The organism is Pseudomonas sp. RA_105y_Pfl2_P56, assembly GCF_963970845.1.
Taxonomy (GTDB): domain Bacteria; phylum Pseudomonadota; class Gammaproteobacteria; order Pseudomonadales; family Pseudomonadaceae; genus Aquipseudomonas; species Aquipseudomonas baetica_A.
Genome location: NZ_CAXAPL010000023.1, coordinates 1 through 57,671, shown reverse-complemented (window position 1 = coordinate 57,671; position 57,671 = coordinate 1). Strand labels below are relative to the sequence as shown.

At 58.5% G+C, this 57,671-nt stretch carries 46 protein-coding genes and 1 rRNA gene (1 of these 47 running past the window's edge); 19 read left to right on the top strand and 28 right to left on the bottom strand.

Features of this window, described 5'->3' with window-relative positions; translation table 11 throughout:
* A protein-coding gene (locus tag AACY11_RS16860) for an MlaA family lipoprotein (RefSeq protein ID WP_221733205.1) crosses the window boundary here: on the bottom strand, nucleotides 1–364 show its 5' portion. It extends 326 nt beyond the left edge of the window; only the first 364 of its 690 coding nucleotides appear in the window; the start codon lies at nucleotides 362–364; its stop codon lies beyond the left edge, outside the window.
* Nucleotides 365–561: 197 nt separating this feature from the next.
* On the opposite strand from AACY11_RS16860, the gene AACY11_RS16855 reads away from it, so the two are divergent.
* Together AACY11_RS16855 and AACY11_RS16850 are read left to right on the top strand one after the other, a co-directional pair.
* Complete coding sequence (locus AACY11_RS16855; RefSeq protein WP_339433366.1) at nucleotides 562–1,182, top strand: HAD family phosphatase; 621 nt, start codon at nucleotides 562–564, stop codon at nucleotides 1,180–1,182.
* A gap of 108 nt (nucleotides 1,183–1,290) precedes the next feature.
* Nucleotides 1,291–1,554: a DUF4404 family protein gene (locus tag AACY11_RS16850; protein ID WP_339495355.1), complete on the top strand. Its 264-nt coding sequence runs from the start codon at nucleotides 1,291–1,293 to the stop codon at nucleotides 1,552–1,554.
* Between the two features lie 87 nt (nucleotides 1,555–1,641).
* Here the strand turns inward: AACY11_RS16850 and queF are convergent, their stop codons facing one another.
* The gene (gene queF / locus AACY11_RS16845; protein WP_339433368.1) at nucleotides 1,642–2,472 is read right to left on the bottom strand and encodes an NADPH-dependent 7-cyano-7-deazaguanine reductase QueF; all 831 of its coding nucleotides are present in this window, start codon (nucleotides 2,470–2,472) and stop codon (nucleotides 1,642–1,644) included.
* A gap of 61 nt (nucleotides 2,473–2,533) precedes the next feature.
* A complete protein-coding gene (gene copI / locus AACY11_RS16840) occupies nucleotides 2,534–3,067 on the bottom strand; it encodes a copper-resistant cuproprotein CopI (RefSeq protein ID WP_339495353.1) in 534 nt (177 codons plus the stop codon).
* A gap of 164 nt (nucleotides 3,068–3,231) precedes the next feature.
* Between copI and AACY11_RS16835 the strand changes: the two genes are divergently transcribed.
* Together AACY11_RS16835 and AACY11_RS16830 are read left to right on the top strand one after the other, a co-directional pair.
* Nucleotides 3,232–3,912 carry a heavy metal response regulator transcription factor gene (locus AACY11_RS16835; RefSeq protein WP_339495351.1) on the top strand — a complete coding sequence of 227 codons (681 nt, stop codon included), beginning with the start codon at nucleotides 3,232–3,234 and terminating at the stop codon, nucleotides 3,910–3,912.
* Nucleotides 3,912–5,261 carry a heavy metal sensor histidine kinase gene (locus AACY11_RS16830; RefSeq protein ID WP_339433371.1) on the top strand — a complete coding sequence of 450 codons (1,350 nt, stop codon included), beginning with the start codon at nucleotides 3,912–3,914 and terminating at the stop codon, nucleotides 5,259–5,261. The genes AACY11_RS16835 and AACY11_RS16830 overlap by 1 nt, the downstream gene beginning before the upstream one ends.
* Before the next feature lie 106 nt (nucleotides 5,262–5,367).
* Here AACY11_RS16830 and AACY11_RS16825 read toward each other — a convergent pair whose 3' ends face one another.
* From AACY11_RS16825 to AACY11_RS16815, 3 genes are all read right to left on the bottom strand, one after another.
* Entirely contained in the window at nucleotides 5,368–6,612 is a 1,245-nt protein-coding gene (locus AACY11_RS16825; protein ID WP_339433372.1) for a lipoprotein-releasing ABC transporter permease subunit, read from the bottom strand.
* Nucleotides 6,613–6,675: 63 nt separating this feature from the next.
* The gene (lolD, locus tag AACY11_RS16820; protein ID WP_401160251.1) at nucleotides 6,676–7,374 is read right to left on the bottom strand and encodes a lipoprotein-releasing ABC transporter ATP-binding protein LolD; all 699 of its coding nucleotides are present in this window, start codon (nucleotides 7,372–7,374) and stop codon (nucleotides 6,676–6,678) included.
* Nucleotides 7,367–8,617 (bottom strand): lipoprotein-releasing ABC transporter permease subunit, encoded by a 1,251-nt coding sequence (locus tag AACY11_RS16815; protein ID WP_339495349.1) that lies wholly within the window; start codon nucleotides 8,615–8,617, stop codon nucleotides 7,367–7,369. The genes lolD and AACY11_RS16815 overlap by 8 nt, the downstream gene beginning before the upstream one ends.
* 94 nt (nucleotides 8,618–8,711) lie before the next feature.
* Here AACY11_RS16815 and AACY11_RS16810 point away from each other — a divergent pair, with 94 nt between their 5' ends.
* Complete coding sequence (locus AACY11_RS16810) at nucleotides 8,712–9,293, top strand: PilZ domain-containing protein (protein WP_339433375.1); 582 nt, start codon at nucleotides 8,712–8,714, stop codon at nucleotides 9,291–9,293.
* 14 nt (nucleotides 9,294–9,307) lie between these two features.
* Nucleotides 9,308–10,030 carry a glycerophosphodiester phosphodiesterase gene (locus tag AACY11_RS16805; protein ID WP_339495347.1) on the top strand — a complete coding sequence of 241 codons (723 nt, stop codon included), beginning with the start codon at nucleotides 9,308–9,310 and terminating at the stop codon, nucleotides 10,028–10,030.
* Nucleotides 10,031–10,072: 42 nt separating this feature from the next.
* On the opposite strand, the gene sthA is transcribed toward AACY11_RS16805, so the two are convergent.
* Both sthA and AACY11_RS16795 read right to left on the bottom strand, forming a co-directional pair.
* Nucleotides 10,073–11,467 carry a Si-specific NAD(P)(+) transhydrogenase gene (sthA, locus tag AACY11_RS16800; RefSeq protein ID WP_339433377.1) on the bottom strand — a complete coding sequence of 465 codons (1,395 nt, stop codon included), beginning with the start codon at nucleotides 11,465–11,467 and terminating at the stop codon, nucleotides 10,073–10,075.
* Between the two features lie 197 nt (nucleotides 11,468–11,664).
* Complete coding sequence (locus AACY11_RS16795) at nucleotides 11,665–12,714, bottom strand: FAD:protein FMN transferase (protein ID WP_339495345.1); 1,050 nt, start codon at nucleotides 12,712–12,714, stop codon at nucleotides 11,665–11,667.
* Nucleotides 12,715–12,788: 74 nt separating this feature from the next.
* Between AACY11_RS16795 and AACY11_RS16790 the strand changes: the two genes are divergently transcribed.
* Entirely contained in the window at nucleotides 12,789–14,087 is a 1,299-nt protein-coding gene (locus AACY11_RS16790) for an MFS transporter (RefSeq protein WP_339433379.1), read from the top strand.
* A gap of 74 nt (nucleotides 14,088–14,161) precedes the next feature.
* Here AACY11_RS16790 and AACY11_RS16785 read toward each other — a convergent pair whose 3' ends face one another.
* Nucleotides 14,162–15,625: a glyceraldehyde-3-phosphate dehydrogenase gene (locus tag AACY11_RS16785; RefSeq protein WP_339433380.1), complete on the bottom strand. Its 1,464-nt coding sequence runs from the start codon at nucleotides 15,623–15,625 to the stop codon at nucleotides 14,162–14,164.
* A gap of 354 nt (nucleotides 15,626–15,979) precedes the next feature.
* On the opposite strand from AACY11_RS16785, the gene mfd reads away from it, so the two are divergent.
* Genes mfd through AACY11_RS16770 form a run of 3 tightly spaced genes read left to right on the top strand, consistent with a single transcriptional unit; the run spans nucleotide 15,980 to nucleotide 22,708 of the window.
* The gene (gene mfd, locus AACY11_RS16780; protein WP_339495343.1) at nucleotides 15,980–19,429 is read left to right on the top strand and encodes a transcription-repair coupling factor; all 3,450 of its coding nucleotides are present in this window, start codon (nucleotides 15,980–15,982) and stop codon (nucleotides 19,427–19,429) included.
* Nucleotides 19,430–19,439: 10 nt separating this feature from the next.
* Entirely contained in the window at nucleotides 19,440–20,006 is a 567-nt protein-coding gene (locus AACY11_RS16775; protein ID WP_339433382.1) for a CsiV family protein, read from the top strand.
* Between the two features lie 11 nt (nucleotides 20,007–20,017).
* On the top strand, nucleotides 20,018–22,708 hold the full coding sequence (locus tag AACY11_RS16770; RefSeq protein ID WP_339495341.1) for a DEAD/DEAH box helicase: 2,691 nt from the start codon (nucleotides 20,018–20,020) through the stop codon (nucleotides 22,706–22,708).
* A 113-nt stretch (nucleotides 22,709–22,821) separates the two neighbouring features.
* On the opposite strand, the gene AACY11_RS16765 is transcribed toward AACY11_RS16770, so the two are convergent.
* The 4 genes from AACY11_RS16765 to AACY11_RS16750 all read right to left on the bottom strand — a co-directional run bounded on the left by AACY11_RS16765 (nucleotide 22,822) and on the right by AACY11_RS16750 (nucleotide 28,746).
* Entirely contained in the window at nucleotides 22,822–26,115 is a 3,294-nt protein-coding gene (locus tag AACY11_RS16765) for a DEAD/DEAH box helicase (RefSeq protein WP_339495339.1), read from the bottom strand.
* 4 nt (nucleotides 26,116–26,119) lie between these two features.
* Nucleotides 26,120–26,857, bottom strand: a complete 738-nt coding sequence (locus AACY11_RS16760; RefSeq protein ID WP_339495337.1) for an S-methyl-5'-thioinosine phosphorylase — start codon at nucleotides 26,855–26,857, stop codon at nucleotides 26,120–26,122.
* Nucleotides 26,858–26,869: 12 nt separating this feature from the next.
* Nucleotides 26,870–27,880: a beta-N-acetylhexosaminidase gene (nagZ, locus tag AACY11_RS16755; RefSeq protein WP_339433386.1), complete on the bottom strand. Its 1,011-nt coding sequence runs from the start codon at nucleotides 27,878–27,880 to the stop codon at nucleotides 26,870–26,872.
* A 158-nt stretch (nucleotides 27,881–28,038) separates the two neighbouring features.
* Nucleotides 28,039–28,746 carry a TetR/AcrR family transcriptional regulator gene (locus AACY11_RS16750; RefSeq protein WP_339433387.1) on the bottom strand — a complete coding sequence of 236 codons (708 nt, stop codon included), beginning with the start codon at nucleotides 28,744–28,746 and terminating at the stop codon, nucleotides 28,039–28,041.
* Between the two features lie 229 nt (nucleotides 28,747–28,975).
* Between AACY11_RS16750 and lexA the strand changes: the two genes are divergently transcribed.
* Nucleotides 28,976–29,584, top strand: a complete 609-nt coding sequence (lexA, locus tag AACY11_RS16745) for a transcriptional repressor LexA (protein ID WP_003226590.1) — start codon at nucleotides 28,976–28,978, stop codon at nucleotides 29,582–29,584.
* 10 nt (nucleotides 29,585–29,594) lie between these two features.
* The gene (sulA, locus tag AACY11_RS16740) at nucleotides 29,595–30,068 is read left to right on the top strand and encodes an SOS-induced cell division inhibitor SulA (RefSeq protein ID WP_339433388.1); all 474 of its coding nucleotides are present in this window, start codon (nucleotides 29,595–29,597) and stop codon (nucleotides 30,066–30,068) included.
* Nucleotides 30,069–30,163: 95 nt separating this feature from the next.
* On the opposite strand, the gene AACY11_RS16735 is transcribed toward sulA, so the two are convergent.
* The 7 genes from AACY11_RS16735 to AACY11_RS16705 form a co-directional block, all read right to left on the bottom strand.
* Nucleotides 30,164–30,397 (bottom strand): hypothetical protein, encoded by a 234-nt coding sequence (locus AACY11_RS16735; RefSeq protein ID WP_221733227.1) that lies wholly within the window; start codon nucleotides 30,395–30,397, stop codon nucleotides 30,164–30,166.
* Between the two features lie 106 nt (nucleotides 30,398–30,503).
* Entirely contained in the window at nucleotides 30,504–31,028 is a 525-nt protein-coding gene (locus AACY11_RS16730) for a DUF6586 family protein (RefSeq protein ID WP_339466197.1), read from the bottom strand.
* Between the two features lie 144 nt (nucleotides 31,029–31,172).
* Nucleotides 31,173–33,806 carry a type I DNA topoisomerase gene (gene topA / locus AACY11_RS16725; RefSeq protein WP_339433390.1) on the bottom strand — a complete coding sequence of 878 codons (2,634 nt, stop codon included), beginning with the start codon at nucleotides 33,804–33,806 and terminating at the stop codon, nucleotides 31,173–31,175.
* 114 nt (nucleotides 33,807–33,920) lie between these two features.
* On the bottom strand, nucleotides 33,921–34,157 hold the full coding sequence (locus AACY11_RS16720) for a DUF1653 domain-containing protein (RefSeq protein ID WP_042560169.1): 237 nt from the start codon (nucleotides 34,155–34,157) through the stop codon (nucleotides 33,921–33,923).
* A 97-nt stretch (nucleotides 34,158–34,254) separates the two neighbouring features.
* Entirely contained in the window at nucleotides 34,255–35,430 is a 1,176-nt protein-coding gene (gene fadA / locus AACY11_RS16715; protein ID WP_339466195.1) for an acetyl-CoA C-acyltransferase FadA, read from the bottom strand.
* Between the two features lie 29 nt (nucleotides 35,431–35,459).
* Complete coding sequence (fadB, locus tag AACY11_RS16710; protein ID WP_339495335.1) at nucleotides 35,460–37,607, bottom strand: fatty acid oxidation complex subunit alpha FadB; 2,148 nt, start codon at nucleotides 37,605–37,607, stop codon at nucleotides 35,460–35,462.
* Nucleotides 37,608–38,132: 525 nt separating this feature from the next.
* Complete coding sequence (locus AACY11_RS16705; protein WP_339433393.1) at nucleotides 38,133–38,570, bottom strand: hypothetical protein; 438 nt, start codon at nucleotides 38,568–38,570, stop codon at nucleotides 38,133–38,135.
* Between the two features lie 91 nt (nucleotides 38,571–38,661).
* Between AACY11_RS16705 and AACY11_RS16700 the strand changes: the two genes are divergently transcribed.
* Nucleotides 38,662–39,099 (top strand): universal stress protein, encoded by a 438-nt coding sequence (locus AACY11_RS16700; RefSeq protein WP_339433394.1) that lies wholly within the window; start codon nucleotides 38,662–38,664, stop codon nucleotides 39,097–39,099.
* A 171-nt stretch (nucleotides 39,100–39,270) separates the two neighbouring features.
* Here the strand turns inward: AACY11_RS16700 and AACY11_RS16695 are convergent, their stop codons facing one another.
* On the bottom strand, nucleotides 39,271–41,193 hold the full coding sequence (locus AACY11_RS16695; protein ID WP_339433395.1) for an ATP-binding cassette domain-containing protein: 1,923 nt from the start codon (nucleotides 41,191–41,193) through the stop codon (nucleotides 39,271–39,273).
* Between the two features lie 214 nt (nucleotides 41,194–41,407).
* On the opposite strand from AACY11_RS16695, the gene AACY11_RS16690 reads away from it, so the two are divergent.
* Nucleotides 41,408–43,336, top strand: a complete 1,929-nt coding sequence (locus AACY11_RS16690) for a transglycosylase SLT domain-containing protein (protein ID WP_339495333.1) — start codon at nucleotides 41,408–41,410, stop codon at nucleotides 43,334–43,336.
* Between the two features lie 81 nt (nucleotides 43,337–43,417).
* Here AACY11_RS16690 and AACY11_RS16685 read toward each other — a convergent pair whose 3' ends face one another.
* The gene (locus AACY11_RS16685) at nucleotides 43,418–45,199 is read right to left on the bottom strand and encodes an ABC transporter transmembrane domain-containing protein (protein WP_339433397.1); all 1,782 of its coding nucleotides are present in this window, start codon (nucleotides 45,197–45,199) and stop codon (nucleotides 43,418–43,420) included.
* A gap of 258 nt (nucleotides 45,200–45,457) precedes the next feature.
* Here AACY11_RS16685 and AACY11_RS16680 point away from each other — a divergent pair, with 258 nt between their 5' ends.
* The gene (locus tag AACY11_RS16680; RefSeq protein ID WP_339433398.1) at nucleotides 45,458–45,637 is read left to right on the top strand and encodes a PA1571 family protein; all 180 of its coding nucleotides are present in this window, start codon (nucleotides 45,458–45,460) and stop codon (nucleotides 45,635–45,637) included.
* A 96-nt stretch (nucleotides 45,638–45,733) separates the two neighbouring features.
* On the opposite strand, the gene pdxB is transcribed toward AACY11_RS16680, so the two are convergent.
* Nucleotides 45,734–46,876, bottom strand: a complete 1,143-nt coding sequence (pdxB, locus tag AACY11_RS16675; RefSeq protein WP_339495330.1) for a 4-phosphoerythronate dehydrogenase PdxB — start codon at nucleotides 46,874–46,876, stop codon at nucleotides 45,734–45,736.
* A 159-nt stretch (nucleotides 46,877–47,035) separates the two neighbouring features.
* Here pdxB and AACY11_RS16670 point away from each other — a divergent pair, with 159 nt between their 5' ends.
* A complete protein-coding gene (locus AACY11_RS16670) occupies nucleotides 47,036–48,445 on the top strand; it encodes an MATE family efflux transporter (RefSeq protein WP_339433400.1) in 1,410 nt (469 codons plus the stop codon).
* A 128-nt stretch (nucleotides 48,446–48,573) separates the two neighbouring features.
* On the opposite strand, the gene tusA is transcribed toward AACY11_RS16670, so the two are convergent.
* Together tusA and rlmM are read right to left on the bottom strand one after the other, a co-directional pair.
* On the bottom strand, nucleotides 48,574–48,825 hold the full coding sequence (gene tusA, locus AACY11_RS16665) for a sulfurtransferase TusA (protein ID WP_339433401.1): 252 nt from the start codon (nucleotides 48,823–48,825) through the stop codon (nucleotides 48,574–48,576).
* 67 nt (nucleotides 48,826–48,892) lie between these two features.
* Entirely contained in the window at nucleotides 48,893–49,966 is a 1,074-nt protein-coding gene (gene rlmM, locus AACY11_RS16660; RefSeq protein ID WP_339433402.1) for a 23S rRNA (cytidine(2498)-2'-O)-methyltransferase RlmM, read from the bottom strand.
* 221 nt (nucleotides 49,967–50,187) lie between these two features.
* Here rlmM and acnA point away from each other — a divergent pair, with 221 nt between their 5' ends.
* Nucleotides 50,188–52,929 carry an aconitate hydratase AcnA gene (acnA, locus tag AACY11_RS16655; protein ID WP_339433403.1) on the top strand — a complete coding sequence of 914 codons (2,742 nt, stop codon included), beginning with the start codon at nucleotides 50,188–50,190 and terminating at the stop codon, nucleotides 52,927–52,929.
* Between the two features lie 386 nt (nucleotides 52,930–53,315).
* Here acnA and AACY11_RS16650 read toward each other — a convergent pair whose 3' ends face one another.
* Nucleotides 53,316–53,804, bottom strand: a complete 489-nt coding sequence (locus tag AACY11_RS16650) for an SRPBCC family protein (protein ID WP_221733243.1) — start codon at nucleotides 53,802–53,804, stop codon at nucleotides 53,316–53,318.
* A gap of 173 nt (nucleotides 53,805–53,977) precedes the next feature.
* Here AACY11_RS16650 and AACY11_RS16645 point away from each other — a divergent pair, with 173 nt between their 5' ends.
* Both AACY11_RS16645 and AACY11_RS16640 read left to right on the top strand, forming a co-directional pair.
* Nucleotides 53,978–54,898, top strand: coding sequence for an ADP-ribosylglycohydrolase family protein (locus tag AACY11_RS16645; RefSeq protein ID WP_339433404.1), 921 nt, complete (start codon nucleotides 53,978–53,980; stop codon nucleotides 54,896–54,898).
* A gap of 56 nt (nucleotides 54,899–54,954) precedes the next feature.
* Nucleotides 54,955–55,359 carry a lysozyme inhibitor LprI family protein gene (locus AACY11_RS16640; protein WP_339433405.1) on the top strand — a complete coding sequence of 135 codons (405 nt, stop codon included), beginning with the start codon at nucleotides 54,955–54,957 and terminating at the stop codon, nucleotides 55,357–55,359.
* Nucleotides 55,360–55,476: 117 nt separating this feature from the next.
* Here the strand turns inward: AACY11_RS16640 and mrdA are convergent, their stop codons facing one another.
* The gene (gene mrdA, locus AACY11_RS16635; protein WP_339495328.1) at nucleotides 55,477–57,369 is read right to left on the bottom strand and encodes a penicillin-binding protein 2; all 1,893 of its coding nucleotides are present in this window, start codon (nucleotides 57,367–57,369) and stop codon (nucleotides 55,477–55,479) included.
* Between the two features lie 221 nt (nucleotides 57,370–57,590).
* Nucleotides 57,591–57,671 (bottom strand): 5S ribosomal RNA (gene rrf, locus AACY11_RS28440); the annotation flags it as partial.

The following is a 57,671-nucleotide window of genomic DNA, read 5'->3' as shown; positions in this document are numbered from 1 at the left end:
GCCCCATCTTGGTCCCGACATCGAAGAAGCCGAGCAACCCGAACGTGGTGTTGAAGATCAGGCGCGCGGTATCAACGCCCGCCGCTGCCGGTTTGCCCTGCAGAATGTTGTTCGCCAGGTTGGTCACGTCACCCACGTTGCGGAACATGTTGTGGATGCCATCTTCCAGAAATTGCGGCGTCACGAACTCATACCCCTGCGCCAGAGGCTTCAGCGCGTAAGTATCGACGAAGTCGTTGAACTGGAAAATTGGACGGTTGACGCTTTCCCAAGGGTCTTCTTCCGTTGCAGCCTGAGTGGCGAACGGAGCCAGCAGCAGGCCGGCATATACACAAAGCTGAGCGAGCGGGTTGCTCCAGCGCATAGAAAAACTCCTTGGATTTATACTGGCGCGGGCTTCAAGGCCTAGGCGTTAAGAGCGCTAGTATAAGCGCAAAAGGTCTTTTGGGCAGTCTGCGAATGAAGCGACCTGTAGGACGATTCCTGCAACGGCTTTAACGCAGCTGTCATCCAACTGTCACCGGCAGGTCCTAGCCTTACCGCTATTTCAGGGACGTTGCCATGTCACATGCCGAAACTTTGCCCCTCAGCGCGCCCGGCCTGACCGCCGTGCTGTTCGGCCTCAGCGGATGTCTGGTGGATTTCGGTGCCCGTGCCCGCCGACAGGCGGCCATCCTGCCAGAGCACGCCGAGGCCACCCCTGGAGCAATCGATAGCCTGCACAGCTTGCAGCGCCAGCAGATACCATGCGCGTGGCTGGATGAGCTGTCCCCTGCCCTGGCGCAATCGCTGTCAGCCGCCTTACCGAACTGGATCAAACCCGCGCAACATCCAGCAACAATCAATCCATGGCCGGCGCCCAACGCTTGCTGGCAAGCGCTCATGGATTTGAATGTCCACAGTCTGGACGGATGCGTACTGGTCAGCGGCGAGCCACGACTGTTGCAAGCCGGCCTGAATGCCGGGTTATGGACAATCGGTCTCGCCTCCTGCGGCTCGTTGTGCGGCCTGGCGCCGGGGGAGTGGCAAGCCTTGAGCCAAAAAGAACGGGAGCAGTTGCGCGGCAAGGCGACCATGCAGTTATTCGGACTCGGCGTGCACTCGGTGATCGATCATTTGGGTGAGCTCCAAACCTGTCTGGCGGACATCAGCCTGCGTCGCCTCAAAGGCGAAAAGCCCTGATCGGGATCATGCAGGCTGGCCGAGAGTGGATTAATCTAAAGGCCAGCCATAGACCTTTGGCGCGCGGCCGCGGTCTATGCCAATGCCTCTCGATAAAAGGAAACCACCATGCCCGCCCGCGAACTGCAAGAACAACTCAATACCCTGCGCGAGCAACTGGAGCAGAATCCACCGCTGTCTGAAGATGAGCGCGCTAACCTGCACGACCTGATGCAACAGATCGAAGCGGAACTTGAACTCGAAACCAAAACCCAGGATTCCAACATCGCCGACGGCGTGACCCTGGCGGTTGAACGCTTTGAACTCAAACACCCCGGGATCGCTGGCACGCTGCGCAACATCGTTAATGCGTTGGGCAGCATGGGGATCTGACGCCCTAAACGCAAAAAGCCCTGCCAGCAATGGCAGGGCTTTTTCGTTTTCGCGATTTGAAATGCAGCCTGTTACCAAACGGGATGCTTACTGACGCACCAGTCGATGGTTCGGCAGTTGCACACTCTCAGTGCTGCGATACGGGTTGATATCCAGCCCACCGCGACGCACGTACCGCGCAAATACCGTCAATTTCTCCGGCTTCAGCAACCGCTGCAGATCGAGGAAGATCCGCTCCACGCATTGCTCATGGAAATCCGAGTGCTGGCGGAAGCTGACGATGTATTCCAGCAGACTGGCATGATCCAGCGCCGAGCCACGGTACTCCACCACCACACTGCCCCAGTCTGGCTGACTGGTCACCGGGCAGTTGGATTTGAGCAGATGACTGTGCACGCTCTCTTCGACCATCCGCGATTCATCACACCGCAACAACTCCGGCCGCGGATGCTCGTAGTTGCTGACGCTGATATCCAGATCGTCGATGCACACACCCGGCAGCGCGACGACGCCTTCGGTTTCTACGTCTTTGAGGCTGCGAACCCGCACGCCCACCGGTTTGCCGGCAGCAGCGGACAGATCTTTGGCCAGCGTTGCTTCAAGCGTGGCCACATCAGCGAACGGCGTCTGGTTCAGCGAGTTCAGGTACAGCTTGAACGACTTGGACTCGATGATGTTTGGCGAATCCGCCGGGATACTGAACTCGCCGATCGCGACCACAGGCTTGCCCGAGGGCAGCAGCCACGACAATTCGAAGCAATTCCAGAAATCCACACCTTTATAAGGCAGGGTATCGGCGGTCAGGCCCAGTTCGGCCCATTTCGCGGTGCGCGGAATCGGGAACAGCAACGACGGCGTGTAAGTGGCGATGTATTCGCTGGATTTACCCAGCGGCGAGTGTTCGGCTGCGGGATGCATGGCGGAAACCTGACTGAAGAATCAGCGGATTCTAACAGCCTTTGCTTGCGCCTTTGAGTGCTTACTGACTGACAGTCAGTTTGCCGACCATCCCCGCCTGATAATGGCCGGGGATATTGCAGGCAAATTCCAGGTTGGTGGCTTTACTGAAAGTCCAGGTCAACTCAGCGGTTTTGCCCGGCTCGACCAACACACTGTTCGGGTCATCATGCTTCATGCCATGGCTCATCGCACCGTGATCCATGCCCGCCATGTCGTGGGACATTTCTTTCATGCCGGCAGGCGTGAGCATGCCGCTTTGTTGCATCTGCAACATTTCCTGCTGGTGCTTGGCATGCATCGCCGCGTCGCCCAGGTTGAATTCGTGCAGCAACTGGCCTTTATTCACCAGCACAAAGCGAACGGTCTCACCGGCCTTGACCTGGATCGTCTTCGGGTCGAACGACAGGTCAGCCATCATCACTTCGATGCTGCGCGTGGCTTTGGCGGCAGGCGCGGGTTCGCCGAAGGCATAGGTGTGTGCCGACGCGGCCCACACTGGCGAGCTCAACGTCAACAGACACGCGGTCACCGCCAGGGATTTACGCAAAAACATGGTCGTACTCCAACAAGAGAGGGTTCAGCCTGTGGGAAACTTTAGCCGGCCTGCGCTGGCATCTACCTGACAGGCAGATTACAACTTTGTCAGGTTCGCGCTTACCGAGATGCCCCACGGTATAAAGCTTTCGTTCCTACACCCCGAATCAACCCGAGTCGCCCATGAAACTGTTGATCGTCGAAGACCAAGCAAAAACCGGCCAATACCTGCGCCAGGGCCTGACCGAGGCGGGGTTCAATACCCAACTGGTGGCCGACGGCAACAGCGGCCAGCAACTGGCCTTGAGCGGCGACTATGCGTTGCTGATCCTCGATGTCATGCTCCCGGGGCGCAACGGCTGGCAAATCCTGCAAGCGGTACGCAGTGCGGGTCTCGACACACCGGTGCTTTTTCTGACGGCCAAAGACGCCGTGGAAGACAGGGTTCACGGTCTCGAACTGGGTGCCGACGATTACCTGGTCAAGCCTTTCGCCTTTTCCGAGTTGCTGGCCAGAGTGCGCAGCCTGTTGCGTCGCGGCAGCGCCACCGCACAGGAGACCAGCCTGCAATTGGCGGATCTGCGCCTGGACCTGATCCGCCGCCGGGTCGAGCGTAGCGGCCAACGCATTGACCTGACTGCCAAGGAATTCGCCCTGTTGGAAATGCTCCTGCGCCGCCAGGGCGAAGTGCTGCCAAAATCGCTGATCGCCTCGCAGGTCTGGGACATGAATTTCGACAGCGACACCAATGTCATCGAAGTCGCGATTCGCCGCTTGCGCCTGAAGATCCACGACGAGTTCCCCAATAAACTGATCCACACCGTACGCGGCATGGGCTATGTGCTTGAAGAGCGCTCAGCCTGATGCGCCGGTTGTCTTTGAGCTCGCGACTGGCCTTGCTGTTTGCTGCTTGTACCGCCGTGGTATCGCTGTGTGCCGGGGTCCTGTTCAACCACGCCAGCGAGGCACACTTCGTCGAACTCGATCAGCAGTTGCTGGACGGCAAGCTCATCGGCCTGCGCCGCGCCCTGCAGGATGTTCAACCCGGCCAACGCGAAGCGCGCCTGACCGATGAACTGAGCCGTCAGGCTGATCTGTCGCTGCGCATCAATGGCAGTGACGGCCAACACTGGTACGACAGCTCGACACAGATCCCCAAGCAATTACCGTCACACCTGGGCCTGTCGACGATCCGCAATGATGGCACTGACTACCGCGTACTCAACGCCCCACTCTACCCGGACAACACCGATTCACCGCAACTGACCCTGTTGCTGGACATCACTCATCACCAGCACTTCCTGCAACGCATGCAGCATTTGATCTGGCTGACCGTCGGCCTCTCGGCGCTGGCCACTGCGCTACTGGGCGCCTGGGCCGCACGCAGCGGCTTGCGGCCACTGCGGCAGATGAGTGCGGTGGCCCGTGGGATATCGGCGCAATCGCTCAATGCCCGACTGCCGGAAGCGCAAATGCCGCCAGAGCTTGCGGAAATGGCCCACAGCTTCAACGCCATGCTCGCACGTCTCGACGACTCTTTTCAGCGCCTCTCGGCGTTTTCTGCCGACATTGCCCATGAACTGCGCACGCCGCTTTCCAACCTGCTGACCCACACCCAGGTCACCCTCACCCGCCCACGGCCGATCGAGGATTATCGCGAAGCGCTGCACAGCAACCTCGAAGAACTGCAATGGATGGCGCAACTGGTCAACGACATGCTGTACCTGGCCAAGGCTGACCACGGCTTGCTGATGCCCAAGCGTCAACCGTTGGAACTGGCGGAAGAAGCGGATGCGTTGTTGGAGTTTTTTGCGCCGCTGGCAGAAGACGCCGGGGTGCAATTGAGCCGCGAAGGGAATGCGCGAATCGAGGGTGACCGCAGCATGTTGCGCCGGGCGCTGTCGAATCTGCTGGATAACGCGCTGCGGTTTACGCCGGCCGAAGGCCATGTACGTCTGACCATACTGGATAAGACGAATGTTGTGCGGGTGTCCGTCGAGAACAGTGGTGAAGAGGTTTCGGCTGAGCTGTTGCCACGCTTGTTCGACCGGTTTTATCGGACGGATCCGGCGCGACAGGAAGGTAGCAGTGAACATGCGGGGCTGGGGCTGGCGATTACTCAATCGATTGTCCGGGCGCATGGTGGGCAGATTCATTGCGAATCGGATCAGGGCTGGACGCGGTTTGTGATTGAGTTGCCCAAGAAAGACTGAGATTCATCGTTCCGGCCCCTTCGCGAGCAAGCCCGCACACACTGGATCTGCGTCGTACACAAATCCTCTGTGGAGGCGGGCTTGCTGGCGAAAGCGATATAACAGCTTACGAATATCTCAGCGCATGAGCCGGCTCGATCTTCGCTGCCCGCCACGCCGGATACACCGTCGCCAGGAAACTCAGGATGAACCCGGCGGAACAGATCAACAGCACATCCCCCGCCTGCAATTGCGACGGCAGATTGCTGACGAAATACACATCGGAACTGAAGATGTGCTGCCCAGTCACCCGCTCGACCCAGCCGACCATCTCACTGACGTTCAGCGCCGCGATAACGCCCAGCACGCCACCCATCAGGGTGCCGACAATCCCGATCACCGTGCCCTGCACCATGAAGATTGCCATGATCTGCCGGGGCGTAGCGCCGATGGTACGCAGGATCGCGATGTCCGCGCCCTTGTCGTTCACCACCATGATCAGGGTTGCGATGATGTTGAACGCCGCCACCGCGACGATCATCAGCAACAGCAGACCGATCATGGTTTTTTCCATTTTCATGGCACTGAACAGACTGCCTTGAGTGTGGGTCCAGTCGTCAGCCTTGAAATCGGCGCCCAGACCGGCGGCGATGTCCGCAGAGACCTTCGGCGCCGCGTACAAGTCTTTGACCGCCAGACGCACGCTCTGCACCTGATTCGGCTGCCAATGCTGCATGGTCGCCGCATCGGCGACATGGATCAGCCCCATGGAACCGTCCAGTTCAGCGCCAACCTTGAACACGCCAACCACGTTCAGGCGCTGCATACGCGGAGTGATCCCCCCCGGTGCGGTGCTGACTTCCGGCACGATCAGGGTGATCTTGTCGCCGACATTCAAACGGAAACGGCGGGCGGTGATTTCGCCGATCACCACGCCAAACTCACCGGGTTTCAAGGCATCGAGGCGGCCCTGGACGATGTGCTGGGCAACAATCGACACCTTGCCTTCCTGAGCAGGATCGACGCCGCTGATCTGGATCGGCTGCATCAAGCCCTTGTAGGAGAGCATGCCTTCCATTTCCGTGAACGGCACGGCGGCGGTCACTTCAGGATTTTTCATCGCGGCGGCGGCTACGGGCTGCCAGTCGTCAATCGGCTTGACGCCAACGATGGTCGCGTGAGGCACCATACCGAGGATGCGCGAGCTCATTTCACGCTGGAAGCCGTTCATCACCGACAGCACAACAATCATCGCCAACACGCCGAGGGCGAGGCCGATCATCGAGGTCATCGAAATGAACGAAACAAAGCGATTGCGGCGCTTGGCTCGGGTATAGCGTGCGCCGATAAAGATCGATAACGGTCTGAACATTCGCTGGGGCACCGTATAAAAATAAAAGACCCGACGCCTTTCAGACGTCGGGTTTGGGCCCAATCAGATGGGCGTCAGGCAACCTTCCTGCAAATGCAGGACGCGATCCATCTGGCGAGCCAGGTTCATGTCGTGAGTCACCACCAGAAACGCCGTGCGCATCGAAGTGCTGAGCTCCAGCATCAAATCCTGAATGCCTTGGGCGGTATGGGAATCGAGGTTGCCGGTCGGCTCATCGAGCATCACCAGGCCGGGATTGTTGACCAGGGCGCGGGCGATGGCGACACGCTGACGTTCACCACCGGACAGTTCGGCCGGCTTGTGCTCAAGACGATGACCCAACCCTACCCGCTCCAGCAACGCCGTGGCGCGCTGACGTGCTTGCGGGATCGGCGTCTTGCCGATCAACAGCGGCATGCAGACGTTTTCCAGTGCGGTGAATTCCGGCAGCAGGTGGTGAAACTGGTATACGAAACCCAGCGCACGGTTACGCAGCAGGCCGCGCTTCTTCTCGCTCAGCGCCGAGAGTTCTTCGCCATCGAGCCAGACGCTGCCCTGGGTCGGCGTGTCGAGGCCGCCCAACAGGTTGAGCAAGGTACTTTTGCCCGAACCCGAGGTGCCGACGATTGCGACACGCTCGCCCGGGTGCAACTCCAGTTGCAGACCGGCCAGCACTTCTACCGACTCCGGACCTTCCTCGTAGGATTTGCCCAGGTTGCGGCAGCTCAAGATTGCTTGTTCACTCATGCCCGACTCACTCATAACGTAGCGCCTCCGCCGGCTGGGTGCGCGCGGCACGCCAGGCTGGATACAGGGTGGCGAGGAAACTCAGGACCAACGCAGCGGCGCAGACCATGACCACATCCTGGCTCTGCACCTGCGACGGAAGATAATCAATGAAATACACGTCAGCATTAAGGAATTTGTGGCCGATCAGGCCTTCAAGGGCCGAAATCGCAGCACTGACGTTAAGCGCGGCCAGGATTCCGACCACCGCGCCAATGGCGGTGCCGACCACGCCGATCACCGTGCCTTGCACCATGAACGTGCGCATGATGGTGCCCGGTGTCGCACCGAGAGTACGCAGAATGGCGATGTCGCCCTTCTTGTCGTTCACCACCATCACCAGCGTGGAAATGATGTTGAACGCCGCAACAGCGACGATCAGCAGCAACAGCAGCCCGATCATGGCCTTTTCCATACGGATCGCCTGATACAGATTGCCGTGGGTGCGCGTCCAGTCGCGAGCGTAGTAATGGTCTTCGCCAAGTTGCTGGGCGATGCTCCATGCCACGCGCGGCGCCTGGAACAGGTCGTCGAACTTCAGACGGATACCCTGCACCTGATCAGGTTTCCAGCGACGCATTTTCGCCAGATCCTGCAGGTTGGTGACGCCCAGAAAGCCGTCCAGTTCACCGGCGCCGACATGGAAAATGCCCACCACGGTGAAGCGCTTCATGCGCGGGAACATCCCGGCCGGGGTCACGCTGACCTCCGGCGCAACAAAGGTGACCTTGTCACCGAGGCCCACACCAAGCTTGGTGGCGGCCTTGTCGCCGATAACGATGCCAAAGCTGCCCGGCGTCAGGTCGTCGAGTTTGCCCTGCTTCATGAAGTTGTCGATGATCGACACGTTGCGCTCAAGCGCAGGGTCGATGGCATTGAGCAACACCTTGGAGACTTGACCGTTGTTGGTCAGCAGGCCCTGCATCTGGGTAAACGGCGCAACCGCCGCCACCTGCGGGTTCTGCTTGACCTGGGCGGCCAGGCTTTGCCAATCGTTGATCGGCTCGGTGGATTCGATGGTCGCGTGGGGCACCATGCCCAGCACGCGGGTGCGCATCTCATGATCGAAGCCGTTCATCACCGAGAGCACGACGATCATCACGACCACGCCAAGGGCGAGCCCGATCATCGAGGTCAGGGAAATGAATGACACAAAATGATTGCGACGCTTTGCACGGGTATAACGCGTGCCGATAAATACGAAGAGAGGTCTGAACATGTCGGGGCTTGTTCGGAGGGAAAAGGAACGTCCTTGTGGCGGGGGTCGATAACCAGCTTTACACTCAGACCACCGCCGCTACCATGGGTTCGCCATGTCGACATTAGATGAAGAAGATCGCCGCGAATACTACCGTATCGAGGACACGATCGCACTGGAAATTAGGCCTCTGTCTGCTCCCGAAGCCGCAGGCCAGGAAGTGTTGCAGGATGCTTCCCCACTCTTCAACCTGCTCAGCGAACTGCACCTGAGTGAATTCGAGTCGCAGCACCTGTTGCGCCAGATCAGCGAACGCGACAGGGCCATCGCTGCGTTCCTGAAATCGCAGAACAAGCGCATCGACCTGCTTAGCCAGGTGGTCGCCCTGACCGTGCTCGGCCACATCGGCGAGCCGCAACCGGTGATCATCTCCGAAGGCGGGATCGACTTCCAGTACCCGACGCCGATTGCGGTCGGTGCGCACCTGTCGGTGAAACTGGTGCTGATGCCTCAGGCGCTGGGCCTGCTACTGCGCGCCCGCGTCACCCATTGCGACCGCAAGGGTGACGGCTATGACGTCGGCACCGAGTTCGAACACCTGACCGATGCCCAGCGGCAGTTGCTCGCCCGCTATATCTTGCAGAAGCAGGCTCAGGAACGACGTCTGGCCCGCGAACAGAACGAATCTGGCATTTAAATTAAGGAAGCACCGTGACCCTCATCTACGGCCACCGCGGCGCCAAGGGCGAAGCACCGGAAAACACCCTGACCAGCTTTCAGGAATGTCTCAAGCACGGCGTACGCCGTTGCGAACTGGATCTGCACCTGTCCAAGGACGGCGAGTTGATGGTCATCCATGACCCGACGCTCAAGCGCACCACCGAGCGGCGCGGCAAAGTGGTCGAACACACTGCCGCCGAACTGGTGACCTACGACGCGCGCAAGGGCGGCCCGGGCTGGATCAAGCCGTGCCCGATTCCGACGCTGGAAGAGTTGTTCGAGAAGTGCGATTTCGAACACTGGCAACTGGAAGTCAAAAGCGCTTCACGCACCCGTGCTGCGACCACGGTACTGGCGATTCGAGAAATGGCTCAACGCCACGGCTTGCTGGACAAGATCACGATTACTTCGAGTTCGCGAGAAGTATTGAAAGCGGCGCTGGATCTGGTGCCGGACGTGTCGCGCGGCCTAGTAGCCGAATACGCCTGGCTCGATCCGTTGAAGGTCGCCCAGAATTATGGCTGTGAGATTCTGGCGCTGAACTGGACGCTGTGTACGCCGGAACGCCTGCAAAAGGCGCAGCGTCAGGGGCTGCATGTGTCGGTATGGACCGTCAACGAGCCTGCGCTGATGCGCAGACTCGCCGACTTCGGCGTTGACAGCCTGATTACAGACTTTCCCGGTTTGGCCACTGCCACCCTCGAGAATTGCTGAAATCGGTCTCCCCGGCCGGCTCAGGCCACCGGCCGGAGCCCGTCAAAAAAGCCGGTTGAGGCCATCGTACGCCGCTACCCGATAGGCTTCGGCCATGGTCGGGTAGTTGAACGTCGTGTTGACGAAGTACTTCAGGGTATTCAACTCGCCCGGCTGGCTCATGATCGCCTGACCGATGTGCACGATCTCCGACGCCTGATAACCAAAGCAGTGAACGCCCAGCACTTGCAGGGTTTCACGGTGGAACAGGATTTTCAGCATGCCTTGCGGCTCGCCGGCAATCTGCGCTCGCGCCATGCTCTTGAAGAACGCTTTGCCGACTTCGTACGGCACTTTGGCCTGGGTCAGTTCCTGCTCGTTCTTGCCGATCGAACTGATCTCCGGAATCGTGTAGATACCGGTCGGCACGTCATTTACAAAGCGCCAGCTACCATTATCAACGATGCTGCCGGCCGCCGAACGACCCTGGTCGTGGGCGGCACTGGCCAGGCTCGGCCAGCCGATCACGTCACCCGCACCGTAAATGTTCGGCACGCAGGTGTGATATGCCTCGTCGACTTCGATCTGACCACGGCTATTGACCTTCACGCCGATGTTTTCCAGACCCAACTGATCGGTGTTGCCGGTACGGCCGTTGCACCAGAGCAAGGCGTCGGCCTTGATCTTCTTGCCGGACTTGAGGTGCAGGATCACGCCGTTATCGACGCCTTCCACACGCTCGTAGTCTTCGTTGTGACGCACGGTGATGTTGTTGTTGCTGAAGTGGTAGCTCAACGCCTGGGAGATTTCCGAGTCGAGGAAGCTCAGCAATTGACCGCGGTTATCCACCAGCTCAACCAGTACCCCCAGACCACTGAAGATCGAAGCGTATTCGCAACCAATCACGCCCGCGCCGTAGACGATCAGTTTGCGCGGTGTGTGGCCGAGGCTGAGGATGGTGTCGCTATCGTAGATACGCGGGTGGTGGAAATCGATGTCGGCCGGGCGATAAGGACGCGAGCCGGTGGCGATGATGATGTGCTTGGCCACCAGTTTCTCGACCACACCGTTGGCGCAGACCACTTCGATGGTTTGCTCGTCGGCGAAGCTGCCAGTACCAAAGAACACGTCGACGCGGTTACGGGCGTAGTAGCCGGTACGCGAGGCGACTTGTTTGGCAATGACTTTTTCGGCGCTTTTCAACACATCCGGGAAGGAGAACCAGCGCGGCTCACCGATCGCCCGGAACATCGGGTTGGTGTTGAACTGCATGATCTGCCGCACCGAGTGACGCAGTGCCTTGGACGGGATGGTGCCGAGGTGGGTGCAGTTGCCGCCGACCTGACGACGGCTGTCGACCATCGCGACCTTGCGCCCTGCTTTGGCGGCGTTCATTGCCGCGCCTTCTCCCGCTGGGCCAGAACCCAGTACCACCACGTCGTAGTTGTAGACAGCCATGCGTACTCCTCAGAACAGGCCGAGGTGCCAGCAGCACCTGCGGCTAAATCACGCCGAATGGCGGCGCGAAGGAACAATTGGGGGCCAGTAATGAACCCGGACACAGTCTATAGAAGCGTCACCGCCGCGCACATTAACCCTTGGTCGCGTCGTAGGCTACTTTTGCCTGCACTACAACGCCAGCTTTCGTACTGTCCTCAGTCAGTTTTTGTGCCACTGAGCCGCTCGAAAGCCTGAGTGGTGCGTATGACGAAACCTGTATCGGCACGCATTACAAAGAATGCAGCAATGTCATGTTTTTCGGCATAGTCCCACGCCCTTTCAGGACCGAGAATCAGCAACAGTGTCGATAGTCCATCGGCCATCAACGCTGAAGGATGAATCACCGTGACTGACGCGAGGTCATGTAGGACCGGCGCACCGCTACGAGCATCGAAGGTGTGGGAATAGCGCCTGCCATCGTGCAGAAAATAGTTGCGGTAGTCGCCGGAGGTGGAAACGCCGTAGCCATTGACGTTGATGATGCGCTCGGCGACTTGTTGATCATCGCGAGGCTCTTCCAGTGCGATGCGCCATGGCGAGCCGTCGAGTTTTTTGCCCTTCGCCTTCAGCTCGCCCGTGGCCTCGGCGAGGTAATCGTGGATGCCCATGGCATCCAGTCTGGCAGCGATCGTGTCGACGGCGTAACCGGCAGCGATGCTGTTGAAGTCGACTTCAACAGCGGCGTCCTTGCACAACTGATCGCCCTCAATGCGCAGATGCTGATAGCCGACCCGCTGCATCACTTCAGCCAATGCAGCGGTGTCGGGGATTTTTTCTTCGCGACCTTGCGGGCCGAAACCCCAGAGATTCATCAGCGGTTCGACGGTGAGGTCGTAGGTGCCTTCACTTTGCTCTGCCAGTTGTTCGCCGACCCGAACCAATTCGAGCACCGACGCGGGCACGGCTCGGCAACTGTCAGCGGGCAACGCGTTGAAACGCTCGATGTCCGAGTCGCTACGGTAAGTGGACAGTTGTTGATCAACTTCGCTGAGGATGCCTTCCACTTCGCTGCGAACTATCGCCGGTTCGGCAAGACCGGCGTGGCGCACATACTTGACCGACCACGTGCTGCCCATGGCCGGGCCGCCGAAGCTTTCCATGGAATCGCCGTTGCCGCAGCCGGACAAAATGCCAGCCAGCACCACGAGCCACCCCCAGCGTCCAATTAACAATTCTTCATCTCCCTGCAAAACCGCGCCAGCCATTATGGGCTACAGACCCCGCTAGCTCCCAAACGAACGCAACGACTTCATAAAAATTCAATAGTGAGTACCTGCACATGTCCTCTACAACGGGCAAAGGCAAAGCGATTTTTCGCGTTGTCAGTGGCAACTTCCTCGAAATGTTCGACTTTATGGTCTATGGCTTCTACGCCACGGCCATCGCCAAGACTTTCTTCCCGAACGACAGCGCCTTCGCCTCCCTGATGCTTTCGCTCGCCACCTTTGGCGCCGGCTTCCTGATGCGGCCACTGGGCGCGATCTTTCTGGGCGCTTACATCGACCGCCATGGTCGTCGCAAAGGCCTGATCATTACCCTGGCGATGATGGCCGCCGGCACCGTGCTGATTGCCTGCGTACCGGGATACGCAACGCTCGGCGTCGCCGCACCGTTACTGGTGTTGTTCGGACGCCTGCTGCAGGGCTTCTCGGCGGGTGTAGAACTGGGCGGTGTCTCGGTTTATCTGGCGGAAATTTCCACCCCGGGGCGCAAGGGCTTTTTCGTTAGTTGGCAATCCGCCAGCCAACAAGCGGCCGTGGTATTTGCCGGCCTGCTTGGCGTCGGCCTCAACCACTGGCTGAGTCCGGAGCAAATGGGCGAATGGGGCTGGCGCGTGCCGTTCCTGATCGGCTGCATGATCGTTCCGATAATCTTCGTCATTCGCCGCTCGCTGGAGGAGACCCCGGAATTCCAGGCGCGCAAACATCGCCCGACCTTGCGGGAAATCGTCCGCTCGATCAGTCAGAACTTTGGCATCGTCCTCGCCGGCATGGCGCTGGTGGTGATGACCACGGTTTCGTTCTACCTCATCACCGCCTACACCCCGACCTTCGGCAAAGCTGAACTGCATCTGTCGGATCTGGATGCATTGCTGGTGACGGTGTGCATCGGCCTGTCGAACTTCTTCTGGCTGCCGGTGATGGGCTCTGTATCCGACAAGATCGGCCGCAAGCCCCTATTGCTGGCGGCGACAATTCTGGCGATTCTGACGGCTTATCCGGCGCTGTCGTGGCTGGTGGCGAACCCGAGTTTCAGCCATCTGCTGATCGTCGAGTTGTGGCTGTCGTTCCTGTACGGCTCGTACAACGGCGCGATGGTGGTGGCACTGACCGAGATCATGCCGGTAGAGGTTCGTACGACCGGGTTCTCGTTGGCCTACAGCCTGGCGACGGCTACCTTCGGCGGCTTCACTCCAGCGGCGTGTACATACCTGATCCATATATTGGGCAACAAGGCTGCGCCGGGGATCTGGCTCAGCGGTGCGGCGGTACTGGGGTTGATTGCGACGCTGGTGCTGTTTCGTGGCAATAAGCATGAACTGCGCACGGCGCAAGCCTCGGTAGTCGGCGGCGCCTGACAGGACACCTTCAACAGCCGCACAAACAAAAACGCCCCGACCAAAGTCGGGGCGTTTTCATGTGCAGCTAAGGCTTAGCGCGGGAAGGCTGGCGGGTTTACACCGGCCATATCTTCCATCACGCGAACAACCTGGCAGCTATAACCGAACTCGTTGTCGTACCAGACGTAAAGAACAACGCGGTTGTCCTGAACGATGGTTGCTTCAGCGTCGACAACACCGGCGTGGCGCGAGCCAACGAAGTCGGTGGATACCACTTCCTGCGAGTTGACGAAGTCGATTTGCTTGTGCAGATCGGAGTGCAGCGCCATGTAGCGCAGGTACTCGTTCATCTCTTCACGGGTGGCAGCTTTCTCAAGGTTCAGGTTGAGAATGGCCATCGACACGTTTGGCGTCGGAACACGGATCGCGTTACCGGTCAGCTTGCCGGCCAGCTCAGGCAGGGCCTTGGCAGCAGCGGTAGCAGCACCGGTCTCGGTGATGACCATGTTCAGCGCAGCGGAACGACCACGGCGATCGCCTTTGTGGAAGTTGTCGATCAGGTTCTGGTCGTTGGTGTACGAGTGAACGGTTTCGACGTGACCGTTGATGATGCCGAACTTGTCATTCACAGCTTTGAGCACCGGCACGATGGCGTTGGTGGTGCAGGAAGCGGCGGACACGATCTTGTCGTCAGCGGTGATTTCACCGTGGTTGATGCCGTGAACGATGTTCTTCAGCTTGCCTTTGCCAGGCGCGGTCAGAACAACGCGGTCGATGCCCGGGCACGCCAGGTGCTGACCCAGACCATCGGCGTCACGCCATACACCGGTGTTGTCCACCAGCAGCGCATCTTTGATGCCGTACTGGGTGTAATCCACCTCGGTCGGGTTCTTCGCGTAGATCACCTGGATCAGGTTACCGTTGGCGGTGATGGTGCTGTTTTCTTCATCGATGGTGATGGTGCCGTTGAACGAACCATGAACCGAGTCGCGACGCAGCAGGCTGGCGCGTTTGGTCAAGTCGTTGTCGGCGCCTTTGCGCACCACGATGGCACGCAGACGCAGACCGTCGCCACCACCGGTTTTCTCGATCAGGATGCGGGCCAGCAGACGACCGATACGACCGAAGCCGTACAGTACAACGTCGGTGCCTTTGCGGGCCGAAGCGTTTTGCTGGCCAACCACGTCAGCCATCTCTTCGCGAACGAACTGCTCGGCGGTGCGGCCATTGCCTTCGTTACGGAATTTGAACGCCAACTTGCCCAGGTCTACCGAAGCCGCGCCGAGCTTGAGCTCGCTCATGGCTTTAAGCAGAGGGAATGTTTCGTGGACGGAGAGTTCGCTGTCGTCGGAAGAACGGTGGCGCGCAAAGCGGTGAGCTTTGAGAATCGCGATGACAGACTGGTTGATCAGGCTGCGGCCATAGATCGAGCTCACCACGTTGTTATTGCGGTAAAGCTGACCGATAAGCGGAATCATCGCTTCTGCGAGTGCTTCACGGTCGATCCATTCACCAAGACACTGGTCGGGCTTCTGAGTCACGGTAACCTTCCACATGTAGGGGCAGAAAAAAGGGGCTACATTATGCCGCCGGGAGCCTCTTGTAGCAATGCGCGCTTGTCGCGCAACCGGTAACAAAATCCCGTTCAAAAAAATTACGCCTTTCTCTAGCCCAGTAAAACCGGGGCCTGCAGCGCAGTCAATTTTTCGACGACTGTTAGACGATGTCCGTAACCCTCCGTAACACCACCCGGTTTCGGCACTACATAATCATTAAAAAAGTACTCGTTTTTATGGTTACCACTACATTTTGCGCAATAAGCGAAGATAGACACAGTCTGCAACTGACAGGCAGCACCTGACGCCGCTACAATTACCGACTTTGTCGCAACGCCTGGAGCTCAACCTTCCGTGCCTGTTCTGCGTCTTCCGCTTCTCCCTGCCGAGGCAGGTAAACAGCACTGGGGCAACCTGCCCGGTGCCGCCCTGAGCCTGGCGATTGCCGAGGCTGCCAGCGCTGCCAAGCGCTTCACCCTGCTACTGACCGCCGACAGCCAGAGTGCTGAACGACTGGAACAGGAGCTGAGTTTCTTCGCCCCGGATTTGCCCGTTCTGCATTTCCCCGACTGGGAAACCCTGCCCTACGATCTGTTCTCGCCGCACCAGGACATCATTTCCCAGCGCATCGCCAGCCTATATAGGCTGCCGGAACTGGAGCACGGCGTGCTGGTGGTGCCGATCACCACGGCCCTGCATCGCCTGGCACCGACCAAATTCCTGCTCGGCAGCAGCCTGGTGCTGGACGTCGGCCAGAAGCTTGATGTCGAACAGATGCGCTCGCGGCTTGAAGCCAGCGGCTATCGCTACGTCGACACCGTTTACGAACATGGCGAGTTCACCGTGCGCGGCGCGCTGATCGACCTGTTCCCGATGGGCAGCAAACTGCCGTATCGCATCGATCTGTTCGACGACGAAATCGAAACCCTGCGCACTTTCGACCCGGAAAACCAGCGCTCCATCGACAAGGTCGATTCGGTCAAGCTGCTGCCGGCCAGGGAATTCCCGCTGCAAAAAGATGCGGTGACCCGCTTCAAGGCGCGTTTTCGCGAGCGTTTCGATGTCGACTTCCGTCGCTGCCCGATCTTTCAGGACCTGAGCAGTGGCATCACACCGGCCGGTATCGAGTATTACCTGCCGCTGTTCTTTGATGAAACCTCGACCCTGTTCGATTACCTGCCACAGGACACGCAAGTGTTCTCGCTGCCGGGCATCGAGCAAGCGGCAGAGAACTTCTGGAACGACGTGCGCAACCGCTATGAAGAACGCCGCGTCGATCCATCGCGTCCTTTATTGCCACCCGCCGAACTGTTCCTGCCGGTGGAAGACTGCTTCGCCCGCCTCAAGAACTGGCCGCGGGTGGTTGCCAGTCAGCAGGACGTGGACACTGGCGCTGGTCGCGAACGCTTCCCCGCTCAAGCGCTGCCGAATCTGGCCATCGAAGCCAAAGCCACCCAACCGCTGGCGGCGCTGGCAGCGTTCCTCGATGAGTTCCCTGGCCGCGTGCTGTTCACCGCCGAATCGGCGGGCCGTCGCGAAGTGTTGCTGGAACTGCTGGAACGCTTGAAGGTGCGGCCGAAAACCGTCGACAGTTGGCCGGACTTTGTCGCGAGCAAGGATCGCCTGGCAATTACTATTGCCCCGCTCGACGAAGGCCTGATGCTCGACACGCCTTCGCTGGCACTGGTGGCGGAGAGCCCACTGTTCGGCCAGCGGGTGATGCAGCGTCGCCGTCGCGAAAAGCGTACCGACGCCAACAACGACGCGGTGATCAAAAACCTCACCGAACTGCGCGAAGGCGCACCGGTGGTGCATATCGACCATGGCGTCGGCCGTTACCTGGGCCTGACGATTCTGGAAATCGACAATCAGGCTGCCGAATTCCTCACCCTGGAATACGCCGAAAACGCCAAGCTTTACGTGCCCGTCGCCAACTTGCACCTGATCGCTCGCTACACCGGCAGCGACGATGCGCTGGCCCCACTGCACCGCCTCGGCTCCGAGACCTGGCAGAAAGCCAAACGCAAAGCCGCCGAACAGGTGCGTGATGTGGCTGCCGAACTGCTCGATATCTACGCCCGCCGTGCCGCTCGTGAAGGCTACGCATTTGCCGACCCGAAAGCCGACTACGCGACGTTCAGTGCCGGTTTCCCGTTCGAAGAAACGCCGGATCAGCAATCGACCATCGAAGCCGTGCGCGAAGACATGCTCGCGCCGAAACCGATGGATCGACTGGTCTGCGGCGACGTGGGTTTCGGCAAGACCGAAGTGGCCATGCGCGCGGCGTTCATTGCCGTGCACGGCGGCCGCCAGGTGGCGATTCTGGTGCCGACCACCCTGCTCGCCCAGCAACACTACAACAGCTTTCGTGATCGCTTCGCCGACTGGCCGGTGACCGTGGAAGTGATGAGCCGCTTCAAATCGGCCAAGGAAGTCAACGCTGCGATTGCCGATCTGGCCGAAGGTAAGATCGACATCGTCATCGGCACCCACAAGCTGCTTTCCGACGATGTGAAGATCAAAAACCTGGGGCTGGTGATCATCGACGAAGAACACCGCTTTGGTGTGCGTCAAAAAGAACAGCTCAAAGCCCTGCGCAGCGAAGTCGACATCCTGACGCTGACCGCGACGCCGATTCCGCGCACGCTGAACATGGCGGTGTCGGGCATGCGTGACCTGTCGATCATCGCCACGCCGCCGGCACGGCGCCTGTCGGTGCGCACCTTCGTCATGGAGCAGAACAAGAGCACGGTCAAAGAAGCCTTGCTGCGTGAACTGCTGCGCGGCGGCCAGGTTTATTACCTGCACAACGATGTGAAAACCATCGAGAAATGCGCCGCCGATCTGGCCGAACTGGTGCCGGAAGCGCGGATCGGCATCGGCCACGGGCAGATGCGCGAACGTGACCTCGAACAGGTGATGAGCGACTTCTACCACAAGCGTTTCAACGTGCTGATCGCCTCGACCATTATCGAGACCGGCATCGACGTACCAAGCGCCAACACCATCATCATCGAACGCGCCGACAAGTTCGGTCTGGCGCAGTTGCACCAGTTGCGCGGTCGCGTCGGTCGCAGTCACCACCAGGCTTACGCTTACCTGCTGACACCGCCACGCCAGCAAATCACTTCGGACGCAGAAAAGCGTCTGGAGGCGATCGCCAATACCCAGGACCTTGGCGCCGGTTTCGTACTGGCGACCAACGACCTGGAAATCCGCGGCGCAGGCGAATTGCTCGGCGATGGCCAGAGCGGTCAGATTCAAGCCGTGGGCTTCACGCTGTACATGGAGATGCTTGAGCGCGCGGTGAAATCGATCCGCAAGGGCGAGCAACCGAACCTCGATCAACCGCTCGGCGGTGGCCCGGAGGTCAATCTGCGAGTGCCGGCGCTGATTCCGGAAGATTATCTGCCGGATGTTCATGCCCGACTGATCCTGTACAAGCGCATTGCCTCGGCGACTGACGAGGAAGGCTTGAAGGACTTGCAGGTCGAGATGATCGACCGCTTCGGCCTGCTGCCGGAGCCGACCAAAAATCTGGTGCGCATCACTGCGCTGAAATTGCAGGCCGAACAACTGGGCATCAAGAAGGTCGATGGCGGGCCGCAAGGTGGACGTATCGAATTCGCCGCGCAGACGCCGGTTGACCCGATGACGTTGATCAAACTGATCCAGAGCCAGCCCAAACGCTACAAATTCGAAGGCGCCACGATGTTCAAGTTCCAGGTGCCGATGGAGCGCCCGGAAGAGCGCTTTAATACTGTAGAGGCGCTGTTCGAGCGCCTCATCCCGAAAACTGCTTGAAGGACGCCGCATGCGCCTGTTTCGCTCACTGACCTTGCTACTGACCTTGGTAGCGCCCACGGCATTTGCCGATGACACCTATCAAGTTGAAATGATTCTGGTCCGCCAGAACGCGGTTCCGGCGATTGTCAGTCGCACCGCACCGGAAGACTGGGCCGCAGGCGCCCAGCGCCTGGGCGATGATAGCAACCGCACACCTGCGCTCGGCGATGTTGCCAGCAAACTCACCGCCAGCGGCGACTACAGCGTGTTGATGCACAAAGCCTGGCAGCAGCCACTTGGCGAGGCGCCGACCAAAGTCGCTGTCAGCGACGGCAAAGAACAGTTCGGCCAGTTCCCGATCGAAGGCACGCTTGAGATGAAGCTCGGGCGTTTCACCGACGTGACGGCCGACTTCTGGGTCAATCAGATCGACGCCAATGGCCTGGTCACCTCAAGCGAACGCCTGCGACAGGACAGTCACACCAAAAACGGCCAACTCAACTATCTCGACAACGGCCACCTGGCCCTGCTGATCAAGATCACTTCCCTGACGGCTCCAGCTCCACGGCAAGCGCCTGAAGCCATTGCGGACTGACCGAAGTCCTTATGTCTGCCCCCTTAAGTAAACCGTTGGCACCCTCCTGGGTCAGCCGATTCAAGGAACAAAGCCTGGAGCGTGGCCGCCGCTACGCCCTGGAAAACCGGGTACGCATCGCCCAGGTCGGCGATGCGACCATCACCGCCAGTTGCGAAGGCTCTGGCGGTAACGTCTACCGTCAGACCATTCACTTGCGCGAGTCAGCCAAAGGCACCTTGCTGTTGGTGGACGCCGGGTGCACCTGCCCGGTTCGCATCAACTGCAAACACTGCGCAGCGGTGTTGCTGCATATACAGGAAACCCTCGATTTCCCCGCCGCCGCCAAAGACGCCGAACTGCTGGAAAAACTTCAAGCCGTACTGGAGAACCGCAGCCCCAAAGCCCCGCCGCAAGTGCTGATCGACAACGTGCAACCGCTGCCACGCCTGTGGCTGGCCAGTGTCGAGTTCAGCGCTTTCGAACCGCGCAACGGCAAAATGCAGCGCTATATTCAACATCGCGCGGCGTTGTCCTTCAGTTATCTGGACGAATACGTCAGCGGGCAGAAAAACAGCGACATCCTGATTCGCCAGGAAGCCCAGACGCTGCGGATAAAACGCCACCCGGAAATAGAACAGTCCTACCGCGAACAGTTACGAATCCTCGGCTTCCGTATCGCCACGCGACAAAGCAAAGCCTTGCCGGAAAGTGCTGGCGAACTCTATGAGATGGTCAACGACAGCGCCTGGCTGACCTTTACCCTCAATGATTTGCCGAAGCTGCGCACACACGGCTGGGAAATACAGATCGACGAAGAGTTCGGCTTCGACCTGACTGCCGTGGATGACTGGTACGCCACCGTCGAACAGGCGCCGGAGCGCGACTGGTTTGATCTGGAGCTGGGGATTATCGTCAACGGTGAGCGCCTGAGCCTGTTGCCGATCCTGCTCAACCTGATGCGCTCCCATGCTGAAATCCTCAATCCGGAACGCCTTGCACGCCGCCGCGATGACGAGCTGATTCTGGTCAATGTTCCGCAACGCAACAGCGAGCACGGGCCGCTGCAAGTAGCGCTGCCGCTGGGTCGATTGAAACCGGTACTCGCGACCTTGGGCGAGTTCTATTTGCAGGAACCCGGGGAAACCACCCTGCGCCTGAGCAAGGCTGACGCCACACGCTTGAATTCGCTGGAAGGCATTCCGCTGCTTTGGGAGGGTGGCGAACAGATCCGCACCTTTGCCCAGCGTCTGCGTGACATTCGCGATTTCAGTGCAAAAGCACCAGAGGGATTGAACGCGACGTTGCGCCCCTACCAGCTCGAAGGCTTGAGCTGGATGCAATCGCTGCGGCAGCTGGAGGTCGGTGGGATTCTTGCGGACGACATGGGACTGGGTAAAACCCTGCAGACACTGGCGCATATTCTCAGCGAGAAAAATGCCGGACGCCTGAACCGCCCGTGCATGGTGGTGATGCCCACCAGCCTGATCCCGAACTGGCTTGATGAAGCGGCGCACTTCACACCGCAACTGAAAGTGGTGGCCCTGTACGGAGCCAGCCGCAAAAAGCATTTCGATCATTTGGCCGACTATGACCTGATCCTCACCACCTACGCGCTGCTGCCCAAGGACATCGAGCGTCTGGCGCAACAGCCTTTGCACGTATTGGTGCTGGACGAAGCGCAGTACATCAAGAACCCAAACAGCAAAGCGGCCCAGGCTGCGCGCGAATTGAACGCTCGCCAACGCCTGTGCCTGAGCGGCACGCCACTGGAAAACCACTTGGGTGAACTGTGGTCGCTGTTCCACTTCCTGCTGCCCGGCTGGCTCGGCGACGTCAAAAGCTTCAACGCCGATTACCGCGTACCGATCGAAAAGCGCGGGAGTGAAGTCAGACTTCAGCACCTCAACGGTCGGATAAAACCGTTTTTGCTGCGCCGCACCAAGGAGCAGGTTGCGACTGAACTGCCACCCAAAACTGAAATCATCCACTGGGTCGATCTCAACGAAGCCCAGCGCGATGTGTACGAGACCATGCGCTTGGCCATGGATAAGAAAGTCCGCGACGAGATCACCCGCAAAGGCGTGGCACGCAGTCAGATCATCATTCTTGAAGCGCTGCTGAAACTGCGTCAGGTCTGCTGTGATTTGCGCTTGGTTAACGACGCTACCCTGCCCGCTCGCGGCAGTACCTCAGGCAAACTCGACAGCTTGATGGAGATGCTGGAGGAGCTGTTCGAGGAAGGTCGGCGGATACTGCTGTTTTCGCAGTTCACTTCGATGTTGTCATTGATTGAAGACGAGCTGAAAAAACGCAATATCTCCTACGCTTTGCTGACCGGGCAGACCCGGGACCGACGTACGCCGGTGAAGGAATTTCAGAGTGGCAAGCGTCAGATTTTTCTGATCAGCCTGAAGGCCGGCGGTGTTGGCTTGAACCTGACGGAAGCGGACACAGTGATTCACTACGATCCATGGTGGAACCCGGCGACCGAGAATCAGGCGACTGACCGCGCGTATCGGATCGGCCAGGAGAAACCGGTATTCGTCTACAAGATGATTGCCCGAGGCACGGTGGAAGAGAAGATTCAGCACCTGCAGAAAGAAAAATCCGACCTGGCGGCGGGCGTGCTGGATGGGCGCAAGGCGGGGGACTGGAAATTGCAGAGCGATGACATTGAAGCGCTGTTTGCGCCGTTGCCGGATAAGTTCGAGAAGCGCTAAGACTGTCGGCGTCAGTCGGGCAGTTTTTGCGAGCAAGCCCTCTCCCAACCTGGATCTGTAGTGCTCACAACTCCAGACTGGGAACAGCGGGGCAATACTGCAAGGTTCAGCTATCAACTCCTGGGGGCAGGCAGCGGCGCAAAAAGTGCCTCAATATCGCTTTGCTCCAGCTTCCAGCCGCCAGTGGTACCGCCTTCAAGCACCGCACCGGCCAACGCCGCTTTCTCCTGCTGCATCGCCTGTATTTTTTCTTCCACCGTGCCTCGGGCAATCATTTTGTAGACGAACACCGGGTTGTTTTGCCCAATCCGGTAGGCACGGTCTGTCGCCTGATTTTCTACCGCAGGGTTCCACCACGGGTCGAAATGGATGACTGTGTCCGCCGCTGTCAGGTTCAAACCTGTGCCGCCGGCTTTCAAACTGATCAGAAACAACGGCACCTTACCGCCCTGAAAGTCTTTCACCGGTGTACGCCGATCCGTCGTTTCGCCGGTCAGCAGCGAATAGCCAAGACCACGCTGCTGCAACTCCTGCTCAATCAGGGCGAGCATCGACGTGAATTGAGAAAAGAGCAGAATTCTGCGGCCCTCACCAAGCAGCTCTTCGAGCATCTCCATCAGACTGGACAGTTTTCCGCTGCCGGAGCGAAGGGTCTTCGGCGTCAGCGGCATTTTGATCAACCGCAGATCGCAACAGACCTGGCGCAGCTTGAGCAAAGCGTCAAGGATAATGATTTGACTGCCGCCTACACCGCTGCGGGCAATTTCCTCACGCACCTTCTTGTCCATGGCCACGCGAACCGTTTCATAAACGTCTCGTTGACCATCGCTCAGATCAACCCAATGCACAATTTCTGTTTTTGGCGGCAACTCGGTCGCCACCTGGTCTTTCTTTCGACGCAACAGAAACGGCTTTATCCTGGCCGTCAAATGTTGCATACGCTGGGCATTTCCGTGTTTTTCGATGGGCGTACGGTAGTCTCGATTGAACGATTTGCTATCACCAAGCCAGCCAGGCAATAGAAAGTGAAACTGAGACCACAACTCGCCCAGGTGGTTTTCCAGTGGTGTTCCGCTCAGGCACAACCGCTGGCGAGCCTGCAGATCACGGGCCGCCTGAGCAGCCTTGCTGACTGGATTCTTGATGTTCTGTGCCTCATCGAGAATCAGCACACTCCACATCTGCGGCTGCAGAGCGTCAAGGTCTCGCGGCAGCAGCGCGTAGGTCGTCAGTACCAAGTCGTACTCGGCAAGGCAGGCAAAATCCTTTTGACGCGTCGCGCCATGCAGCGCCAACACCTTCAATTGCGGAGTAAAACGCTGTGACTCATCCAGCCAGTTGGGTATCAGGCTTGTGGGCATCACGACGAGTGCAGGATGATCGAGCCGTCCAGCCTGCTTTTCCGTGAGTAGATGCGCCAGGGTTTGCAGGGTTTTCCCCAACCCCATGTCATCGCCAAGAATACCGCCAACCTCCAGCTCGCGCAGGGTTTGCATCCAGTTCAGACCTTCGAGCTGGTAGGGACGCAACTGCGCCTTGAGACCGGCGGGTGCAGCGACGTGCGCATGCGTCGACTCGCGCAATCGCTTTGCAAAAGCGCGCAATCGATCACCACCTTGCCAGTCGAGCGACACGCCTTCCAGTAAACTCAGACGCGCAGCATCGGGAGCACTCAAGCGCAACGCATCGCCCTGATGATTGCCCAGATACAACTCAGCAAGCGTGGCCATCAGCGGCTTGACCCTGCCATAGGGTAGCGCGACTTTTGTAGTTGCACGGGAAGCGAGGTGACCACCTCCCAGCTCGATCAAGAGTTGCTCATCATCGCTGCGCTGACCCAGGCTGGAGGGCTCGAGCAACTGTGGCTGGCTGCGTAACAAATGCAGCAGGATCGGCAACAGGCTGTACCGCTCGCCGTTGACGACAATACCTAGCTGCAGATCAAACCACTGATGCCCGGACTCCTCCTCGACTTCTGCATACCACTGCTCCACAGGCTGCAAATTGAAATGAAAGCCAGGGCTGATATCGATTTTCCAGTTAGCCTCGCGCAACACCGCGAGTCCATCCTGCATAAATAATAGCCAGGCCGAATCATCGGGCAGGACGAACATCTCGCCCGGACGGTCAATGCTACTTTTGCGCGTGGCCTTTTTAAAACCTTGCTTCGTCAAGAGCTGGCGCAAGGCTTTCTCGGCGGCGGGTTGGCGTTGAATACGCTGAGTTTCAACACCACTGAGGACCAACACTTCCGGATTTCTGTCCGTTGCTGGATGTCCGTTGTAGGTAAACGCCAATGCCGCCCGATGCTCCAGCTCATATTGCCAGCGCGCATAACGCTTGCCACTGGCGAGAGTGAGGTGAGCCTTGGGCAGAACGTTGTCGATAACACGATCAGTGAGGGCATGCGGCGGAGCAACCTGGGTCACAGCGCCCATGCGATGGCTAAACTGCATCGACTGACGAGCCGGAATTTCCGGAGCCAGCGTCAAATGACAAGCCAGTTTCTCTTCCAGGTCGCTAGACAGAGGGCCGATCTGATGCCGCTCGCGGTCAAGATAGTAAAGAGGCTCCACAGCCAGTGGCGACTCCACCGCGGCTTCGTCACTGCTCCACTGAGAACGGAAACTGCCGTTTGGCTGCTCGGCCCAAGCAAAACGCCCCACCCTCCTCACGCCTTTGGTTAGAGGATGCAACACTTCAAAATCCAGGAAGAGTCGTGAGGTATTCAACAACATCTCAAGCAATTCAGCACCACTGCTACCCTCCAGAGGATAGCCGCTGTAATACGCATGATGGGAGTGCATGGCGATCAACAGCCTGGCAATGCGCAAGTCGAGTTCGGATAAGTAACCAGGTTGGCGGATCAGCAAGTCCGACAGCGAATACAGCGACTTGATATCGCGCAACTCGCCACTCTTGAGCTGATAACCCTTGAAAATCTGTACCAGCCACTTCCCTGTAGCAGGGGTTTCCTTGAGTTTGTATAACAGCCGCGTACTCGCCGCTTGCGCCAGTTCCCCGCCAGGCTTTGTCGCCGCGGGTATATCGGCGAGCCAACGCTCCAACTCACGATTGAGTTGAACCGGAGCGCGACTGTCAGATGAATTAACGGGTACTTCCTCCTTCAGGTGGTAAATAGCCGCAGCGCAGTGCTTGCAATAAAGCATGACAGGGCAAGAGCAAGAGCATTCGAGCCGCCAATGCCCCCCCGCTTTGACAAGCTCAATGACTTGCTCATACACCTCAATCCCAGAGCCGACACACGAAGCGACGACCCTTGAGTCGTCGATCTGAAGGATCGCTATCCGATCCTCGTCCGCATACTTCAGAGCCCTGTCCAGAGTGCGCTGGCTGAACACATCTTCCCAAGGCAGAGCATCCAGTTGCTCAACTATCGTAGTCACGCTGTCAACCCGCCAAAACGCGTGACAGGATCGACTTCACCGCACCCATCCCGTCCTGTAACGCCTGCTCGATCTGGGCCATGGTGATGACTTCAGTGGTCTTGCCCGCCGCCGGGTTCACCACCAGTGCCAGACAGGCGTAGTCCAGATCCAGTTCACGAGCCAGCGCCGCTTCCGGCATACCGGTCATGCCGACGATGTCGCAGCCATCACGCTCCAGACGGACGATTTCTGCGACAGTCTCCAGACGCGGGCCTTGCATGCAGGCGTAAACGCCCTGATCGCTGTATCCGCAGCCTTCGGCGGCTAACGCAGCAATCAACTGCTGACGCAACGGTTCGCTGTAGGGAAAGCTGAAGTCGATGTGGGTGACATGCTCCAGGTCATCGGCGAAATAGGTGTGCTCACGCCCACTGGTGTAATCGACGATCTGATGCGGCACGCAGAAATGCCCGGTGCCCATGGCCGGGTGAATCCCGCCGACGGCATTGACCGCGATGATTGCTTCGGCACCGGCCTGCTTCAACGCCCAAAGATTGGCGCGGTAGTTGACCTTGTGCGGCGGGAGACGGTGCGGATGGCCGTGCCGGGCGAGGAACAGCACTTCCTTGCCCGCGTATTCGCCAACCTGCACGTCGGCCGATGGCGCGCCGTAAGGCGTGTCCACCGCCAACGACTGGCGAATGCTCAAGCCTTCGAGCTGGGTCAGGCCGGTGCCACCAATGATTGCGAAAACCGCCATAACGGAAAATCCTTAATCGATCAGTTGAGCGTCTTTGAGCGCAACGATGGCGCTGAGCCAGCGCGGATCCTGACGGTAATCGGTGCTGGCGAACGCCTGACCGCGCATCCGCGCGATGCGAGCGGATGGCCTGACCTTCATACGTTGTGCAGCGCTCAGGGCCAACTCGGCCGCGGCGCGGTCGTTGCATACCAGGCCCATGTCGCAACCGGCAGTCAGTGCGGCTTCGATGCGACTGGCTGCGTCGCCGACCACGTGGGCGCCGGCCATCGACAGGTCGTCACTGAAGATCACACCGTCGAACTGCAACTCGCCGCGCAGAATGTCCTGCAGCCAGCGGCGGGAGAAACCAGCAGGCTGCGAGTCGACTTGCGGGTAGATGACGTGAGCGGGCATAACAGCAGCGAGTTGCTTGCTGAGCCGGGCGAATGGCACGAGGTCGTTGGCACGGATCTCATCGAGGCTACGCTCGTCGTTCGGGATCGCCACATGCGAATCGGCTTCCGCCCAGCCATGACCGGGGAAGTGTTTACCGGTGGCCGCCATGCCGGCGCTGTTCATGCCGCGAATAAAGGCACCGGCCAGTAATGCGGCACGTTCGGGATCGCCTTCGAACGAGCGGGTGCCGACAACGGCGCTGCGCTGATAATCCAGATCAAGTACCGGGGCGAAGCTCAGGTCGAGGCCGACCGCCAGCACTTCGGTGGCCATGATCCAGCCGCACTGCTCGGCCAGATATTCGGCATTCGGGTTGTCAGCAATGGCGCGCATGGCCGGTAGACGGACAAAACCCTGACGCAAGCGCTGGACGCGACCGCCCTCCTGATCCACGGCCAGCAGCAGGTCTGGACGTATGGCGCGAATCGATGCGCTCAGCTCGCGTACCTGACGTGGATGCTCGATGTTGCGGGCAAAAATAATAAGGCCGCCCACTTCGGGCTGACGCAACAAATGGCGATCTTCAGCCGTCAGCCAGGTACCGGCGACGTCCACCATCAACGAGCCTTGCAGGCCAGCAGTCATAGAGATTCCTTGAAAACAAAAAAACCGATCCACATGAAATCGCTACCAAGGGCGGTGCCTGGCACGTCGGCAATTTCTATGCAGAAGGGTTTCAGAACGAGAGTCGGCATGGGCAGCTAGCTTAGCGGATACAAGCTGCCGCGCCCACCCGTGCGCGGTTAAACCTTGGCGGCGACCGGCATTGATTTGCTGCGCGGACGCAGTTGAGCGGTGGCCATGGCCGCGTCGGTGACGCCGGTTTCGGCACGCATGCCCGCGGCGAGGAACGGCACCATCAGGCGCATGACTTGCTCAATGGAGGTGTTGACGCCGAAATCGGTTTCAGCAATCGCACGCAAGGCCTTGATGCCGGACATGCTGAACGCAGCAGCACCGAGCATGAAGTGCACGCGCCAGAACAACTCGATCGGAGGAATACGTGGCGCCGCCTCGTTGACCAGCAGCATATAGCGGCGGAATACCTTGCCGTACATGTCTTCCAGATAACGACGCAAGTGGCCTTGGCTCTGGCTGAATGCGAGACCAAGCAGACGCATGAAAATCGACAGGTCATTGCCGCTACGTGGCTGAACCACCAGCGCCTGCTCGACGAGGATTTCCAGCAACTCTTCAAGGGTGGGTTTGTTTTCAGGCTTGGCCTGACGCCGTTCCAGCTCTTTATCAAGGCTCGTGCAAAACGGCCCGAGGAAGCGCGAGAAGACCGCTTGAATCAGCGCTTTCTTCGAGCCGAAATGATAGTTCACCGCTGCCAGATTGACGCCGGCCTTGCTGGTGATCAAACGCAATGAGGTTTCAGCGAAACCTTTCTCCGCGAACAACTGCTCGGCAGCATCAAGAATGCGTTCAACGGTTTCCGACTGGGCCATGGCTACTCCGCCTGACAAACACTTGTTTGAAACATACGTTTCAGCCTGTGCCTTGTCAAGCCTGCCAGTTCGTTTTGGGAATGGTCGGTCAGCTATTTAACCACACAAGACCGATGCATTAATAAGCAGGCCTGCCGACCGTCCGGCGGCCTGTAAAAAAACGAGCATTGCCAAGACCGCTTCACTGTATATAATCCCAGTCACTGTATAAAAAGACAGAGCGATCAATATGCTAAAGCTGACGCCACGCCAAGCCGAGATTCTGGCCTTTATCAAACGCTGCCTTGAAGACAACGGCTACCCGCCGACCCGCGCAGAAATCGCTCAGGAACTGGGTTTCAAGTCGCCCAACGCAGCGGAAGAACATCTCAAGGCGCTGGCTCGCAAGGGCGCCATCGAGATGACCCCAGGTGCATCCCGTGGCATTCGCATCCCCGGTTTCGAAGCCAAAGCCGACGACTCGACCCTGCCAATCATCGGCCGAGTCGCTGCTGGCGCACCGATCCTCGCCCAGCAGCACATCGAAGAATCCTGCAACATCAATCCTGCATTCTTCCACCCTCGCGCCGACTATCTTCTGCGCGTACACGGCATGAGCATGAAGGACATCGGCATTTTCGATGGCGACCTTCTGGCCGTTCACACCACCCGTGAAGCGCGTAATGGTCAGGTTGTCGTCGCCCGCATCGGTGATGAAGTCACCGTCAAACGCTTCAAGCGCGAAGGCAGCAAAGTCTGGCTGATTGCAGAAAACCCTGAGTTCGCCCCCATCGAAGTCGACCTGAAAGATCAGGAACTGGTTATCGAAGGCTTGAGTGTCGGCGTAATCCGCCGTTAAAGGAGGCTTTATGCAGTTCCCACACACACCTCAACAGACACAACTGCCTTTATTCGAAGCGTTTCTAGCGCAACCGATAGCGCCGATCCTGAAAGAAGTGGTCGAGCGCCCGTGGAGTGTTGAACCGGAAGTATTCAGTGAACTGTCACTGCGCGGTGCCACCGGGAACTGCCTAAACCTGCTGGCTCCGATCCTTCGCGAACTGAGCGATGATCAGGACGCACGCTGGCTAACGCTGATTGCACCACCTGCCAGCCTGACACAAGCGTGGCTGCGGGATGCAGGGCTGAACCGCGAGCGCATTCTATTGCTGCAACCGAGGGGCACTCAAAGTGCTCAGCAACTGGCGTGCGAAGCCTTGCGCCTGGGGCGAAGTCACACTGTAGTCACTTGGCTCAATCCACTGAACACGGGTTCACGACAACAATTGATCAGCGCTGCACGCAAGGGCAACGCCCAGAGCCTGAATATTCGATTGGGTTAGCTGGCTGGTTACGGGCGCTGTTTGAAGCGCCGGGCTTCTCCAAGGATAGAGAAGCCGATCTGAAGCGACAGGACAAACAGGAAAGCAGACGGGGATCAATGAAGAACCCGCGGCCCTTCTTCCTTGTCAAAATCCCCCTCAATCATCCGACCCGCCATCTGCACACCGACGCTCAGCATCGCCTTGGCGATTTCTACATGCTGGCCCTGCAGGAATGTCTTGGCATCCTCGGAGAAATCCAGAGTCACCAGAGAACCCTCGTCCTCAGCCCTGCGCAGTTCGATTCGGCCGTCGGGTAACTCGACAATTTCTAGAAAGGACGTTGGCATATAGGTCTGTTCTCCACGAAAGGCAGGCATTATATAGACATCATCCAGGCTTCGCTCGGGATCTTGACCAGCAGCATGTTTCAGATTGCCACCGCGTCAATCTCCCTCAGCACTCATTCAAGCCTTCGCGAAAACGGATCGCCAGAGCTTTCAGGTTCTGCCGCCAGCTCTCCAACTCCTCTCGACTCAACTCATCTGGTGCCTCTTCTTCATCCAGATTAACCGCCTGGATCAGCGGCTGTGTCACATCTCCCTTGGGTTTGTGCGGTACCCTCGGCGGCTGGAACAACGCCGAATGCGCTGCTAACAGTTTGGCCAGCCAGGTTTGCGAATTGCCCGCCAACTCAACCATTTCAGCCAGTTCGGGGATAGCAATCGACTCAAGCACGTCGCACGTCAGCAGCATCTCCGCCCGGGGTTCATTTGCCTGAGGCAGACGGTAGAAACCGGCGATTTCATGACAAAGCCCCAACAAGGCACCGTAGAGGTGAAACAGCGCCGATTCACGTCCGGCCTGAATCAGCGCCAAAGAATTCATCGCCCGCCCCTCTTCAGCTCGAGCCAGAGCTTCCAGCGACAGGCCGGCAAAATAAATCTTCTGATTGGTACGGGTATAGAGTTCGTGGGCCATGACGGCTGCCTCCACAACGAAATAATTGCTTCACACAGGCCGGACAGTGTCGTGGATCAGCCAATCCCACCGCAAGCACATACTGAAAAGGCCGCATGAAAACCCAAAGGTTCTCATGCGGCCCTTTCAGTATGTGACTAACGCTTACTCAGCCTTGGCCTTTGCGCTGCGCTTGTCTTCAACCGCCCACTTGCCGCCGTCGTAGTAAGCCTTCCAACCGGTAGGCTTGCCGTCGACTTCGGTCTGTACGTATTGCTCCTTGGTCTTGCGGCTGTAGCGGATCACCGCTGGCAGACCATCAGGATCCTTCTGCGGCGCTTCACACAGGAAGTGATACTTTGGATCAATCTCGCTCTTGTGCGGCAGAATCTCGATCACCAATGGAGCACGAGTCTCACGGTTTTTCGGGAACTGACTGGCCGCCAGGAACAGACCGGACGCACCATCACGCAGGATGTAGGTGTCGTTGACTTTTTCGCATTTCAGCTCAGGCATCTTCACCGGATCCATCTTCGGCGGCGCCGCGTCTCCGCTCTTGAGCAGTTTGCGCGTGTTTTTACAGGTCGGGTTGGTGCAGCCGAAGAACTTGCCGAAACGGCCGGTCTTGAGTTGCATCTCGCTGCCGCACTTGTCGCACTCAAGGCTTGGACCTTCATAGCCCTTGATGCGATAGCTGCCTTCTTCGATTTCGTATCCGGCGCAATCCGGATTGTTACCGCAAATGTGCAGTTTGCGCTTCTCGTCGAGCAGGTATGCGTCCATCGCCGTGCTGCAGATCGGGCAGCGATGCTTGCCACGCAGTACCAGCGACTCCGACTCACCCTCGTCGTCTGCAGCGATTTCGTCTCCCGGCACCAGGTTGACGGTGGCCTTGCAGCGTTCTTTCGGTGGCAGGCTGTAGCCCGAGCAGCCGAGGAATACGCCGGTCGACGCGGTACGAATCTGCATCGGACGGCCGCACGTGGTGCACGGAATGTCGGTCATGACCGGCTGGTTGGCGCGCATGCCGTTGTCCGGGTTCTCCGCCACTTCGAGTTTCTTCTTGAAGTCGCCGTAGAACTCGTCCAGCACGTTTTTCCAGTCGCGCTCGCCGTGAGCCACGTCATCGAGGTTCTCTTCCATGCCGGCGGTAAAGCCGTAGTCCATGAGATTGGAGAAGCTCTCCGACAGGCGTTCGGTGACGATGTCGCCCATTTTTTCCGAATAGAAACGACGGTTATGCAGCGTCACATAGCCGCGATCCTGAATGGTCGAAATGATCGCAGCGTAGGTCGAAGGACGACCGATGCCGCGTTTTTCCATTTCCTTGACCAGGCTGGCTTCGGAGTAACGCGCCGGTGGCTTGGTGAAGTGCTGGGACGGATCAAGCTTGATCAGCTTCATCACGTCGCCCTGTGCCATGTCCGGCAGAACATCGTCATCGCCAGGCTTGGCGATCTGCGGCATTACGCGGGTGTAGCCGTCGAACTTGAGGATACGGCCCTTGGCACGCAGCTCGAAGTCACCAGCAGCGACGCTCACGGTGGTCGACAGGTATTGCGCGGGCAGCATCTGGCAAGCGAGGAACTGGCGCCAGATCAGCTCGTAGAGGCGCTCAGCGTCACGCTCCATGCCGGCCAGCTTGCTCGGCGTGGTGTTGGCGTCGGAAGGACGGATCGCTTCGTGAGCCTCTTGTGCACCTTCTTTGCTGCTGTAGACGTTTGGTGTTTCCGGCAGGTACTTCTTGCCGAACTCGTCTTCAATGTAAGTGCGTGCCATCGTCACGGCGTCAGCCGAGAGGTTGGTCGAGTCGGTACGCATATAAGTGATGTAGCCAGCTTCGTACAAACGCTGGGCCATCATCATGGTTTTCTTCACCCCGAAGCCCAGGCGATTGCTCGCTGCCTGCTGCAGGGTGGACGTGATGAACGGTGCCGAAGGCTTGCTGCTGGTCGGCTTGTCTTCGCGCTTGACGATGCTGTAGCTGGAAGACTTCAGCTTCTCCAGCGCTGCAGTTGCCTGGGCTTCGTTCAGCGGCTTGAAGGCTTCGCCCTTCTCGCGCGCTACTTCGAAACGCACGGTCGAGCCTTTGGTGGTGCCTAAATCGGCGTGCACTTCCCAGTATTCTTCAGGGTTGAAGGCACGGATTTCGCGCTCGCGCTCGACCACCAGTTTCACCGCAACCGATTGCACACGACCGGCAGACAAGCCACGGGCGATCTTGGCCCACAGCAGTGGCGAGACCATGTAACCCACGACGCGATCGAGGAAACGACGCGCCTGCTGGGCATTCACACGATCGATGTCCAGCTCGCCCGGCTCGGAGAAGGCTTCCTGAATCGCTTTCTTGGTGATTTCGTTGAACACCACGCGCTTGTAGCGGCTGTCGTCACCACCAATGGCTTCGCGCAGGTGCCAGGCAATGGCTTCCCCCTCGCGATCCAAGTCGGTTGCGAGATAGATGGTGTCAGCGTCTTTGGCGAGCCGGCGCAGCTCTTCGATGACCTTCTCTTTACCCGGGAGGATCTCGTACTGGGCTTTCCAGCCATGATCGGGATCGACCCCCATACGCGAGACCAACTGCTTGCGCGCTTTCTCTTTCGGCGTGAGCACCGGCCCTTCGCCCGCGGCAGCCTTGCCGCGCTTGGCGGCTGGCTCTTTGCTGGCGCTAGCCGAACCGCTGGTGGGCAGGTCTCGGATATGGCCGATACTCGACTTCACCACGTATTGGTTACCCAGATACTTGTTGATGGTCTTGGCCTTAGCCGGGGATTCCACAATGACCAGCGATTTGCCCATGGATCAGAAAATTCCTGAATTCTAGAAGTGAAAGGCGGTTGGCGCCTGACGCGGCACCGCTATATATAGTTGATACAAGGTGAGGTCAAGCACAGGGTGCTGCGCGCACTCGCCTCATGCCTTGGAAAAAAGGCTCGGTTCGGCTTGCACCAAAGCAAAGCGTGGCACCTGCTCGCCGTCAACCTCGACTGACTCGAGAAACATGCTCAAAGGGCGCACCCAAAAGCCATAATCGCCATACAGGGCTTGGTAAAAGACCACTTCTTCTTCGGTCTCGGAATGCCGCGCAACATTGAATACACGGTACTGCGGACCTTTGTAATGTTGGTAGAGCCCAGGTTGTATCGGCATGCTTCGGCCCTCACTCAAATTTTTTCAAAAAAAAACAAAATAAATCCACAAAAACAAAAACCGGGGCACTTGGCCCCGGCTTCCATCAACGAGACGCTTAAACGCGTTCGAAGACGGTGGAGATGCCTTGGCCGAGACCAATGCACATAGTGGCCACCCCGAAGGTGCCGCTATTCTGCTTCATCACGTTCAGCAGGGTGCCGGAAATACGCGCACCGGAGCAACCGAACGGGTGACCCAGGGCAATCGCGCCGCCGTGCAGGTTAACCTTCTCATTCATCTTGTCGAGTACTTTCAGATCTTTCAGCACTGGCAGAGCCTGTGCGGCGAAAGCTTCATTGAGCTCAAAGAAGTCGATATCGTTAATGACAAGACCTGCACGCTTCAGGGCTTTCTGTGTAGCCGGAACTGGACCATAGCCCATGATTGCCGGATCCACACCCGCCACTGCCATCGAGCGGATCACCGCCATCGGCTGGATACCCAGGTCCTGCGCACGCTGCGCCGACATCACGATCATGCACGAAGCACCATCGGTGATCTGCGACGAAGTACCGGCAGTCACGGTGCCGCCCTTTGGATTGAAGGCAGGCTTGAGGGCCGCCAGGCTTTCCAGGGTGGTTTCCGGACGAATGGTTTCGTCGTAGTCGAACAGTTTCAGGAAACCGTTCTCGTCATATCCCTGCATCGGGATGATTTCGTCTTTGAACTTGCCTTCCACGGTGGCCTTGTGGGCGAGTTGGTGGGAACGCACGCCAAAGGCGTCTTGCTGCTCACGAGTGATGCCGTGCATCTTGCCAAGCATTTCAGCGGTCAGGCCCATCATGCCCGAGGCTTTCGCAGCGTACAGAGACATGTGCGGGTTCGGATCGACACCGTGCATCATGCTCACATGACCCATATGCTCGACGCCACCAACCACGAACACGTCACCGTTACCGGTCATGATCGCTTGTGCAGCAGTGTGCAGAGCGCTCATCGACGAGCCACACAGACGGCTGACGGTCTGGCCGGCCGAGGTGTGCGGGATCTGGGTCATCAGCGACGCCATGCGCGCAATGTTCCAGCCCTGCTCCAGGGTCTGGTTTACACAGCCCCAGATCACGTCCTCGACTTCAGCAGGATCGACCTTGGCGTTGCGCTCCAGCAATTTGCTGATCAGGTGCGCCGACATGTCTTCAGCGCGGGTGTTGCGGTGCATGCCGCCCTTGGAGCGGCCCATCGGTGTACGACCGAAGTCGACAATCACGACGTCTCTAGGATTCAAGCTCATAAGTTCACTCTCACTCTAGTTGGGGGCGCTTAACCGAAGAAGCTCTGGCCGTTTTTGGCCATTTCGCGCAGCTTCGCGGTCGGGTGGTACAGCGCGCCCAAATCAGCGTACTGGTCAGCCAGGGCAACGAACTCGGCAACACCGATCGAATCGATGTAGCGCAGCGCACCGCCACGGAATGGAGGGAAACCGATACCGTAGACCAGACCCATGTCGGCTTCGGCGGCAGTTTCAACGATGCCGTCTTCCAGGCAACGCACGGTTTCCAGGCACAGCGCAATCATCATCCAGTTGATGATGTCTTCGTCAGTGACTTCGCGCTGCTCGTAAACGATCGGCTTGAGTACTTCCAGTACCGACGGATCGGCAACTTTCTTCTGCTTGCCTTTCTTGTCGGTCTCGTAGGCGTAGAAGCCCTTACCGTTTTTCTGGCCCAGACGCTTGGCTTCGTAAAGCACGTCGACAGCCGAACGACGGTCATCCTTCATGCGATCCGGGAAGCCTTCAGCCATCACGTCACGGCCGTGGTGACCAGTGTCGATGCCGACCACATCCATCAGGTAGGCAGGCCCCATCGGCCAGCCGAATTTTTCCATGATCTTGTCGATGCGGACGAAGTCCACACCAGCGCTGACCAGCTTGGCGAAACCGCCGAAGTACGGGAACAGCACGCGGTTGACCAGGAAGCCCGGGCAATCGTTGACGACGATCGGGTTCTTGCCCATTTTCTTGGCGTAGGCAACGGTGGTGGCAACAGCCAGCTCGCTGGACTTCTCGCCACGAATCACTTCTACCAGCGGCATCATGTGCACCGGGTTGAAGAAGTGCATGCCGACAAAATTTTCCGGGCGCTTGAGGGCTTTCGCCAGCAGGCTGATGGAAATGGTCGAGGTGTTGGACGCGAGGATGGTGCCCTCTTTGACCTTGTCTTCGACTTCCGCCAGCACGGCTTGCTTGACTTTCGGGTTCTCGACGACAGCTTCAACAACCAGGTCAACGTGACCAAAATCGCCGTAGGACAGCGTCGGACGAATGCCGTTGAGCACTTCAGCCATTTTCGCGGCGGTCATACGACCTTTGTCAACGCGGCCAACCAGCAGTTTGGCGGCTTCGGCCAGACCCTGCTCGATACCGTGTTCGTTGATATCCTTCATCAGGATCGGCGTGCCTTTGGACGCCGACTGATAGGCGATACCGCCCCCCATGATGCCAGCGCCGAGTACGGCGGCCTGCTTCACGTCTTTGGCGATTTCGTCGTAGGCCTTGGCCTTCTTCTTCAGTTCCTGATCGTTCAGGAACAGACCGATCAAGCTCTGCGCGGCAGAGGTCTTGGCCAGTTTGACAAAACCTGCGGCTTCGACTTCCAGCGCCTTGTCACGACCGAAGTTGGCGGCTTTCTGGATGGTCTTGATCGCTTCGACCGGCGCCGGGTAGTTCGGGCCAGCTTGACCGGCAACAAAACCTTTAGCGGTTTCGAAAGCCATCATTTGTTCAATGGCGTTCAGCTTGAGTTTTTCCAGCTTCGGCTGACGCTTGGCCTTGAAATCGAACTCGCCGCAGATGGCACGCTTGATCAGCTCAAGGGCAGCTTCCTGCAGCTTCTCTGGAGCAACCACAGCGTCGACCGCGCTGACTTTCAGGGCGTCTTCAGGGCGGTTTTCCTTGCCGGCGGCAATCCACTCGATAGCGTTGTCGACACCGATCAGGCGCGGCAGACGCACGGTACCGCCGAAGCCTGGGTAGATGCCCAGCTTGACTTCCGGCAGACCGATTTTGGCCTTGGTCGACATGACGCGATAGTCAGCTGCCAGGCACATTTCCAGACCGCCGCCCAGGGCGATGCCGTTGATGGCCGCTACGGTCGGAACGTTGAGGTCCTCGAAATCGCTGAAGATCTTGTTGGCTTCGAGATTGCCAGCAACCAGCTCGGCATCCGGCAGCTTGAAGTTTTCGACAAATTCAGTGATGTCGGCGCCGACGATGAACACGTCCTTGCCACTGCTGACGATCACACCCTTGATCGAAGCATCTGCCTTGATGGTGTCTACGGCCTGACGCAGCTCGCTCAGGGTAAGACGGTTGAACTTGTTGACGGACTCACCCTTGAGGTCGAATTTCAATTCGACGATGCCACTTTCAAGAGCGTTAACCGTGATGGCTTTACCTTCGTAAATCATCAACTGATCTCCACGATATGGAAGCTGAACAGTACACGTCGGACGCAGGCGAATGGCTTGGCAGGACGCTTTTTCGTCGATGCTAACGCCAATCCACCCGGCACACCCGCCAACGCGATAGTCGGGATTCTGTAGGAGCGATCTGTAAGACAAACGCTCAATTCATACGCCCGTTTGATTTGGGTACGCCACCTTCACGGAATTTCCGACAATTGTCAATCGCCCAAAATACGGGTTGAAAGGCGACTTTGCGGTCATTTCCGCTCCACGAAGACCGGCAACACGCATCTGCATGTGAAGCCATTCATAGAATCAATAGTTAGAAAAGTCGCCCTAATTCTCATCGAGCCTTGTTTAAGGGGCTACGCTGGCTGGACTACAGGGAGATTCGCTGACTCCGCAAATGTGAATCAGCGATAAAAACAGTTACCGGCCTGCCTGGCCCCCGCCCGATGAATCATGTCGGGCTTTTTGTTGCTCGTCTGCCGGACGATGCGCACCATTGCAGTACGAAATGTCCGCGGGTTACGCCAGCGCTTTCAGTGTGGCATCGATATCCTGCAAAACTGCGGCTTCACCCTTTTCGCCCCAGTACAAGGCGATCATCTGCTTGTCGGCCTCGACCTTGAACACGTTGCCTGGCAACTTTTCGAAATGATTGAGCAGCGCCCGGTCTTCGCAGACTTCCTGCCATTGATTGACCCATATCCCTGGCGACTTCTGCCAGTAAGTCCAGCACGCTGGCTGACTGCCACGCCGCGGCCGATGGTATTGAGCACACGGATTGGGAGGCTCCTGAGACAGCCAGTGCGGCCACTCCTGAGGCGCCAGTTGCATAGCCAGCCCGATACGCCGCGCCTCCATGCGCAGGGCCATTCGACCGCTCTGCACACGCGATGGGCGCAACCATGCCAGCGGGCTCAGAACCACCAACAGGATTGACACCACCAACCAGACCGTCATATCTCTACTCCCGACTTAAGGTGAGCGCATTGTGTCACTTTGTTGAAACCAGCCATACTTAACAGTATTGAACCGTCACGAGGAGCACCTCATGCCCTACTCCCATATCCTGGTCGCCGTCGATCTGACCGAAGAGTGCGATCCTGTGATCCACCGCGCCCGAGAGCTGTCGGTGAGCAATGACGCCAAGCTCTCGCTGGTGCATATCGTCGAGCCGATGGCCATGGCGTTCGGCGGCGACGTGCCGATGGATCTATCACAACTGCAACAGCAGCAGTTCGATCAAGCCAAGGAACGCCTTGAGCGCCTGAAACTCAAGTATTGCGAACTCAAAGGCGCCGACTGCCACTTGACCTACGGCCAGCCACGCCAGGAAATCCACCATTTTGCCAAGGAGCATGAGTGCGATCTGATCGTGGTGGGCAGTCATGGACGCCATGGTCTGGCGCTGTTGCTCGGCTCGACCGCCAACGATGTACTGCACGGCGCGCCTTGTGACGTGCTAGCGGTGCACCTGGTCAAACAGTGAAATGCATCACCCTGAGGGACGGGCTTGCTCGCGAAAACGTCGGCACATCCAATTTGATGTCGCGTGATATACCGATTTCGTGAGCAAACCCGCTCCTACCATGGATTTCAACACTACGTAAAAAGCCCGGCGCTCATGACTGAACGCCGGGCTTTTTTACATCTGGATCAATCAGGCATCCAACTCGGCCCAACGCTCCACCAGTGCATCCAGCTCGGCCTGCAATTGCTCAAGCGAGGCAATCACCTTGGCAGTCTCTGCCGCAGGACGCTGATAGAAACCGGCTTCGGCCATTTCGGCCTCTACGGCAGCGATTTGTTGCTCCTTGGCGTCAATATCACCCGGCAACGCTTCCAGTTCGCGCTGCAACTTGTAGCTCAGCTTCTTTTTTGCAGCAGGGGCAGCAACGGCAGGCGCTGCGACGGGAGCCGGCTCAGCCGTCACCACCGCCGAGTTCAGGTCAGCCTTGCCCGACTTGCTCTCGGTTACACCCAGCAGACGCGGCGAGCCGCCCTGACGAATCCAGTCTTGATAACCACCGACGTATTCGCGCACCTTGCCTTCGCCTTCGAAGACCAGGGTGCTGGTGACGACGTTGTCGAGGAATGCCCGGTCGTGGCTGACCATCAGTACAGTGCCGTTGAAGGTCAGCAGCACCTCTTCGAGCAGCTCAAGGGTTTCCACGTCGAGGTCGTTGGTCGGTTCGTCGAGTACCAACAGGTTCGCTGGTTTGCTGAACAGCTTTGCCAACAGCAGGCGAGCACGCTCACCACCCGACAACGCCTTGACAGGCGTGCGAGCACGCTGCGGGCTGAACAGGAAGTCGCCGAGGTAGCTCAGCACATGACGGCTCTGGCCATCGATATCGATAAAGTCGCGACCTTCGGCGACGTTGTCGATCACGGTCTTTTCCAGATCCAGCTGATGGCGCAATTGATCGAAGTAAGCCACATCGATCCGCGTGCCCTCTTCAACTTTACCGCTGGTCGGTTGCAGGCCGTTGAGCATCAGCTTGAGCAAGGTCGTCTTGCCGGTACCGTTGGCGCCAAGCAAACCGATACGGTCGCCGCGCTGCAGCACCATCGAAAAGTCCTTGATCAGGAACGGGCCGTCCGGGTGATGAAAGCTGACATTTTCCAGCACCATCACTTGCTTGCCGGACTTGTCGGCGGTTTCCAGCTGGATATTGGCCTTGCCGGTACGCTCACGACGTTCGCTGCGCTCGACACGCAGGGCCTTCAGGGCGCGAACGCGACCTTCGTTACGGGTACGACGCGCCTTGATGCCCTGACGGATCCACACTTCTTCCTGAGCCAGACGCTTGTCGAACAGCGCGTTGGCGGTTTCTTCAGCAGCCAGCGCGGCCTCTTTGTGGACGAGGAAGCTGGCGTAGTCGCCGTTCCAGTCGATCAGGCCGCCGCGATCCAGTTCGAGGATGCGCGTGGCAAGGTTTTGCAGAAAGGAACGGTCGTGCGTGATGAACAGCACGGCGCCCTGAAAATCTTTCAGCGCTTCTTCGAGCCAGGCAATTGCACCGATGTCCAGGTGGTTGGTGGGTTCGTCGAGCAGCAGCAGATCGGGTTCGGACACCAGTGCCTGCGCGAGCAGCACGCGACGACGCCAGCCACCGGACAATTCGGCAAGGGTCTTGTCAGCCGGCAATTGCAGGCGGCTCAGTGTGCTGTCGACCAGGGTCTGCAAGCGCCAGCCGTCACGGGCTTCGAGGTCGTGCTGAACGTGCATCAGTTTGTCCAGATCGGCATCGGTGACGATGTTCTGGCTCAGGTGATGATACTCGGCGAGCAAGGCGCCAACACCGTCGAGGCCTTCAGCCACCACGTCAAACACCGTCCGCTCGTCAGCCACCGGCAATTCTTGCGGCAATTCGCCGATTTTCAGACCGGGGGCACGCCACACCGAGCCGTCATCGGGCTTCTGGTCGCCCTTGACCAGTTTCATCATGCTGGATTTACCAGTGCCGTTGCGGCCGATGATGCACACCCGCTCACCACGGGCGATCTGCCAGGACACCTTGTCCAACAACGGCATCGCGCCGAATGCAAGGGACACATCGCTGAATTTGAGCAGGGTCATGAGCTTCTCCAAAAACCGGGCGCGCATTCTACCTGAGTTAGGGCTTCAGCAGGCCGGCAATTTGTCTGTCGAAGCACTCTGCACAACATTTGTTGCGAACTTGTGCTGTAAGGCCCGCAAAGCTTTCGCCGCTTGCTGGCAAAAGGCTAAGCTACAGACAATTCAGTGCTGATCGAGGTCAGCACTTGTCATGATTTCTCTGCCCGGATGTCTCATGCGCAGTCGCCTTTTCAGTGTTTTTTCCTGTTTCCTACTTACCGCCGCTGCCGTTCAATCCGCCCAGGCGGTGGACCTGTCCACCCAACGCCAGTATTACGATGAAGCCAAACGCGCCCTGGCCAAGGGCGACACCGGTCCGTATTTGCGTTACAGCCAGGCCCTGGCTGATTATCCGCTGGAACCGTATCTGGCTTACGACGAGCTGACCGCACGCCTGAAAACCGCGAGCAACGCGGAAATCGAGAAATTCCTCGCCGAGCACGGCGACCTGCCCCAGGCCAACTGGATGAAGCTGCGCTGGTTGCGCTGGCTCGCCGACCGTGGCGATTGGACAACCTTCGTCAAGTATTACGACCCGAAACTCAATTTCACCGAACTGGACTGCCTCAATGCGCAGTACCAGATCAGCCATAACCAAAAAGCCGAGGGATACGCCAACGCGGACAAGCTCTGGCTCACGGGTAAATCGCAACCTGCTGCGTGTGATGCGCTGTTTGGCATCTGGGCCGCTGACGGTCAGTTGACCGAGCAAAAACGCTGGCAGCGCACCAAGCTTGCAGCTCAGGCCCGCAACTTTGCATTGGCCAACAGCCTGGTGAAAGGCCTGACCACCCTCGCCCCACGCGGTCGTTTGTTGGTGGATGTGGCGCAAAAACCCGAGTTACTTAATCAACCATCACGCTTTACCCCCGCCGACGAACCAATGTCCGACGTGGTCAGCCTCGGCCTGCGCCGCCTGGCCCGCCAAGACCCTGACAAAGCCATGGCCTTGCTCGACGGCTACGCCAGCAGCATGCACTTCTCCCGCGATGAAAAAGTCGCGATCGCGCGGGAAATCGGCCTGACCCTGGCCCGGCGCTTCGACAGTCGAGCGCTGGACGTGATGACCAAATACGACCCGGAGCTACGTGACAACACGGTTTCCGAATGGCGCCTGCGCCTGCTGCTGCGTCTGGCGCGCTGGGACGACGCTTACCAATTGACCCGTCGCTTGCCGCAGGACCTGGCCACCACCAATCGCTGGCGCTACTGGCAAGCCCGCAGCCTGGAACTGGCACAGCCGCAGAACCCGCAAGTGCAGCAACTCTACAAGAGCCTGGCCCAGGAGCGCGACTTCTACGGCTTTCTTGCCGCTGACCGCTCACAGTCGCCGTATTCGCTGAACAACAAACCTTTAGTGCTCAGTCAGGCGCTGATCAACAAAGTACGCAACACCCCCGGCGTGCGGCGTGCGCTGGAATTCCACGCACGGGGACAGATCGTCGACGGCCGTCGCGAGTGGTATTACGTCAGCCGCCACTTCAACCGCGACGAAATGGTCGCCCAGGCGAAACTGGCCTATGACCTGAAATGGTACTTCCCGGCAATCCGCACCATCAGTCAGGCGAAATACTGGGACGATCTGGACATCCGCTTCCCGATGGCCCACCGCAATACCCTTGTGCGTGAATCCAAGGTTCGCGGGCTGCATTCGAGTTGGGTATTCGCGATCACCCGCCAGGAAAGCGCCTTCATGGACGACGCCCGCTCAGGCGTTGGCGCCAGCGGTCTGATGCAACTGATGCCAGCCACCGCCAAGGAAACCGCGCGCAAGTTCAGCATTCCGCTGGCCTCGCCGAAGCAGGTGCTCGATCCGGACAAGAACATCCAGCTCGGCGCGGCTTACCTGAGTCAGGTGCACAGCCAGTTCAACGGCAACCGCGTCCTCGCTTCTGCCGCTTACAACGCCGGTCCCGGCCGTGTACGCCAGTGGTTGCGTGGTGCTGATCACCTGAGCTTCGATGTCTGGGTCGAAAGCATTCCGTTCGACGAAACCCGCCAATACGTGCAGAACGTGTTGTCTTATTCGGTGATCTACGGCCAGAAGCTCAACTCGCCCCAGCCGCTGGTGGATTGGCATGAACGGTATTTTGATGATCAGTGATCACGCAGATCACACCCAGTAAAGAAAATGCCCTTATCGCGAGATAAGGGCATTTTTCATAGCGCTCGACCGTGTCGGTGCTTAGTCGCTCATCACCTGCACGCCATCGTTGAACTGCAACGCCGCCAGCCGTGCATATAGCGGATTACTGGCAATCAATTCCTGATGCGTCCCTACCGCGACCAGTTTGCCCTGGTCCATCACGGCGATCCGGTCGGCGTTCTTCACCGTGGCCAAACGGTGGGCGATCACCAGTGTGGTGCGGTTGTGCATGAGATTGGGCAAGGCTTGCTGGATCAGGTGTTCACTTTGCGCGTCGAGTGCGCTGGTGGCTTCATCCAGCAGCAGGATTGGCGCATCCACCAACAACGCCCGGGCAATGGCCAGACGCTGGCGTTGACCACCGGAAAGTCCAAGACCGCCATCACCCAGATGGGTTTGATAGCCATCAGGCATTTGTTCGATGAAGTCATGGGCGTGGGCAATTCGGGCCGCTTCCTTGACTTGTTCCAGCGTGGCCGATGGGCAGCCATAGCGGATATTTTCCTCCACGCTGCCGAAGAACAGCGCCGGCGTCTGGGAGACCAAAGCAAAACAGCGACGCAGATCCAGCGGATCGAGGCTGGTCAACGGCACCCCATCCAGCAGAATTAGGCCTTCGCGCGGATCGTAAAAGCGCAGCAGCAAGTCATACACCGTGGATTTACCGGCACCGGATGGCCCCACCAGCGCCAGAGTTTCGCCAGCTCTGACGGTAAGATTCAACCCATCGACGGCGTAGCTTTGCGGACGCGAGGGGTAGGAAAACCTTACATCCTGCAGTTCCAGTTCGCCTTTTACTCGCGCCGGCAAGGTCACCAAACCCGTCGCTGGCGGTTGAATGATGTTTTCCGAGCGTAGTAATTCGGCAATCCGTTCAGCGGCACCGGCGGCGCGTTGCAGTTCACCAATCACTTCGCTCAATGTGCCAAAAGCGCTGCCGACAATCAGGCTGTAGAAGACGAACGCCGCCAGTTCACCGGCAGATATCCGCCCGGCAATCACATCCATGCCGCCGACCCACAACATCACCGCTACAGCGCCGAGCACCAGCACGATGACCAGAGTAATCAGCCACGCTCGCTGGAAGATTCGCTTGCGGGCCGTTTCGAAAGCCTGCTCAACCGTCGTCGCAAAGCGCTGTTCATCCTGCGCCTGATGGTTGTAAGCCTGAACGGTTTTGATCTGCCCGAGGGTTTCGGACACGTAGCTACCGATATCGGCAATCCGGTCCTGGCTCTGCCGCGACAGATTGCGCACGCGCCGCCCGAAAATCAGGATCGGCGCAATCACCAGCGGCAAGGCGATCACCACGATGCTGGTGAGTTTGGGGTTGGTGATGAACAGCAGTACAACCCCGCCGATGACCATCAGCAAGTTGCGCAGGAACAGCGACAACGACGAACCGATCACCGACTGCAGCAGAGTCGTGTCAGCCGTCAGGCGTGACTGGATTTCCGAGCTGCGATTGTCCTCGTAAAACCCCGGATGCAGGTAAACCAAATGGTTGAACACCTGCCGGCGGATGTCTGCCACCACTCGCTCACCGATCCACGACACCAGATAGAACCGGGCAAAGGTGCCGACCGCCAGGCCCAACACCAACAGCATGAATATGCCTATGGATTGGTTGAGCAAGTGCGGTGATTGGGTCATGAACCCCTGATCGACCAGCAGTTTGATCCCCTGCCCCAACGACAAGGTAATACCGGCCGTCACGATCAACGCCAGCAGCGCGCCGAAGGCCGGCCAGCGATAAGGGGCGAGAAAACGACTGGTCAGACGCAAGGCGCGCCGGTGTCGAGAGGAAAGCATCGGGATCATTGAGGTTCACGTCTGTGCTGTTGAATAGGGCCAGCCTACATACTCAAATGGGGTGGAACTCTGTAAATCACAATGAGTCAGGTTAAATATGCCCGTGACGACTAGGGCCTAGAGACTATTGGTCTAAAGTCCCGGTTGAGACGAACGGTCATTTCTGGTTGAGTGGAGATGCCGCCCCCGATAAAGCTCAGGGGATTGTCACAGCCCGGTCACGTGGCGGTTCTAACCTAGGCACACAACCTGATGAGGAGACAGGCCATGTCCTTGCAACACAGCAGCAATGACAAGATTGAAGTGATCCGCACCAAGCCCGGCCAGACTCTGGGTTGTTCGATCATTGATAAGGACGGGCGTGAAGTACCGATCACTGAAGACATGATCCAGGACGCTTGCCGCGAGCTGGAGAAGCGATTGATCAAGCCTGCCGAACAAAAGTGATATAGCCACTGTCTTCCTGACCCGGCCCCTCTGGCCGGGTTTTTTATGCGTGGCTGTCAGACCGCAGCTTGCTCGCGAACGGGCCGGTTCGGTGCCCTAGACCGCAACCGCTCCAAGTGCCGCCACGATCTGCCGCAATACAGGCGAATCTCCCTCAATCCGCACCTTCAACCCTTCAATCTCGCGCCGAACCGGATATTGCTTGCGCAGCACATCAAATGCCGCACGCTGTTCAGCGAGATTGCCTACAAGGCTGCGGCGAAAATCCGCATCGTCGCGGCGTGGGTCGTACACGCCACGGCACAACATCGCCAACGCCCAGGCAGGATCGCTGTCGGCCTGCAAGGTGACTTGCGACAACCACGGGGCAGGCAGCAAGTCACTGAGCTGGATGCTCGCAGGCTGCCCGATAAAGTCGCAGTACGCCTGATAGATCTGCGCCGTCCCGCGCTGTTTGCCATCGAGGCTGTACCCGGCAATGTGCGGCGTGGCCAGTACGCAGAGTTCGGCCAGTGCCACATCGACCTCCGGTTCTGCCTCCCAGACATCGAGCACTGCTTGCAGGTCTTCACGCGCCAGCAGCACTTTGCGCAGCGCGGCGTTATCCACCACCGGGCCACGGGCAGCATTGATGAGCCAGGCACCGGGCTTGAGTTGCTGCAAACGCTGTTGATCGAGCAGATGCCAGGTCGCCCCTTCACCGCTGCGGGTCAATGGCGTGTGCAGGCTGATCACATCGCATTGCTCGATGATCTGCTCCAGGCTGACGTAATCGCCCCCCTCGGCGGACTGACGCGGCGGATCGCAGACCTTCACGTTCCAGCCCAGACCTTTAAGGACCGTGATCAGTCGACCACCGACTTCGCCCGCACCCACCACACCGAAGGTTCGCTGAGCCAGATCGACGCCTTCGATTTCGGCCAGCGTCATCAGGCTGCCAAGCACGTAATCGACCACGCCCCGGGCATTACAGCCGGGCGCACTCGACCAGGTGATACCGGCTTGGGCGAAGTATTCAAGATCCAGATGATCAGTGCCTATGGTGCAGGTGCCAACAAAGCGCACCTTACTGCCCTCGAGCAAGGCACGGTTGACGCTGGTCACAGAACGCACCAGCAATACATCGGCCTGTTCAACCGTCGCACGGTCGATGGAACGGCCTGGAACTCGGCGGATTTCACCGAAACCGGCAAAAAAAGCATCGAGCAACGGAATATTTTCGTCGGCAACAATCAGCATGGCGGGCTCCTTTGGCGGATCGGCAGTTTAGGTGCAGACAGGCGGTTGGGCCAGCAGGCTTTGCGCTTACAAATCCGTAACAGAGGATTTTTCCTGACCAAGGCGTCAGCGGCGTAGAATGCGGCGCCCTGCGCATCAATATCTGTGGACGCTTTGCCTGTGAATTCCGTAACTGACCAACCTGTCGCCGTCGCCCTCACCCGTCCCGCCAGGGTTCGCCTGGAGATGAAAAACCTGCTCGCCCTGGCGTTGCCGATCATCATCGCGCAACTGGCAACCACGGCCATGGGTTTCGTCGACACGGTAATGGCCGGTCGCGTCGGCCCGGGGGATCTGGCGGCGGTGGCCTTGGGCAACTCGATCTGGGTACCGGTCTTCCTGCTGATGACCGGCACCCTGCTGGCGACCACGCCGAAAGTCGCCCAGCGCTTCGGCGCCGGCACTCACAGCGAGATCGGCCCGGTTGTGCGACAGGCATTGTGGCTGGCGTTGGCAGTAGGGTTAATTGCGACCGTAATGCTGCTCGGCGCCGAGCCGATCCTGCATCTGATGAACGTCGATCCCGAGCTGATTGGCCCTTGCATGCAGTATTTGCACGGCATCGCCAGCGGGCTGCCGGCGGTGGCGTTTTATCATGTACTGCGCTGCTTCAGTGATGGCCTGGGCCGCACGCGGCCGGCGATGGTGTTGGGCTTGTGCGGCCTGGCGCTCAATATCCCGCTGAATTACATCTTCATCTACGGCCACTTCGGCGTGCCGGCCATGGGCGGCGTCGGCTGCGGTTGGGCCACGGCGATCGTGATGTGGGTGATGGCGCTGGGGCTGGCCGGTTACGAGCGCTGGGCGCCAGCCTATCGTTCAAGCGAACTGTTCAGCCGTTTCGATTGGCCACAGTGGGCGGTCATCAAACGTCTGCTGGCGATCGGCCTGCCGATCGGTATCGCCGTGTTTGCCGAGTCGAGCATTTTCGCGGTCATCGCGCTACTGATCGGCAGCCTCGGCGCTACCGTGGTGGCCGGGCACCAGATTGCACTCAACGTCAGCTCGCTGGTGTTCATGATTCCTTACTCACTGGGCATGGCAGTTACCGTGCGCGTGGGCCAGGCTCTGGGCCGGGAAGAACCGCGTGAAGCGCGTTTTGCGGCGGGCGTCGGCATGGGGACCGCATTGGCCTACGCCTGCTTGTCGGCGAGCATGATGTTGCTGTTGCGCGAGCCGATTGCGGCGATCTACACCGCTGACCCGACGGTGATTCACATCGCCGCGATGCTGATTGTGTATTCGGCGCTGTTTCAGTTTTCCGACGCGATCCAGGTCACCGCCGCCGGCGCGTTGCGTGGTTATCAGGACACACGCGTAACGATGATCCTGACCCTGTTCGCCTATTGGGGCATCGGCCTGCCGGTGGGTTACGCCCTCGGCCTGACAGATTGGCTCGGCGCGCCTCGTGGCCCGAGCGGTTTGTGGCAAGGTTTGATCGTCGGCCTGAGTTGCGCGGCGTTCATGTTGTCGATTCGTCTGACCCGCAGTGCGCGCAAGCGTATCCGAATCAGCCGTTCGCTGGGCTAAGTCCACTTAAACCAAAAAAATGTGGGAGCGGGCTTGCTCGCGAAAGCGGTATCTCAGTCGCCCTTGTAGGTGACTGAAAAACTGCATTCGCGAGCAAGCCCGCTCCCACATTGGGTTTGGCCTGAGGCTCAGGCGTGCTTCTTGCGAATCCAGTACAGGTAAGTACCGGCCTCTTCATGCTGGCTAACCAGTTCATGGTCGAGAAACACGCAGAACTTGGGGATATCGCGCTTGGTCGACGGATCGGTGGCGATCACCTTGAGCAGGCCGCCGGGTGCCAGATCACGGATGTGCTGATGCAGCATCATCACCGGCTCCGGGCAATTGAGGCCCGTGGCATCGAGGGTACCGTCGACCGGCATGTCGATCATTTCACTCATGATTCACTCCTGAAACTGGCCTGCATTGTCGCGCATTGCCGGGTATATCGTCTAACCCTGTGGTGCTTCAGCGGGATTTGGGTTTTCTAACGTCATGCCGACGCAAGTGGCACGTGACCTCTTCGCGATCGTGATACAGCTGCTTGCAGCCGATATCAACCTTGATGCCGCGCGCCTTGAAACCATCGGCAATGCGCTCAAGCAGACGCTTCACTTCGGCATAACGCTGTTTCATCGGCAGCTTCAGGTTCACGACCGCCTCACGGCAATGCCCCTCGCCGATCCACTCTTCGAGCATCGCCGCGTTACGCGCCGGTTTCTCGACGATGTCGCAAACCATCCAGTCCACCGGTTGCTTGGGCTTGAAGGTAAAACCGTCAGCCATCAAATGCTGCACCAAACCCGTGTCCATCAGACTTTCGGCCATCGGACCGTTGTCGATGGCGGTCACCAGCATGCCGCGATTGACCAGTTGCCAGGTCCAGCCACCCGGCGCGGCGCCGAGATCGACGCCGGTCATGTCGCTGTGTAGACGATCTTCCCACTGATCACGCGGGATGAAGTGGTGCCAGGCCTCTTCCAGCTTCAGTGTCGAACGGCTTGGCGCCTCACGCGGAAACTTCAAACGAGGGATACCCATCGGCCACATCGCCGAGTTACCCGCGTCCGCCATACCGAGAAAAACTTCGCGGCCGCTCTTGAAGGTCAGCAACAGACGCGGCTTGCTGGCGTCTTCCACCAGTTTGCCGGCGCCGGTCAACGCTTTACGCAGCGGGCCTTCGAACTTCTTGCAGAAATTCGACAGTTCCTTGCCGTCGTTGGTGTCGACGACTTCCAGCCAAAGGCTGCCGCACACCGGGAAATCGGCCATGTGCGCGAGGATCACGCTGATACGGTCGGTTTCCGGCAGATCGATGAAAACGCCACGCGCCCATTGGCGCGGGAAGATCAGCTCGGCAAAACGCTGACCACGCATCAGGCGCTCGGCGCCGTCTTCTTCGGTGCAGACAAACTCGGCGCAGGCGGTGGCCGTTTTGGCTTTGGCGTAACCGGCCACGTTGAGTTGGGCGGCGAGGTCGGAAATCTCCGAGCAGACTTCGCCTTCGAAACCTGGCCGGCAATGCATGAATAGGGTGTTCATTCTTACTCCTGGGCAGAGGGCGGACATTCGGCCCCTGCGCGATGCTCAGGCCTTGCGTTGCGGCAAAGCCTGTCACGAAAACCGGCGCATGATAGCCGATGTCGGAACCTTGGACTTCGTCATAGAGTCCAGTTATTAGCCAGCTAATGAAAACAGGGCTAGTTTTAAAGCTCTATTCGTCCCCCAATCCGTAGCCGTGCGGATTCAAAGGAGTGATCGTAATGCCGTCCCTCGATAGTCTGAAGACGCTTAAAACACTGCAAATCGACGATAAGACCTACCACTATTTCAGCCTGCCGGATGCTGCCAAAAGCCTTGGCAACATCGACAAGCTACCGATGTCGCTGAAAGTGCTGCTGGAAAACCTGCTGCGCTGGGAAGATGAAAAAACCGTCACCGGCGCCGACCTCAGAGCGATTGCCGCCTGGCTCAAGGAGCGCCGCTCCGACCGCGAGATCCAGTACCGCCCGGCCCGGGTATTGATGCAGGATTTTACCGGTGTACCGGCCGTGGTCGATCTCGCCGCGATGCGCGCCGCCATGGCCAAGGCCGGTGGTGATCCGCAGCGGATCAATCCGCTGTCGCCGGTGGACCTGGTGATCGACCATTCGGTAATGGTCGACAAATTCGCCACCGCCAGCGCTTTCGAGCAGAACGTCGACATCGAAATGCAGCGCAACGGTGAGCGTTACGCCTTCCTGCGTTGGGGCCAGAGCGCTTTCGACAACTTCAGCGTGGTGCCGCCGGGCACCGGGATCTGTCACCAGGTCAACCTCGAATACCTCGGCCGCACGGTGTGGACCAAAGATGAAGACGGTCGTACCTATGCCTTCCCTGATACGCTGGTGGGCACCGACTCCCACACCACCATGATCAATGGCCTTGGCGTGCTGGGCTGGGGTGTCGGCGGGATCGAAGCCGAAGCGGCGATGCTTGGGCAACCGGTGTCAATGCTGATTCCGGAAGTGGTCGGTTTCAAACTGACCGGCAAACTCAAGGAAGGCATCACCGCGACCGACCTGGTGCTGACCGTCACGCAAATGCTGCGCAAGAAAGGTGTGGTGGGCAAATTCGTCGAGTTCTATGGCGACGGCCTCGCCGACCTGCCGCTGGCTGACCGCGCGACCATCGCCAACATGGCTCCGGAATATGGCGCAACATGCGGTTTCTTCCCGGTCGATGACGTGACCCTGGAATACCTGCGCCTGTCCGGACGCCCCCCGCACGTGGTGAAACTGGTCGAGGCTTACACCAAGACTCAGGGGTTGTGGCGTCTACCCGGTCAGGAGCCGGAGTTCACCGACAGCCTGGCGCTGGACATGGGTGGCGTCGAAGCGAGCCTCGCCGGGCCAAAACGACCGCAGGATCGCGTTTCATTACCCAACGTTGCGCAAGCCTTCAGCGACTTCCTCGACCTGCAATTCAAACCCACCAGTAAAGAAGAAGGACGTCTTGAAAGCGAAGGTGGCGGCGGCGTGGCCGTGGGCAATGCCGATCTCATCGGCGAAACGGAGTACGAATACGAGGGGCGCACCTATCGACTGAAAAACGGCGCCGTGGTTATCGCCGCCATCACCTCGTGTACCAACACCTCAAACCCGAGTGTGATGATGGCCGCCGGGCTCTTGGCCAAAAAAGCCGTGGAGAAGGGGCTGACCCGTAAACCGTGGGTGAAGAGTTCGCTGGCGCCGGGCTCGAAAGTGGTTACCGATTACTACAAGGCGGCGGGACTGACGCAATACCTCGACCAGCTTGGCTTTTCGCTGGTGGGTTACGGTTGCACCACCTGCATCGGCAACTCCGGCCCGCTGCCAGAGCCGATCGAGAAAGCCATTCAGAAAGCAGACCTTGCTGTCGCTTCGGTGCTGTCCGGCAACCGCAACTTCGAAGGTCGGGTGCATCCATTGGTGAAAACCAACTGGCTGGCCTCACCACCGCTGGTGGTGGCTTACGCGCTGGCCGGCACTGTTCGTACCGATATCAGCAGCGAACCGTTGGGCAATGATCCACAAGGCAATCCGGTGTATCTGCGCGATATCTGGCCGAGTAGCCAGGAAATCGCCGACGCGGTGAATCAGGTCAACACCGCGATGTTCCACAAGGAATACGCCGAAGTGTTTGCCGGCGACGAACAGTGGCAAGCCATCGAGGTGCCACAAGCGGCAACTTATGTGTGGCAGGACGATTCGACCTACATCCAGCATCCGCCGTTTTTCGACGAGATTTCTGGCCCACTGCCAGAGATCAAGGATGTAAAAGGCGCGCGGGTGTTGGCTTTGCTCGGCGATTCGGTGACCACCGACCACATCTCCCCTGCCGGCAACATCAAGACCGACAGCCCGGCCGGGCGTTACCTGCGCGAAAAAGGCGTGGAACCGCGAGACTTCAACTCCTACGGCTCGCGGCGCGGCAACCATGAAGTGATGATGCGCGGCACCTTTGCCAACATCCGCATCCGCAACGAGATGCTCGGCGGTGAAGAAGGCGGCAACACGATCTACATGCCCACGGGTGAGAAACTGGCGATCTACGACGCGGCCATGAAATATCAGGCTTCGGGAACACCCTTGGTGGTGATTGCCGGACAGGAATACGGTACCGGCTCCAGCCGTGACTGGGCGGCTAAAGGCACCAACCTGTTGGGCGTCAAAGCGGTGATTGCCGAAAGTTTCGAGCGCATCCACCGCTCCAATCTGGTGGGCATGGGCGTATTGCCGCTGCAGTTCAAGCTCGATCAAAACCGCAAGAGCCTGCACCTGACCGGCAAGGAAACCTTCGAGATTAAGGGCCTGAGTGGCATTGAGCTGACGCCGCGGATGAATCTGCCGCTGGTGATCACCCGTGAAGACGGGCAGCAGGAGAGAATCGACGTGCTGTGCCGCATCGATACCTTGAATGAAGTGGAGTACTTCAAGGCGGGCGGGATCCTGCATTACGTGCTGCGGCAGCTTATCGCCTCTTGATCCACACCGTACGTGCTGGGGGGAGCTTGCTCTCTCCCCACAGTGGGTCATACCGGCACTTTTTTACGGACGAAAAAAAACCCGCCGAAGCGGGTTTTTCCCAAGACCATTATCGACTCCCTGTCGGCAGCGATCCTTGCAATGGTCGATCATCCGTGATCCTGAAGTACTCCCTGTGCTTCAGTTGATGTGTGTAGATTACGCGTGGGATCCAATCGGCAATAGTCGACATAGCTACCATCGCGTGTAGGACATTCGCTATACGACCCCTTCCGAAAACCCTTAGACGTGTCAGGCGCGGGGCTTCAAATCCGCAATGTGTTCGACTTCCAGCGGCCCATAGGCGTATTCCGGCAGAAACCATACAGCAGCCAACACCCCCAACCTCATCCACCTGCCCCCTGACGAGCCCTGGCACTGTCGATAAGAAAGTGTTCAAGGCGGCTCAACTGTTCTTCCCAGCCACGGCTGTCCATGTAATAAGCCTCCTTCTGACGAATATCCGGAATGTGCGCAAAACCTGACTCTGACACCTTCAGCAAGGTGCCTTCCTCGTAATCCTGCAACTCAAACTTGACCAGCGTGGTGGGCTCTTGGGAATAGTCGATCTTTGGATTGACCGCATACGGATGCCAGCGGAATGAAAATAGTTGCTGCGGCTCGACTCGCTCGACCAGCACATTCCATAAAACGTGCTCAAAACCCGGATACGTGACTTGCCCTTGCGTCCATTCGCCGGCAATAAAACGCCTGCCTTCCAGTGCCACCCCAAACCACTGGCCAAACGCCTCGGCATCGACCAATGCACGCCAGACATGAGAACGTGGCGCCCTGAGCGTGATTTTGCGTTCGAAACTATTGGGTACTGGTTTCATACGTCACCTCCTGTTCTGAACAGTAGGCTTGTATGACCACATGTCCAACCTGAAGTTGTATCAAAGCAGTGCAGCGATTCATCTGCAATGACACATCCGGCAGCGTTTCAAGCGCCTCTGAACGGTTGAAACTGATACCTTTTCCCGGGAATTGAACGAAGCAAGGAAGAATCATGCAGCCATCCCTCACCGAACGTTATCGCGGCGCCCTGCTGGGCCTGGCTTGCGGCGACGCGGTCGGCACCACGGTTGAGTTCAAACCGCGCGGTTCATTCCAACCATTGACTGACATGCTCGGTGGTGGTCCTTTCCACTTGAAACCGGGGCAATGGACGGATGACACATCGATGGCTCTGTGCCTGGCGGAAAGTCTGCTGAGTAAAAACGGTTTCGATGCCACAGACCAGATGGGCCGCTATCTCAACTGGTGGAAATGGGGTTACCTCAGTTCGACCGGCGAATGTTTTGATATTGGCATGACCGTCAGTCAGGCGCTCTCGCATTATCAGCAAACAGGTGAACCCTTTGCTGGATCAACCGACCCGCACACCGCTGGTAATGGCTCCCTGATGCGGCTGGCACCGGTGGTGCTGTTTTACTTTCCTGACGTTGAACTGGTGCGAAAGTTTGCCGCCGACAGCTCGCGAACAACCCATGCAGCGCCTGAAGCTATCGAATGCTGCTTACTATTTGCCGAACTGATCGGCAAAACCCTGCTCGGAACAGCGAAAAACATCTTGCTCGAGCACGCCCTCACGACCTTCACACAACCCAAAGTCGTTGCGCTGGCCCGAGGTGAATACCTCGACAAACCGGCAAACGAAATACGCGGTAGCGGCTACAGCGTCGAGTCATTGGAAGCAGCATTGTGGTGCTTTCATCACACCGACAGTTTTTCAGAGGCGATCCTGCAAGCCGCGAATCTGGGCGATGATGCCGACACCACCGCCGCGATCGTTGGCCAGTTGGCCGGTGCCTTCTACGGCGTCGGGGCCATTCCTGCCAAATGGCTGGAACTGCTGCATGAAGGCGAGGAGATTACAGCGACCGCAGACCGCTTGCTTGAAGCCTCCAGACAACGAGCACCTGAATAGGAACCACGCAGTCGCTACACTACTCTGCACTTTCATCCGACATAACGAGAACTCCCATGTCCCCACGCCTGCTCCTGGCCCTGATGCCATTTCTGTTCACCCCCCTCGCCCACGCCGCCGTCGACTGTGCCAACGCCAGCGATCAGGCGACGATGAATCAATGCGCCGGCCAGGACTTCAAAGCGGCGGACAAAGAACTGAACACCGTATATCAGCAGATCACCGGGCGCTTGAAGGACAATCCGGATAGCAAGAAGCTGTTGGTCAATGCGCAAAGGGCGTGGATCGGGTTTCGCGATGCCGAGTGCGCGTTTTCGTCATCCGGGGTGGCGGGCGGCAGCGTTTACCCGCTGATTTACAGTAGCTGCATGACGGCCGTGACCAAAGTCCGGGTTGAGGCGCTGAAGCAATATTTGAAGTGTGAAGAAGGTGACATGGGTTGCCCGGTCCCCGGGGCCTGATGCGTGTAGTGAGGATTTTTTGCGCAATAACTGTGCCGCCGCGCGGAAACGGTATTGCTCGACAGCTTCCAGCACATGCTCAGCCTGCGAGAGCCTGTGCTGTCTAGCTGCTGCCGGTTAAACGTGCGGATTGCCCGGTGCTTTGGTCGGCGCGGCGTATTGCGGCTTAAGATGACCATCCTGATCAAGTAGCCAGGCGTCCATGATCTGCCGTACCACGGGACCGGCGACACGACCACCGGCTTCGCCGTTTTCGATCATCACCGAAACCGCAATCTTAGGATCTTCAGCCGGCGCAAAACCGACGAACAAGGCATTGTCGCGGTGGCGTTCGAGGGTCTTCTCACGGTTATAGCGCTCACCTTGCTTGATCGCCACCACCTGTGCCGTGCCGCTCTTGCCGGCGATTCGATATTGCGCACCTGCTGCCGCCGCGCGAGCAATGCCGCGGGGAGCGTGCATCACCATCTGCATGCCGTGGTTGACCTGCTCCCAGTCGCGCGGGTCCTTGAGCACGATATTCGGCATCGGATGCTCATCGACCGGTGCCACACCATCGACAGTCTTGGCCAAGTGCGGTCGGTTCCACACGCCTTTGTTTGCGATCAACGCGGTCGCCTGCGCCAGTTGCAAAGGTGTGACCTGCATGTAGCCTTGACCAATACCGAGGATGACCGTTTCGCCCGGGTACCAGGCCTGCCGCCGTGTCGCGCGCTTCCAGGCTTGAGATGGCATCAGACCGGGGGATTCTTCGAACATATCCAGCGAGACTTTCTCACCCAGGCCGAACATCGCCATGTAGTCGTGCAGGCGATCAATGCCGAGCTTGTGCGCCAGATCATAGAAGTAGGTGTCGTTGGAGCGCATGATCGCTGCGTCCATGTCGACCCAACCGTCACCGCTGTGGTTCCAGTTTCGGTACTTGTGATCGTAGTCCGGGAGTTGGTAGTAGCCCGGATCGAACACGCGGGTCTGCGGCGTGACAACGCCCGCATCGAGACCGGCGATCGCGACTTCCGGCTTGATCGTCGAGCCCGGCGCGTACAAGCCTCGAAGTACACGGTTGAATAGCGGCCGATCAATGGAGTCACGGAGCGCCGAATACTCCTTGGAGCTGATGCCAGTAACGAACAGGTTAGGGTCAAAACTCGGGTTGCTGACCATGGCTAACACCTCGCCACTGCTCGGATCAAGCGCCACGACGGAACCGCGGCGATCCCCCAAAGCAGCTTCGGCAGCTTCCTGCAATTTGACGTCGAGGCTCAGGACTATGTTTTTGCCCGGCTCGGGATCTGTATGTTTGAGTACCCGTAGCACTCGGCCTTGAGCGTTGGTTTCCACTTCCTCATAACCGACGTGACCGTGCAGTTGCGCTTCATAGAAGCGTTCGATACCGGTTTTGCCGATGGATTGGGTGCCGCGGTATTCCACCGAGTCGAGGGTCTTGGATTCTTTTTCATTGATGCGGCCGACATAACCAATTGAGTGAGCGAAGTGCATGCCGAATGGGTAATGTCGAACGAACTGTGGCTCTACATCCAGGCCAGGCAAACGGAACTCATTGACCGCCAACACAGCGATTTGTTCTTCCGTCAGCTCATAGAACAGCGTTACCGGGGTGAACGGGTGGTGGGACTGCTTCAGCGCCTTGTCGAATACCGTCCGATCTTCCGCAGGTAGGTGTAAGAGATTGATAACCTCGTCCAACTCCTGATTGACGTTGGTGGCACGTTCGCGAGTGATGCTCAGGTTGTAACTGGGACGGTTATCTGCCAATAGCACGCCATTGCGGTCGTAGATCAGTCCGCGTGTGGGCGGGATCGGCAAAACATGGACGCGGTTGTTTTCTGAAATGGTTGAGTGGTAGTCGAACTCGACTACTTGCAGGATGTAAAGGCGCACCACCAGCGCACAGCTAATGACGAAGACGAAAAAGGCGCAGGCGATCAACCTTTTGTTGACCAGCCGCGCCTCTTTCTCGTGATCCTTGATCGGGATTGGTTCAGGCATTTCCACAGCAACTCTTTGACATAAATGAGTGCCGCTCCCTAGGCATGGCATCAGTCCGTGAAAAAAAGAGCTGCACCATACCAAAAACTGCCCGGTCACTTCATAACGTTTTTCCCCCAACAGAAGCTCTTGTAACAGCTAGGGGATCAACGGGCCTGAAAACTTTCCTGCGGGCAAAACAAAACCCCAACTGCTTTCGCAATTGGGGTTTCGGAATTTAATCTTGACGATGACCTACTCTCACATGGGGAAACCCCACACTACCATCGGCGATGCATCGTTTCACTGCTGAGTTCGGGATG

What these genes read in the sequence shown, in the direction of transcription:
- AACY11_RS16640 (WP_339433405.1), top strand. Translation starts at nt 54,955, where the DNA reads ATGTCCCCACGCCTGCTCCTGGCCCTGATGCCATTTCTGTTCACCCCC.
- AACY11_RS16730 (WP_339466197.1), bottom strand. Translation starts at nt 31,028, where the DNA reads ATGGCCCACGAACTCTATACCCGTACCAATCAGAAGATTTATTTTGCC.
- fadA (WP_339466195.1), bottom strand. Translation starts at nt 35,430, where the DNA reads ATGAGCTTGAATCCTAGAGACGTCGTGATTGTCGACTTCGGTCGTACA.
- pdxB (WP_339495330.1), bottom strand. Translation starts at nt 46,876, where the DNA reads ATGCTGATTGTTGCCGACGAAAATATTCCGTTGCTCGATGCTTTTTTT.
- AACY11_RS16815 (WP_339495349.1), bottom strand. Translation starts at nt 8,617, where the DNA reads ATGTTCAGACCTCTCTTCGTATTTATCGGCACGCGTTATACCCGTGCA.
- AACY11_RS16680 (WP_339433398.1), top strand. Translation starts at nt 45,458, where the DNA reads ATGTCCTTGCAACACAGCAGCAATGACAAGATTGAAGTGATCCGCACC.
- topA (WP_339433390.1), bottom strand. Translation starts at nt 33,806, where the DNA reads ATGGGCAAATCGCTGGTCATTGTGGAATCCCCGGCTAAGGCCAAGACC.
- AACY11_RS16795 (WP_339495345.1), bottom strand. Translation starts at nt 12,714, where the DNA reads ATGGCTGGCGCGGTTTTGCAGGGAGATGAAGAATTGTTAATTGGACGC.
- AACY11_RS16735 (WP_221733227.1), bottom strand. Translation starts at nt 30,397, where the DNA reads ATGCCAACGTCCTTTCTAGAAATTGTCGAGTTACCCGACGGCCGAATC.
- rlmM (WP_339433402.1), bottom strand. Translation starts at nt 49,966, where the DNA reads ATGAACACCCTATTCATGCATTGCCGGCCAGGTTTCGAAGGCGAAGTC.
- AACY11_RS16645 (WP_339433404.1), top strand. Translation starts at nt 53,978, where the DNA reads ATGCAGCCATCCCTCACCGAACGTTATCGCGGCGCCCTGCTGGGCCTG.
- lexA (WP_003226590.1), top strand. Translation starts at nt 28,976, where the DNA reads ATGCTAAAGCTGACGCCACGCCAAGCCGAGATTCTGGCCTTTATCAAA.
- AACY11_RS16650 (WP_221733243.1), bottom strand. Translation starts at nt 53,804, where the DNA reads ATGAAACCAGTACCCAATAGTTTCGAACGCAAAATCACGCTCAGGGCG.
- AACY11_RS16835 (WP_339495351.1), top strand. Translation starts at nt 3,232, where the DNA reads ATGAAACTGTTGATCGTCGAAGACCAAGCAAAAACCGGCCAATACCTG.
- AACY11_RS16700 (WP_339433394.1), top strand. Translation starts at nt 38,662, where the DNA reads ATGCCCTACTCCCATATCCTGGTCGCCGTCGATCTGACCGAAGAGTGC.
- AACY11_RS16720 (WP_042560169.1), bottom strand. Translation starts at nt 34,157, where the DNA reads ATGCCGATACAACCTGGGCTCTACCAACATTACAAAGGTCCGCAGTAC.
- sthA (WP_339433377.1), bottom strand. Translation starts at nt 11,467, where the DNA reads ATGGCTGTCTACAACTACGACGTGGTGGTACTGGGTTCTGGCCCAGCG.
- acnA (WP_339433403.1), top strand. Translation starts at nt 50,188, where the DNA reads ATGCCGTCCCTCGATAGTCTGAAGACGCTTAAAACACTGCAAATCGAC.
- AACY11_RS16830 (WP_339433371.1), top strand. Translation starts at nt 3,912, where the DNA reads ATGCGCCGGTTGTCTTTGAGCTCGCGACTGGCCTTGCTGTTTGCTGCT.
- AACY11_RS16705 (WP_339433393.1), bottom strand. Translation starts at nt 38,570, where the DNA reads ATGACGGTCTGGTTGGTGGTGTCAATCCTGTTGGTGGTTCTGAGCCCG.
- AACY11_RS16695 (WP_339433395.1), bottom strand. Translation starts at nt 41,193, where the DNA reads ATGACCCTGCTCAAATTCAGCGATGTGTCCCTTGCATTCGGCGCGATG.
- AACY11_RS16685 (WP_339433397.1), bottom strand. Translation starts at nt 45,199, where the DNA reads ATGATCCCGATGCTTTCCTCTCGACACCGGCGCGCCTTGCGTCTGACC.
- nagZ (WP_339433386.1), bottom strand. Translation starts at nt 27,880, where the DNA reads ATGACTGCTGGCCTGCAAGGCTCGTTGATGGTGGACGTCGCCGGTACC.
- sulA (WP_339433388.1), top strand. Translation starts at nt 29,595, where the DNA reads ATGCAGTTCCCACACACACCTCAACAGACACAACTGCCTTTATTCGAA.
- AACY11_RS16855 (WP_339433366.1), top strand. Translation starts at nt 562, where the DNA reads ATGTCACATGCCGAAACTTTGCCCCTCAGCGCGCCCGGCCTGACCGCC.
- mrdA (WP_339495328.1), bottom strand. Translation starts at nt 57,369, where the DNA reads ATGCCTGAACCAATCCCGATCAAGGATCACGAGAAAGAGGCGCGGCTG.
- AACY11_RS16690 (WP_339495333.1), top strand. Translation starts at nt 41,408, where the DNA reads ATGCGCAGTCGCCTTTTCAGTGTTTTTTCCTGTTTCCTACTTACCGCC.
- AACY11_RS16770 (WP_339495341.1), top strand. Translation starts at nt 20,018, where the DNA reads ATGTCTGCCCCCTTAAGTAAACCGTTGGCACCCTCCTGGGTCAGCCGA.
- AACY11_RS16750 (WP_339433387.1), bottom strand. Translation starts at nt 28,746, where the DNA reads ATGGCCCAGTCGGAAACCGTTGAACGCATTCTTGATGCTGCCGAGCAG.
- AACY11_RS16850 (WP_339495355.1), top strand. Translation starts at nt 1,291, where the DNA reads ATGCCCGCCCGCGAACTGCAAGAACAACTCAATACCCTGCGCGAGCAA.
- AACY11_RS16785 (WP_339433380.1), bottom strand. Translation starts at nt 15,625, where the DNA reads ATGTGGAAGGTTACCGTGACTCAGAAGCCCGACCAGTGTCTTGGTGAA.
- fadB (WP_339495335.1), bottom strand. Translation starts at nt 37,607, where the DNA reads ATGATTTACGAAGGTAAAGCCATCACGGTTAACGCTCTTGAAAGTGGC.
- copI (WP_339495353.1), bottom strand. Translation starts at nt 3,067, where the DNA reads ATGTTTTTGCGTAAATCCCTGGCGGTGACCGCGTGTCTGTTGACGTTG.
- queF (WP_339433368.1), bottom strand. Translation starts at nt 2,472, where the DNA reads ATGCATCCCGCAGCCGAACACTCGCCGCTGGGTAAATCCAGCGAATAC.
- AACY11_RS16825 (WP_339433372.1), bottom strand. Translation starts at nt 6,612, where the DNA reads ATGTTCAGACCGTTATCGATCTTTATCGGCGCACGCTATACCCGAGCC.
- AACY11_RS16775 (WP_339433382.1), top strand. Translation starts at nt 19,440, where the DNA reads ATGCGCCTGTTTCGCTCACTGACCTTGCTACTGACCTTGGTAGCGCCC.
- AACY11_RS16790 (WP_339433379.1), top strand. Translation starts at nt 12,789, where the DNA reads ATGTCCTCTACAACGGGCAAAGGCAAAGCGATTTTTCGCGTTGTCAGT.
- lolD (WP_401160251.1), bottom strand. Translation starts at nt 7,374, where the DNA reads ATGAGTGAGTCGGGCATGAGTGAACAAGCAATCTTGAGCTGCCGCAAC.
- tusA (WP_339433401.1), bottom strand. Translation starts at nt 48,825, where the DNA reads ATGAGTGAAATGATCGACATGCCGGTCGACGGTACCCTCGATGCCACG.
- AACY11_RS16760 (WP_339495337.1), bottom strand. Translation starts at nt 26,857, where the DNA reads ATGGCGGTTTTCGCAATCATTGGTGGCACCGGCCTGACCCAGCTCGAA.
- AACY11_RS16810 (WP_339433375.1), top strand. Translation starts at nt 8,712, where the DNA reads ATGTCGACATTAGATGAAGAAGATCGCCGCGAATACTACCGTATCGAG.